Genomic DNA, 55830 nt, shown 5'->3' on the forward strand with positions numbered 1-55830 from the left:
CGGTGAGGAAGCCGCCCCAGGTGCCGAGGGCGCGGCGGGCGAAGCCGTAGCCGCCGCCCGCGGTGGGCAGGATGGCGGAGAGCTCGGCGAGCGAGAAGACCAGGCACGCGTACATCGCGCCCATCAGCAGGGTCGCGATCGCCAGACCGCCGAAGCCGCCCTTGGACAGGCCGATGTTCCAGCCGGAGAAGTCGCCGGAGACGACGTAGGCGACGCCGAGCCCGGTGAGCAGCAGCCAGCCGGCGCTGCCCCGGCGCAGGGTGCGCCGGGCGAGGTAGTCGTCGGTGGTGTTTCCTGTGGTGCCGTTGGTGCCTGAAGTGTCTTCCAGCGTCATGGCAGCGGTCAGCTCCCCGCAAGGTTCCCAATGGATTGGTGCCATACCTTTGCGTCGGGCGAGCGGGCAGCGCAAGCCCCCTGCGTTACTTTCCGGTTACGCGGCCGCCGAGGCCCTCAGGTCAGGAAACCGCGCAGCAGCGCCGCCGTCCCCCCGCAGTGCTCCCGCATCACCTCGCGCGCCGCGTCCGCGTCCCCGTCCAGCACCGCCTCCACCAGCGCCGTGTGCTGGTGCTGCGAGTGCTCCAGGTTGCGCACCAGCAGCGGGATGCAGTCGAGGAGGTCGTTGACGGTCGCCCGGACCGCCGCGTACTGCGCGGTCAGCGTCGGCGAACCCGACAGCTCGGCGAGCGTCAGGTGCAGCAGCGTGTCCTGTCGCCGGTAGTCGCCGAGCGGGGCGTCATGGGTGGCCGCCAGCGCCGCGCGCAGCCGCCCGGCACCCTCCTCGTCCAGCCCGTGGGCCGCGCAGAGTCCGGCCGCGCCCACCTCCAGGACCTCGCGGAAGCGCAGCGTGTCCTCCACGTCCACGGCCGCGATCCGGCGCCGCAGCTCGGCCTCGTCGGCGGTCTGCGGGCGCTGGAGCACGAACGTCCCGCCGTACCGGCCGCGCCGGCTCTCCACCAGCCCCTGCTCCTGGAGCACCTTCAGCACCTCGCGCAGGGTGACCCGGCTGATCCCCATCCGGTCCGCCAGCTCCCGCTCGGCGGGCAGCCGCTCGCCGCCCGGCACCAGGCCGAGCCGGACGATCTGCAGGATCTGCTCCAGCGCCTCCTCGAAGCCGTTGCCCGCGCGCACCGGCCGCAGCACCGGCGTCAACCGGTCAGCCGATTCATTCGTCTGGGTCACCTCGCTGTCCCCCCTTCCCAAGCAATGGTCCTGAGCAATACCTTATGGCTCCCGGCAGGCCCAAGGAGGAGTAATCCCGTGGCAGACCGCAAACCCCCGCTCGCCGTCGACGAGCTCCGCGCGCTCGTCGCGAGCGGCGAGATCGACACCGTCGTCCTGGCCTTCCCCGACATGCAGGGGCGCCTCCAGGGCAAGCGGTTCGCCGCACCGTTCTTCCTCGACGAGGTCCTCGGCCACGGCACCGAGGGCTGCAACTATCTTCTGGCCGTCGACGCCGAGATGAACACCGTCGACGGCTACGAGATGTCCTCCTGGGACCGCGGCTACGGCGACTTCGCCATGCACCCCGACCTCTCCACCCTGCGCCGCGTCCCCTGGAACGAGGGCACCGCGATGGTCATGGCCGACCTCGCCTGGAGCGACCGCACCCCGGTCGTCGCCGCCCCCCGCCAGATCCTGCGCCGCCAGCTCGACCGCCTCGCCGCCCTCGGCCTCACCGCCCAGGTCGGCACCGAGCTCGAGTTCATCGTCTTCAAGGACACCTACGAGCAGGCCTGGGACGCGAACTACCGCGGCCTCACCCCCGTCAACCAGTACAACATCGACTACTCCGTCCTGGGCACCGGACGCGTCGAACCGCTGCTGCGCCGCATCCGCAACGAGATGGCCGGCGCCGGCCTCACCGTCGAGTCCGCCAAGGGCGAGTGCAACCCCGGCCAGCACGAGATCGCCTTCAAGTACGACGAGGCCCTGGTCACCTGCGACCAGCACGCCGTCTACAAGACCGGCGCCAAGGAGATCGCCGCCCAGCAGGGCTGCTCCCTCACCTTCATGGCCAAGTACAACGAGCGTGAGGGCAACTCCTGCCACATCCACCTCTCGCTCCAGAACGCCGACGGCGTCAACGTCATGGCCGGCGACGGCCCCGACGGCATGTCCGACGTCATGCGTCACTTCCTCGCCGGACAGCTCGCCGCCCTCCGGGACTTCTCCCTCCTCTACGCCCCGAACATCAACTCCTACAAGCGCTTCCAGCCCGGCTCCTTCGCCCCCACCGCCGTCGCCTGGGGCTTCGACAACCGCACCTGCTCGCTGCGCGTCGTCGGCCACGGCCGCTCCACCCGCTTCGAGAACCGCCTCCCCGGCGGCGACGTCAACCCCTACCTCGCCGTCGCCGGACTCGTCGCCGCCGGACTCCACGGCGTCGAGCAGGGCCTGGAACTCCCGGACGCCTGTACGGGCAACGCGTACACCGCCGCCTACGAGCACGTCCCCACCACCCTGCGCGAGGCCGCCGAACTGTGGGAGAACAGCGAGATCGCCAAGGCCGCCTTCGGCCCCGAGGTCGTCGCCCACTACCGCAACATGGCCCGCGTCGAACTCGACGCGTACGACGCCGCCATCACCGACTGGGAACTGCGCCGCTCCTTCGAACGCATGTGAGGAAAGACTTGCTCCAGGTACTGAACCCGGCGACCGAGGAGGTCGTCGCCACCGTCCCCGCCGCCACCCCCGCCGACGTGGCCGCCGCCGTCGCCCGCGCCACCGCCGCACAACGCTCCTGGGCCGCCGCCGCACCCGCCGAACGCGCCCGGATCCTGCGCCGCTTCGCCTCCGTCGTCGACGCCCACATCGAGGAACTCGCCCTCCTGGAGGTCACCGAGGCCGGCCACACCCTCGGCAACGCCCGCTGGGAGGCCGGCAACGTCCGCGACCTGCTCGACTACGCGGCCGGGGGAGTGGAGCGCCTCAACGGGCGCCAGATCCCGGTCCCCGGCGGCCTCGACGTCACGATCCTCGAACCCCTCGGGGTCGTCGGCGTCATCGCGCCCTGGAACTTCCCCATGCCGATCGCCGCCTGGGCCACCGCCCCCGCCCTCGCCGCCGGCAACGCCGTGATCCTCAAGCCCGCCGAGACCACCCCGCTCACCGCGCTGCGGCTCGCCGAACTCGCCCTGGAGGCCGGCCTCCCCGAAGGACTCTTCCAGGTCCTCCCCGGCGAAGGCCCGGTCGCGGGGAACGCGCTGGTCGAACACCCCGGCATCGCCAAGATCGTCTTCACCGGCTCCACCCGCGTCGGCAAGTCCATCATGGCGAGCTGCGCCGACCAGGTGAAGCGCCTCACCCTCGAACTCGGCGGCAAGAGCCCCAACATCGTCTTCGCCGACGCGGACCTGGAGGCCGCGGCGGCGGCCACCCCGATGTCCTTCCTCGACAACAGCGGCCAGGACTGCTGCGCCCGCACCCGCATCCTGGTCCAGCGCGAGGTCTGCGACCGCTTCCTGGAGCTCCTCACCCCCGCCATCGAGGAGATCGTCGTCGGCGACCCCCTCGACGAGCGCACCCAGATGGGCCCGCTCATCTCCCGCGCCCAGCTCGACCGGGTCCGCTCGTACGTCACCGCCGCCGAGGCCACGCCCGGCGCCGAGGCCATCCGGGGCAAGGCCCCCGAAGGCCCCGGCTTCTGGTTCCCGCCCACCGTCCTCACCGGCCTGCCCGAGGACGCCCCCTGCGCCGTCGAGGAGGTCTTCGGCCCCGTCGCCGTCGTCCTCCCCTTCACCGACGAAGCCGACGCCATCCGCCTCGCCAACGCCACCGACTACGGCCTGTCCGGCTCCCTCTGGACCCGCGACGTCGGCCGCGCCCTGCGCGCCTCCCGCGCCGTCCGGGCCGGCAACCTCTCCGTCAACTCCCACTCCAGCGTCCGCTACTGGACCCCCTTCGGCGGCTTCCGCCAGTCCGGACTCGGCCGCGAACTGGGACCCGACGCCCTGACCGCCTTCACCGAAACCAAGAACGTCTTCATCAGCACGGAGGGCCCCGCACTGTGAGCACCAACGAGACCATCTGCCGCCGCCTCGTCGGCCGCACCGCCGTCATCACCGGAGCCGGCAGCGGCATCGGCCTCGCCACCGCCCGCCGCCTCGCCTCCGAAGGCGCCAACGTCGTCTGCGGCGACATCGACGAGCGGGCCGGCAAGGCCGCCGCCGACGAGGTCGGCGGCACCTTCGTCAAGGTCGACGTCACCGACCCCGACGAGGTCGAAGCGCTCTTCAAGACCGCCTTCGACACCTACGGCTCCGTCGACATCGCCTTCAACAACGCCGGTATCTCGCCCCCCGACGACGACTCCATCCTGGAGACCGGCCTGGAGGCCTGGAAGCGCGTCCAGGACGTCAACCTCACCTCCGTCTACCTCTGCTGCAAGGCCGCCCTCCCCTACATGCGCCGCCAGGGCAAGGGCTCCATCATCAACACCGCCTCCTTCGTCGCCCTCATGGGCGCCGCCACCAGCCAGATCTCCTACACCGCCTCCAAGGGCGGCGTCCTCGCCATGTCCCGCGAACTCGGCGTCCAGTTCGCCCGCGAGGGCATCCGCGTCAACGCGCTCTGCCCCGGACCCGTCAACACCCCGCTGCTCCAGGAGCTGTTCGCCAAGGACCCCGAGCGCGCCGCCCGCCGCCTCGTGCACATCCCGGTCGGCCGCTTCGCCGAGGCCGACGAGATCGCCGCCGCCGTCGCCTTCCTCGCCAGCGACGACTCCTCCTTCGTCAACGCCACCGACTTCCTCGTCGACGGCGGCATCGCGGGCGCGTACGTGACCCCGCTCTAAGCGTTCACCCGCCATCCATCCCCCCGACAGCCGGGCGTCGCGAGGCGCCCGGCTGTCGTGCGTACACCCAGGAGAGTGTTCATGACCAACAAGCTCCGCACCCCCGCCGTCGCGGCCGCCCTCGCCCTCGCCGCGACCGGCCTGCTGCCCGCCGCCGGTGCCCAGGCCGCGCCCCACGAGCCCCGCGCCCCCCGCGCCTGCGCCGGACTCACCGTCTCCGAAGGCTGGTACGGCGACAACAAGGCGCGCCTCGACGACCTCATCGCCGACCACTGCCGCACCAAGGGCGGCAAGGGCGGCAAGGGCACCAAGCCCGTCGCCGTCTTCGACTGGGACAACACCGTCATCAAGAACGACGTCGGCGACGCCACCTTCTACTGGCTGCTCCGCAACGACCGCGTCCGGCCCCCGCGCCACGGCGACTGGTCCACCACCAGCCGCTACCTCACCCCCGAGGCCGCCGGCGCCCTCGCCGCCGCCTGCCCCGCCGCCGGCCGCACCCTCCCCACCAGCACCGACACCCGCTGCGCCGACGAACTCCTCGCCGTCTACGGCAACGGCACCACCACCGGCGGGAAGAAGGCCTTCGACGGCTACGACCGCCGCCGCATCGAGCCCCAGTACGCCTGGCTCGCCCAGCTCCTGCACGGCTGGACCACCCGCCAGGTGAACACCTTCGCCGCCGCCGCCCGCGCCGAGAACCTCGCCGCCCCCCAGGGCGCCACCCAGCGCGTCGGCAGCTCCCAGGTCACCGGCTGGGTCCGCTACTACGACCAGCAGCGCGACCTCATCCGCGCCCTCAAGGGCGCCGGCTTCGACGTCTGGATCGTCTCCGCCTCGCCCGAACCCGTCGTCGACGTGTGGGCCCAGGGCGTCGGCGTCGCCCCCGACCACGCCGTCGGCATCCGCAACACCACCGAGCACGGCCGCCTCACCAGCCACCTCAAGGGCTGCGGCACCGTCCGCGACGGCGAGGACCGGATGATCACCTACATCGACGGCAAGCGCTGCTGGATCAACCAGGAGATCTTCGGCGTCCGCGGCCCCGCCGCCGAACGCGTCCAGCCCCCCGCCCGCCGCCAGGTCCTCGCCGCCGGCGACTCCGACACCGACATCTCGTTCCTGCGCGACGCCACCGGACTCCGCCTCGTCCTCAACCGCAACAAGAACGAACTCATGTGCCGCGCCTACGACAACGGCGACGGCCGCTGGCTCGTCAACCCCATGTTCATCGAGCCCAAGAAGCGCAAGACCACCGCCTACCCCTGCGCCACCACCGGCTACACCGCCCCCGACGGCACCCCCGCCCCCGTCCGCCGCACCGACGGCAGCGTCATCGCCGACCAGCAGGACAGCGTGTACTGACCCCCGCCGGAGGCTAGAGAAAGGTCCGGCCCTCGCCCCGGTACGTCGGGACGGCGGCCGCGACCCGGTCACCCGCCACCAGGTGCAGGGTGTCGAACCGCTCGCACAGCTCGCCGGCCTTCGCGTGCCGGAACCACACCTTGTCGCCGATCCGCAGATCGTCGGCCGGCGAGCCCAGCAGCGGCGTCTGCACCTCGCCCGCACCCTCCCGCGGGTCGAAGCGCAGCCCCTCCGGCAGATACGGCACCGGCGACCGGTCCGCGCCCGCCACCCCCGACGCCGGGTAACCGCCGCCCAGCACCGTCACCGCGCCCACCCCCGGCCGGCGCACCACCGGCAGCGCGAACAGCGCCGCCGGACGCCCCGAGAACGACGAGTAGTCGTCGAACAGCCGAGGCTGGAACAGCCCCGAACCCGCCGCGACCTCCGTCACCGCGTCCTCGGCCACCGTGTGCTGCACACTGCCCGTGCCGCCGCCGTTCACGAACTCCAGCTCCGGCGCCACCGCCCGCACCGCCCGGACCACCGCCGCCCGCCGCGCCGCCAGCTCCCGGCGCGCCGCCGACTGCATCAGCCGCACCGCCCGCGACCGCAGCGGACGCCCCGCCACCGCGTCCCCGACACCCGCCACATGCCCCTCGTACGCCATCAGCCCCACCAGCCGGAACCCCGGCCGCCGCGCCACCGAACGGGCCAGCTCCGCCAGCTCGGCCGGCTCCCGCAGCGGCGAACGGCGCGCCCCGAACCGGACCCGGCCCCCCAGCAGGTGCAGCGCGGTGTCCAGCTCCAGACAGACCCGCACCTCCTCCGCACCACCCGCCCGCGCCGCGTCGATCAGCTCCAGCTGCGCCACGTCGTCGACCATCACCGTCACCGCCGCCGCCAGCTTCGCGTCACCCGCGAGCTCCGCGAACCCGGCCCGGTCCGCCGACGGATACGCCAGCAGCACGTCCTCGAACCCCGCCCGCGCCAGCCACAACGACTCGCCCAGCGTGAACGCCATGATCCCGGCGAAACCCTCCCGGGCCAGCACCCGCTCCAGCAGCGCCCGGCACCGCACCGACTTGCTCGCCACCCGCACCGGCTTCCCGCCGGCCCGCCGCACCAGATCGTCGGCGTTCGCGTCGAAGGCCTCCAGATCGACGATGGCCAGGGGCGCGTCGAGCGAGGCGGTGGCCCGGTCGTAACGGGCACGGTCAGCCGCACGGGGAGTCATGGCCCGAGCTTGCCAGACCGGTTTCCACGTGGGTAGCCCCTGGGTTCCCGCCCCGGAGGGAACTGCCCGTAGAGTGGCCGCCATCGCTGTGACGGAACGACCAGGGGTACCAGGGGGACGGGGATGAGCACCGAGCCGCAGCGACCCGCGTCCCGCATCACCGACGCCCTCCTGCCCCCCGAGCGCCCCGGCCCCCCGCCGCGGCCGCCCCGCCCCACCCCGCCGGCCCCCACCGCGCCACCGCCCCCGGCCCGGCCGCCCGCGCCCCCGGCCGCCCGCCCCCAGCCGCCCGCGCCGCGGTACCCGGCCGCCCCCGCCCAGCCCCCGCACGCCGCCCCGCCGCCCCCCGGCCCCGTGCGCCCGCTCCCGGCCACCGAGACCACCGCCCGCCTCCGCCCGGTCCCGCCCGCCGGCCCCGCCCCGGCCCGCCCGGCACCCCCCGCCGCCGCCCCGCACCCCTACGGCGGCCCCGACCGCTGGGCCCTGCCCGACGAACTCCCCGCCGAGACACCCGCCGAGACCACCGCCCGGCCGCACCCCGTCCAGGACCGGCACACCGGACGCGTGCTCGCCGCCGCCGGCTGCGCCGTCCTCGGGATCGGCCTCATCGGCGGCGCCCTCGCCGGCGCCGTCCTCGCCGAGAACGGCGCCGGAACCCCCGCCGAACCCCCCGGCTACTCCCGCGCCCAGGCCCTCTGGCACGACGCCCCCGTCGACACCCTCTTCCCGCGCACCCTCAGCGGCGCCACCGCCGGACCCGGCGGCGCCGCCCGCACCTGGACCCGCGTCGTCGTCGCCCCCGACGCGCCCTGCACCGCGGCCACCCTCCCCACCGGGCTGCTCACCGCCCTCAAGGAGCCCGGCTGCGCCCGCGTGCTGCGCGCCACCTACACCGACGCCACCGCCTCGTACGTCACCACCGTCGCCCTGGTCTTCACCCAGGCCGAACCCGACACCATGCGCACCCTCGGCTCCCGCGCCGAGGACGAGCCGCCGCCCGCCCTCGCGGGCCCCGGCACCGTCGCCGCCCGGTTCGGCGCCCCCCAGCGCGGCAGCTGGTGGCGGCACGTCCTGCCCGATCTGCCCGTCGTCGTCACCTCCGTCTCCGGCTTCGCCGACGGCCGCCCCGTCGCCGAGGCCGAACCCGCCACCCGCGCCATGACCGCCAAGCGCACCACCGCCGTCGCCCAGGCCGGCCTCGGCCACGAGGCCAAGGGCGTCGGCGACGGCGTCGAGCGCGCCCTGCGCAAGACCGTCACCGCCACCGCCCCCGGAGCCGACCGGTGAACCGCCGCCCCCGTGCCCTGGCCGCCGCCCTGCTCGCCGCCGCCTTCGCCGTGCTGCCCGCGGCCACCGCCCCCGCGTACGCCGACACCATCCGCGCCCGCCAGTGGGGCCTCGACGCCCTGCACACCTCCCGCGCCTGGCAGACCACCCGGGGCGAGGGCATCACCGTCGCCGTCCTCGACACCGGCGTCGACGCCACCCACCCCGACCTCGAAGGCTCCGTCCTCACCGGCACCGACCTCGTCGGCTTCGGCGCCGGCCGAGGCGACCGCGCCTGGGCCCGCCACGGCACCGCCATGGCCGGCATCATCGCCGGGCACGGCCACGGCGCCGGAGCCCAGGACGGCGTCCTCGGCGTCGCCCCCAAGGTCCGGATCCTGCCCGTACGAGTGATCCTCGAAGGCGCCGACAAGGCCCGCGACAAGGCCCGCAAGACCCGCGGCACCGCGCTCGCCGAGGGCATCCGCTGGGCCGCCGACCACGGTGCCGACGTCATCAACCTCTCCCTCGGCGACGACTCCGAGTCCGCCCACCCCGACGCCGGCGAGGACGCCGCCGTCCAGTACGCCCTCGCCAAGGGCGTCGCCGTCGTCGCCTCGGCGGGCAACGGCGGCGAGAAGGGCGACCACATCTCGTACCCCGCCGCCTACCCCGGCGTCATCGCCGTGACCGCCGTCGACCGCTACGGCACCCACGCCTCCTTCTCCACCAGCCGCTGGTACGCCACCGTCAGCGCCCCCGGCGTCGACATCGTCATCGCCGACCCGGACCGGCGGTACTACGAGGGCTGGGGCACCAGCGCCGCCGCCGCGTTCGTCTCCGGCGCCGTCGCCCTCGTCCGCGCCGCCCACCCCGACCTCACCCCCGCCCAGATCAAGCGGCTCCTCGTCGACACCGCCCGCAACCGCCCCGAGGGCGGACGCAGCGACCAGAAGGGGTACGGAACGGTCGACCCGGCCGCCGCGATCGAGGCCGGGGGCGCGATCAAGGCGGCCGACCCCAAGGCCGCGACCGCCGGATTCGGCGGGCGCCACTTCGGCCCCGGACCCCAGGCGGAGCCCGACGAGGGCCGCCCGCTCGGCCTGCTCGCCCCCATCGCCGGCGGCGTCGGCGTGCTGCTGCTCGCCGCCGCCGGAGCCCTGTGGCGGGGCAGCCGCAGCCGCTGACCCACCGGGCGGTTAGGCTCGTGGGGTGGCGCTCAAGAACATCCCGGACCCCGGTTTCTCCGACGACGACGGCACCGCCGACCCGAGGCTCGACGCGGCGCTGGCCGCCTGGGCCGAGGACCGGACCGCACACGGCCCCGTCCTCACCGCGCTGAAGGACGCCCGGCTGCTCGTCCCCGTGGTCGCTGTCCTCGGCGAGGTCGAGACCGACCCGGAGACCGGGCTCAAGCGGGAGAAGACCAGCGACATGGCCGTCCCCACGCTGACCGCGGGGGACCGGCGGGCGCTGCCCGCCTTCACCTCGATCGCCTCGCTGGCGCTCTGGGACCCGGCCGCCCGCCCCGTCGCCGTCCCCCTCCACCAGGCGCTGGCCGCCCTCGCCCACGAGAAGGCCGACACCCTCGTCCTCGACATGGCGGGCCCGGTGCCCTACCAGGTGACCGGCTCCGCCCTGCTCGCCCTCGCCGAGGGCCGCAGCAGCACGGACCCGCTGGACGACCCGGCCGTCCGGGACGCGGTCCGCGCCGCCGTCGCCGCCGAGCCCGCCGTCCTCCGCGCCCACCTGGGCCCCGGCACCGCCGACGGCACCCTCGCCCTGGTCCTCGCCGGGGACGCGGCCCCCGCCGAGGCCGCCCAGCGCGTCGCCCGGCTGCTGGCCGCCGACGAAACGCTGAGGGCCCGCCTGGTGCGGGGCCTCGACCTGGCACTCCTGCCGGCCTCGGCCACGCCTCCCGGCGAGCCCTTCTACGTAAAAGACTGATCCTCGGCGGCCGCTAGCCGTACACGGGGCCCGTGTACTTCTCGCCCGGGCCCTGGCCCGGCTCGTCCGGCACGAAGGACGCCTCGCGGAAGGCCAGCTGCAGGGACTTCAGGCCGTCCCGCAGCGGGGCCGCGTGGAAGGAGGAGATCTCCGTCACGCCCGCGTCCAGCAGACCGGCGAGGGCGTGGATCAGCTTGCGGGCCTCGTCGAGGTCCTTGTGCTCGTCGCCCTCCTCGGTGAGCCCCAGCTTCACCGCGGCGGCGCTCATCAGGTTGACGGCGACGGTCACGATGACCTCCACCGCGGGGACCTCGGCGATGTCGCGGGTCATGGCTTCGAAGTCGGGGGTCTCGGGAGACTCGGTGTCGGGCGTTTCGCTCATGCCCACACGATAAGCGGACGTACGGTTCGCGCCGACCGGCGGGTCCTGCTAACCTTGTGTAACGACCGGCCGGACACCTATGTGCCCGGCCCACAAGTGGAGGCTCCTTTTCTCCCACCTGACCGTCCTCACGGGCGGCGGGTCACCGGTCAGGTGGCGCCCATCGTTCCGTACGGACGATGGAGGCCACCCGATGTACGCCCCGCGGTAGACCGCGGCGGTGTTCCGGTTTTTCATGGAGCCCCGCCTGTGTCCCGTCCGGGGCTTTTTTCATGTTCCGGCTCGGTTGGTCTCAACAGTTCTACCGTGAACGTGTCCGTCCGCCAGGCGGTCGCGTGGTGCTACCGAGGAGGATCCATCAGCGCCGAGCCCCGCATCAACGAGCGGATTCGCGTTCCCGAGGTGCGTCTTGTCGGCCCCAGTGGCGAGCAGGTCGGCATTGTGCCGCTTGCCAAGGCCCTGGAGCTCGCGCAGGAGTACGACCTCGACCTGGTTGAGGTTGCGGCGAACGCCCGTCCGCCCGTGTGCAAGCTCATGGACTACGGGAAGTTCAAGTACGAGTCGGCCATGAAGGCCCGTGAGGCGCGCAAGAACCAGGCGCACACGGTCATCAAGGAGATGAAGCTCCGGCCGAAGATCGACCCGCACGACTATGACACCAAGAAGGGTCACGTCGTCCGGTTCCTCAAGCAGGGCGACAAGGTCAAGATCACGATCATGTTCCGTGGTCGTGAGCAGTCCCGCCCCGAGCTGGGCTACCGACTGCTGCAGCGCCTTGCCGAGGACGTGCAGGAGCTTGGCTTCATCGAGTCCAACCCGAAGCAGGACGGCCGGAACATGATCATGGTTCTGGGTCCGCACAAGAAGAAGACCGAGGCCATGGCCGAGGCCCGCGAGGCCCAGGCCGCGCGCAAGGCCGAGCGTCAGGGCGTCACCGCCGACGCGGCCGAGGCCGCGCCGGTCGAGACCGAGGCGCCCGTCGCCGAGGCCCCGGCCGAGGAGGCTCCGGTCGACACGTCGGCCGAGAACGCCGAGGCGTGATCCCGCGGGGCTGCCGCTCCGGCAGCCCCAGGGGTTCCGCCCGGAACCACTCAAACGAAGAATTGACGCTCCCGGTTGTCCGGTGCCCGCACCGGGGGAGCGCCACTGACGAGGAGATAACGGCGCTATGCCGAAGAACAAGACGCACTCCGGTGCCAAGAAGCGCTTCAAGGTCACCGGCACCGGCAAGATCCTGCGCGAGCGCGCCGGCAAGCGCCACCTGCTCGAGCACAAGTCGTCCAAGCTGACGCGTCGCCTCACCGGCAACGCCGAGATGGCCCCGGGTGACTCCGCCAAGATCAAGAAGATGCTGGGCATCTGATCTGATCTCCCGCCCTCGGCGACGAGGGCTTCCGGTCGACACCGGGACCCATCCGATTTCCGGGTCGTGTGAGCACCACCGCGACCCCGCTACAAGGAGTTAAGAAGTGGCACGCGTCAAGCGGGCAGTCAACGCCCACAAGAAGCGCCGGGCGATCCTCGAGGCGGCCTCCGGCTACCGCGGTCAGCGTTCGCGCCTGTACCGCAAGGCCAAGGAGCAGGTCACCCACTCGCTGGTCTACAACTACAACGACCGCAAGAAGCGCAAGGGCGACTTCCGTCAGCTGTGGATCCAGCGCATCAACGCCGCTGCCCGCCAGAACGGCATGACGTACAACCGCCTCATCCAGGGTCTGAAGGCCGCCAACATCGAGGTGGACCGCAAGATCCTCGCCGAGCTGGCCGTCAACGACTCCAACGCGTTCGCCGCGCTGGTCGAGGTCGCGCAGAAGGCCCTCCCGGCCGACGTCAACGCCCCGAAGGCCGCCGCCTGATCTTCCGGGCAGCAGCACCTTCCGCCGGACCCGCAGGCCTCGCGCCTGCGGGTCCGGTGCGTTGCCCCCCCGACGCCCCGCCGCCCCCCGCCGAACCCGACGAGTCAGAGAGCCGCAGGCACATGTCCACCCCCGAGCTGATCTCCCCGCGTTCCCCGCGCGTCGTCGCCGCCCGGCGGCTCGCCAAGCGCACCTTCCGGGGCAAGGACCGCCTCTTCATCGCCGAGGGCCCGCAGGCCGTCCGCGAGGCCGTCGAGCACCGCGGCGCCGGCGGACAGCCCACCCTCGTGGAGCTCTTCACCACCGTCGAGGCCGCCGAGCGCCACGCGCCCATCATCGACGCCGCCCGCGCCTCCGGCGCCCGCGTCCACCACGCCTCCGACGCCGTCCTCGCCGAGGTCTCCCAGACCGTCACCCCGCAGGGCCTCGTCGGCGTCTGCCGCTTCCTCGACTCGCCGTTCGAGGACATCCTGGCCGCCCGCCCCAAGCTCGTCGCCGTCCTCGCGCACGTACGCGACCCCGGGAACGCCGGCACCGTGCTGCGCTGCGCCGACGCCGCCGGAGCCGACGCCGTCATCCTCACCGACGCCTCCGTGGACCTCTACAACCCCAAGTCCGTCCGCGCCTCCGTCGGCTCCCTCTTCCACCTGCCCGTCGCGGTCGGCGTCCCCGTCGAGCAGGCCGTCGCCGGCCTCAGGGGCGCCGGGGTGCGCATCCTCGCCGCCGACGGCGCCGGCGAGGACGACCTGGACGCCGAACTCGACGCCGGCACCATGGGCGGCCCCACCGCCTGGGTCTTCGGCAACGAGGCCTGGGGGCTGCCCGAGGAGACCCGGGCGCTCGCCGACGCCGTCGTCCGCGTCCCGATCCACGGCAAGGCCGAGAGCCTCAACCTCGCGACCGCCGCCGCCGTGTGCCTCTACGCCTCCGCGCGCGCCCAACGCCCCCGAACCACCGCCTGAGGACTCCACCGGAGCCGCCGCGCCCAGGGCCTGTCGTCACACTCCCGTCTGCCTCGCGACGAGGCCGCCCTCCGGGCGACGACGGGACTTTGACGACAGGCCCTAGTAGGGTGGCGCACTCGGGGCCCACTGCGTGACACGGAGGGGTGGCATTACGGGGATGACGGTCGGCACGGGCAGTCCCGCACAGACACGGAGCAGCGCACCGGGCGCCTCGCGGACGCCGCCCCCGCCCGACCCCGCCGCGCCCCCGTACGGCGCGGACCCCGCCGCCGGGCTCGGGATCGACCCCGACGACCTGCCCGACGGGCTCGTCGTCGCCGACGGCACCGGCCGGATCGTCTGCTTCAACGCCGCCGCCGCCCGCATCACCGCCGTCCCCCGCGCCGAAGCCCTCGGCCGCCCCCTCGACCAGGCCCTGCCCCTGGAAGACCTCAAGGGACACCGCTGGTGGGCGCTGACCGACCCCTACGGCGGCCTCGCCACCCGCCGAGGCCAGCCCGAGCGGAACCTGCTGCTCCCGGGCGGCCGGGAGGTCCTGGTCTCCGCCCGCTACCTCCGCGACCACCCCACCGGGCCGGTCCGCCGCGTCGTCGTCTCGCTGCGCGGCACCGAGGCCCGGCGGCGCAGCGAACGCAGCCACGCCGAGCTCATCGCGACCGTCGCCCACGAACTGCGCTCGCCGCTCACCTCCGTCAAGGGCTTCACCGCCACCCTCCTCGACAAGTGGGAGCGGTTCACCGACGACCAGAAGCGCCTGATGCTGGAGACCGTCGACGCCGACGCCGGCCGCATCAAGCGGCTCATCGCCGAGCTCCTCGACATCTCCCGGATCGACTCCGGTCGCCTTGAGGTCCGCCGCCAGCCCGTCGACATCGCCGCCGCCGTCGGCCGGCACATCCAGGCCCACACCACCGGCGGCCAGTCCCCGGACCGCTTCTTCGTCCGGATCCGCCCCGACCTCCCCGACCTGTGGGCCGATCCCGACAAGATCGACCAGATCCTCGGCAACCTGCTGGAAAACGCGGTGCGCCACGGCGAGGGAACCGTCACCATCGAGGTGGCACCCACCACGGCCACCGGCGACGGAGAGAAGGGGACGGAGGTCACCGTGAGCGACGAAGGCCCCGGCATCCCCGAGGAGTCCATGGGCCGCGTCTTCACCCGCTTCTGGCGGGGCAGCAAGCGCGGCGGCACCGGACTCGGCCTCTACATCGTCAAGGGCGTCGTCGAGGCCCACGGCGGCACCATCACCGTCGGACGGGGCCCCCGAGGCGGGGCCGAGTTCCGATTTATCCTGCCCGTCGGCACCCCGGCCCACCTCCTCTGAGGTTCGCCCTCCGGTCTCAGCAGACGAGATCGCACGGCGTCAGGAGCCGCCCGGGCCGCCCACGGGCTCATTCGCGTCCCCGCGCCCCGTTAGACTCGTCCTTTGGCACGTTTGCGCCCTTGACGTCGAGCGGGGCCGCCCAGCCAGCCAACGGAAGCACGGGAAGAGATGTCGGCACCCAATAAGTCGTACGACCCGGTCGAGGTCGAGGCCTTGAAACCGGAAGAGATCGAGCGGATGCGCGACGAGGCGCTCGCGGCCTTCGCCGCCGCGGCCGACCTCGACGAGCTCGCCCAGGCGAAGACCGCGCACACCGGCGGCACCTCGCCGCTGGCGCTCGCCAACCGCGAGATCGGCGCCCTGCCCCCGCAGGCCAAGGCCGCCGCCGGCAAGCTCGTGGGCCAGGCCCGCGGCGTCGTCTCCAAGGCCCTGGCCGCCCGCCAGACCGAACTGGAGGCCGAGCGCGACGCCCGCGTCCTCGTCGAGGAGGCCGTCGACGTCACCCTGCCGTACGACCGTGTCCCGGCCGGCGCCCGCCACCCGCTGACCACCCTCATGGAGCGCGTCGCCGACGTCTTCGTGTCGATGGGCTACGAGGTCGCCGAGGGCCCCGAGGTCGAGGCCGAGTGGTTCAACTTCGACGCCCTGAACTTCGTGCCGGACCACCCGGCGCGGCAGATGCAGGACACCTTCTTCGTCCAGGGCCCCGAGGGGACCACCGGCGACGAGTCCGGTGTCGTGCTCCGCACCCACACCTCGCCGGTCCAGGCCCGCACCCTCATCGACCGGGAGCCCCCGGTCTACGTGGTGTGCCCCGGCCGCGTCTACCGCACCGACGAGCTCGACGCCACGCACACCCCGGTCTTCCACCAGATCGAGCTGCTGGCCGTCGACGAGGGCCTCACCATGGCCGACCTCAAGGGCACCCTCGACCACATGGTCCAGGCGCTCTTCGGGGCCGACATGAAGACCCGGCTCCGCCCGAACTTCTTCCCCTTCACCGAGCCGTCCGCCGAGATGGACATGCTCTGCTACGTCTGCCGGGGCGAGTCCGTCGGCAACCCCGACCGCCCCTGCCGCACCTGTGGCAGCGAGGGCTGGATCGAGCTCGGCGGCTGCGGCATGGTCAACCCGAAGGTGCTCGTCGCCTGCGGGGTGGACCCCGAGAAGTACAGCGGATTCGCCTTCGGGTTCGGCATCGAGCGGATGCTGATGTTCCGCCACAACGTCGAAGACATGCGAGACATGGTCGAGGGTGACGTCCGGTTCACCCGGCCGTTCGGGATGGAGATCTGATGCGGGTCCCGCTTTCCTGGCTGCGGGAGTACGTCGACCTGCCGGTCACGGAGACCGGCCGTGACGTGCAGGCCAAGCTCATTTCGGCCGGCCTCGAGGTCGAGACCGTCGAGCGGCTCGGCGCCGGCCTCACCGGCCCCCTGGTCGTCGGCAAGGTCCTCACCATCGAGGAGCTGACCGAGTTCAAGAAGCCGATCCGCTTCTGCACCGTCGACGTCGGTCAGGCCAACGGCACCGGCGAGCCGCAGGAGATCATCTGCGGCGCCCGGAACTTCGCCGAGGGCGACAAGGTCGTCGTGGCGCTGCCCGGCGCCGTGCTGCCCGGCGACTTCCGCATCGCCGAGCGCAAGACGTACGGCCGCGTCTCCCGCGGCATGATCTGCTCGGGCGGCGAGCTCGGCATGGGCGACGACGGCTCGCACGGCATCATCGTGCTGCCGCCGGAGCACGAGGTCGGCCTCGACGCCACGGTCCTCCTGGAGCTCTTCGACGAGGTCCTCGACATCGCCGTCACCCCGGACCGCGGCTACTGCCTCTCGATGCGCGGCGTCGCCCGCGAGCTCGCCATCGCCTACGGCCTGCCGCTGCGCGACCCGGCGCTGCTCGACGTGCCCGCGCCGAACTCGTACGGCTACCCGGTCCAGGTCGCCGACCCGCTCGGCTGCGACCGCTTCACCGCCCGCACCGTCACCGGCCTCGACCCCGAGGCCCGCAGTCCGATCTGGCTCCAGCGCCGCCTCCAGAAGGCCGGCATGCGCCCGATCTCGCTCGCCGTCGACATCACCAACTACGTGATGCTGGAGCTCGGCCAGCCGCTGCACGCCTACGACCGCACCCGCGTCGACGGCCCCCTCGGGGTCCGCCGCGCCGCCGCCGGCGAGAAGATCACCACGCTCGACGGCGCCGCGCGCGTCCTCGACCCCGGTGACCTCGTGATCACCGACAACCGCGGCCCCATCGGCCTCGCCGGTGTCATGGGCGGCGCCGACACCGAGATCGCCGACCCGGTCACCGACCCCGAGACCGGCGCCGTCACCGGCACCACCGAGGTCGTCATCGAGGCCGCGCACTTCGACGCGATCTCGATCGCCCGCACCGCCCGCCGCCACAAGCTGTCCTCCGAGGCGTCCAGGCGCTTCGAGCGCGGCGTCGACCCGCAGGCCGCCGCCGCGGCCGCGCAGCGGACCGTCGACCTGCTCGTGCTGCTCGCGGGCGGCACGGCCGAGGCCGGTGTCACCGAGGTCGTCGCCCCGTCCGCGCCCCGGACCATCAGCATGCCGGCGAACCACCCCGACAAGGTCGCCGGCGTCGCCTACGGCCGCGAGACCGTCGTCCGCCGCCTCCAGGAGATCGGCTGCGACGTCTACGGGCAGGACGAGCTCGTCGTCACCGTCCCGTCCTGGCGCCCCGACCTCAACGTGCCGAACGACCTGGCCGAAGAGGTCATCCGGCTGGAGGGCTACGAGAACCTGCCCTCCACGCTGCCCAAGCCGCCCGCCGGCCGCGGCCTCACCGAGCGCCAGCGCACCCACCGCCGGGTGGGCCGCGCCCTGGCCGGCTCCGGTTACGTCGAGGCGCTGAACTACCCGTTCATCGGCGAGCAGGTCTTCGACCAGCTCGGCCTCGACGCGGACGACGCCCGCCGCCGGGTCGTCACGCTGGTCAACCCGCTCTCCGACGAGGAGCCCGCCCTCCGCACGACGCTGCTGCCGGGCCTGCTCGGCGCGCTGCGCCGCAACGACGGGCGCGGCAGCCACGACCTGGCCCTCTTCGAGACCGGCCTGGTCTTCCGGCCGACCGAGGGCCAGCCGGGCATCGCCGTCCGGCTCGGCGTCGACGGACGCCCCACCGACGAGGAGATCGCCCGCGTCAACGCCGCGCTGCCCGCGCAGCCGCGCCGCGTCGCCGTCGTCCTCGCCGGCGCCCGCGAGCAGGCCGGCTGGTGGGGCAAGGGCCGCCCGTCCGACTGGGCGGACGCGATCCAGGCCGCCCGCACCGTGGCCGCCGAGGCCGGCGTCGGGCTGCTGGTCGACGCCGACCAGCACGCCCCCTGGCACCCGGGCCGCTGCGCCGCCTTCCACGTGCTGATCGACGGCGTGAAGACGCTCGTCGGCCACGGCGGCGAGCTGCACCCGCGCGTCGTCAAGGCGCTGGGCCTGCCGGCCCGCACCTGCGCGATGGAGCTGGACCTCGACCTCCTGGAGCAGGCGAACGAGGGCCCCGTGAAGGCCCCCCGGATCTCCTCCTTCCCGGTCGCGACCCAGGACGTCGCCCTGGTCGTCGACGAGGCCGTCCCCTCGGCCATGGTCGAGTACTACCTGGCCGGCGGCGCGGGTGAACTCCTGGAGTCCATCCGCCTGTTCGACGTCTACACCGGCGACCAGCTCGACGCGGGCAAGAAGTCCCTCGCGTACGCGCTGAAGTTCCGCGCCCCCGACCGCACCCTGACGGTCGAGGAGGCCACGGCCGCCCGCGACGCCGCGGTCGCCCTGGCCGCGGAGCACACCGGAGCGGTACTGCGCGGCGCCTGACACCCGCCCAGCGGTACGGAAGGGGCCCCGCTCCGGGTCGAACGACCCGGAGCGGGGCCCCTTCCCCGTCCTGCCCCTTCCCCGTCCTGCCCCTTCCCCGTCCTGCCCCTTCCCCGTCCTGCCCCTTCCCCGTCCTGCCGTTGGCCCGTTCTGCCGTTGGCCCTTCTTCCCGTTGGCCCTTCTTCCCGTAGGCCCTTCCGGCCGTAGACCCGTCCTCCCGTACTCCCGTACGGCGGTGTTCATCCCTTCGGGTGAGATCTCCGGCGGATGTTCCCGCGTGTCCCCCACCCCCGCGAGAATCGACCCGGTCACAGGGGCGGGCCTGTGTGCCACAGGGTCTTCGGGCGCTGGCGGGCCTCGGGAAGGGCCGTGGATGTTCCGTGACAGGACACTGGCCGCCGAGGGCTCCCCGCTCCGGCGGATGGCACCGCTGGCCGCTCCGGTCGCGTGGGGGATCGTCGCCGTCGCCTGGAAGCTCGGCTGCCCCCTCGCCCGGCACCCCGGCCTGCCGGCCCGGATCACCGTCAGCGCCGTCTTCCTCACCGTCGGCACCGCCCTCGTGCTCGGCGCCCGGCGCGGCCTCAAGCGCGAGCTCGCCCGGGTCCGCGCCGTCGCCGACGCCACCCAGCAGGTCCTGCTCCGCCCGCCGCCCGCCCGCCTCGACGGACTCTCCGTCGCCGCCGGCCAGCTCTCCGCCTCCCGCGGCGCAGTCGTCGGCGGCGACCTCTACGAGGCCACGGCCACCCCCTACGGAGTACGCCTCGTCATCGGCGACGTCCGAGGCCACGGACTCGCCGCGCTCGGCGCCGTCGTCGCCGTCCTCGGCAGCTTCCGCGAAGCCGCCCACGACGAACCCGAACTCGCCGGCGTCCTGCGCCGCCTCGACCGGGCCCTCGACCGCCACCTGTGCGAACGGGCCCGGGACGAACACCCCGCCGCCGAGGAGTTCGTGACCCTGCTGCTCCTGGAGATCCGCGACGACGGCCAGGTGTACGCCCTCGACTGCGGCCACCCCGGCCCGTACCGCCTCGGCCCGCGCGTCGAAGCCGTCCCGGTCGGCGAGCCGCTGCCCCCGCTCGGCGCCTTCCCGCTCCCCGCCGAGCTCGTGCCCCATCGCGCGGCCCGGCTCCGCCCCGGCGACACCCTGGTCCTGCACACCGACGGCGCCGCCGAGGCCCGCGACCACCGGGGCCGCTTCTTCCCCCTGGAAGCCGTCCTCGCCGCGGCGGCCGGCGAGCCGCCCGCGGCCCTCGTCCGCACGGTCCACGCCGCCCTGCTGCGCCACACCGGAGGCCGGCTCACCGACGACGCCGCCCTGCTCGTCGTCCGGGACGACCGGATCCGGGTACCGGCGCAGCCCGCCGAACCCGGGCTGCGCCGCACCCGGCCCGCGCCCTCCCCCCACTAGTGGGGAGGGCCTGGAGGCCGGCGCCGCCCGCGCCGCCGCGGAGTGTCGGGCAGATCAGCGGCGCGGTCGGCGCGATCCGGGCGACCGCACTGTTCGAGGGGGAGCCGGCGGCCCGGGCCTCGCCCTGCGGCGAGGGAGTTCAGTCAAGCGGTCCGGGCGCCGCCGGGGCAGTGCGCACGGGCCGCCGGCACGAGCACTCCGTTCACACCCCGTGCGAAAGCCCCCCCCGATCCACCGGAGCGGTCCCATGCAGTCCCACCCCCCGTCCGATCCCTCGTCCCACTCCCCGTCCCACCCCCCGTCCCCCCTCCAGCCCAACACCCTGCTGGACGCCCTGCTCGACGAAGCGGGCATGTCCCACACGGGGCTCGCGGCCCGGGTCAACCAGGCCGGCCGGGCCCGCGGCCTCGCCCTGCGCTACGAGCACACCGCCGTGGGCCGCTGGCTCAAGGGGCAGCGGCCGCGCGGCCAGGTCCCCGACCTGATCTGCGAGGTGCTCGCCGCCCGGCTGCAACGGGCCGTCACCCTCGACGACATCGGCCTCGGCGTCCCCGGAGCCGGGCTGCCCGCCGCCGGCTGCCCGCTCTCCGGCTTCGTCGAACGGGCCACCGCCCTGTGGCGGTGTGACGAACAGCAGCGCCCGCACGTCCTCGGCGCCCAGGCGGTGACCGGGACCCCCGCCGTCATGCCGGTCTGGGAGTGGGAGAACCCCCCGGAGGACGGCGATGTCTCCCGCGACGGGCGCACCCGGGTCTCCGTCGCCGACGTGCAGCTGCTCGGCGCAGCCCGCACGCACTACGAACAGATGTACCGCAAGGCCGGCGGCATGACGACCCGCTCCCGGATCATCGGCTTCCTCAGCGCCGAGACCGCGCCGCTGCTGCGCGGCGCCTACAGCGACTCCCTCGGCCGGCGGCTGCACCGGGCCATCGGCGGCCTGGTCGCCGTCGCCGGGATCTGCGCCTACGACTCCGACGCCCAGGGCCTCGCCCAGCGCTACTTCCACCAGGCGCTGCGGCTCGCGAAGGCGAGCGGCGACCGGGGCCTCGGCGCCTACGTCGTCGCGCTGCTCGTCAACCAGTCGCTGTTCATGGGGGAGTACCGGCAGGCGGTCGCCTTCGCGGAGGCCGCGCTGCGGTCGGCCGGGCGGCAGATCACGCCCGCGCTGGCCGCCGACCTGACGGCGATGCAGGCCAAGGCCTACGCGCACCTGGGCGACGGCACGGCGGCGCTCGCCTGCATCCGGCGGGCCGAGAGCGAGGCGTCGCGGATCACCCCGGGCGCCGAACCGGCCGAGACCGGCTACGTCCAGCCGGGCCTCGTCAACGTACAGGTCGCCGAGGCCCTCCTCAGTCTGGGTGATCTCAGCGCCGCCCACGAGCACGCGGCGGCGGCCGTCCGGACCCCCGCGCACGACCGGGGGCGGGTGCACCGGCTCGCCATGCTGTGCCAGATCGAACTGCGGCGGGGCGAGACCGAGCGGGCGGCGCGCACGGCGGTGGAGATGACCGAGCGGGCCCGGGGGATGGAGTCGCAGCGGCTGCGGGACCGGCTCCGCGAGGTGCGCGAGCACCTGCTGGCCAGCGGGGGAGGGGATGCCAGGGAGGCGGCCGAGCTGATCGACGGTGCGCTGCGCGTGCCCCTGTGAGCGGGTCCGTGAGCCGTCCCGGAGGCCGCTGAGCTTTGCCTTCGCGGCCGGACCCTGCTGCGATGTTGCCACCAACCCATCCCCGAACGGTCGGAAGGTGGCAGAAACGTGCAGTGGACGAAACTAAGTGAACAGTCCGTCTATGAGAACCGCTGGTTCCGGGTGAACCTCGCCGACGTCGAACTCCCCGACGGCCGCCGCCTCGACCACTACCTCATCCGGCTCCGCCCCGTCGCCGTCGCGACCGCCGTCAACGACGCCGACGAGGTCCTGCTCCTGTGGCGTCACCGCTTCATCACCGACAGCTGGGGCTGGGAGCTCGCCGCCGGCGTCGTCGAGGACGGCGAGGACACCGAGACCGCCGCCGCCCGAGAGATGGAGGAGGAGACCGGCTGGCGCCCCGGCCCCCTGCGCCCACTGCTCACCGTCGAACCGTCCAACGGCCTCACCGACGCCCGCCACCACCTCTACTGGACGGACCGGGCCACCTACACCGGGCCGCCGCAGGACGCCTTCGAGTCCTCACGGGTCGCATGGGTCCCGCTCAAGAGCGTCCCCGACCTCATCGCCCGGGGCGAGGTGCCCGCCGCCAACATGGCCGCCGGGCTGCTCATGCTGCGCCACCTGCGGCTCGGCTGAACCGCGTGCGGGGGAACGCCGGACGGCCCGTACCTGTGCGGTGTACGGGCCGTCCGGGGGCGCGCCGGGCGCGCGGGGGTCAGGAGTACGGGTAGAAGCCCGAGCCCGTCTTGCGGCCCAGCCGGCCCGCGTCCACCATCCGCTGGAGCAGCGGCGGCGCCGCGTACAGCGGCTCCTTGTACTCGTCGTACATCGAGTCCGCGATCGACGCGATCGTGTCCAGACCGATCAGATCCGAAAGCTTCAGCGGGCCCATCGGGTGGGCGCAGCCGAACTCCATGCCGTTGTCGATGTCCTCACGGCTCGCGATGCCCGACTCGAACATCCGGATCGCCGACAGCAGGTACGGCACCAGCAGCGCGTTCACGACGAAGCCCGAACGGTCCTGCGCACGGATCGCGTGCTTGCCCAGGGCCTTCTCCGCGAAGAGCTGCGCCCGGCCGATCGTGCCCTCGGAGGTGGTGAGGGCGGGGATCAGCTCGACCAGCTTCTGCACCGGAGCCGGGTTGAAGAAGTGGATGCCGATGACCTGGTCCGGGCGCGAGGTCGCCACGGCCAGCTTCACCAGCGGGATGGACGAGGTGTTCGAGGCCAGGATGGCGTCCGGCCGGGTCACCACCTGGTCGAGCACCTTGAAGATCTCGGTCTTGACCTGCTCGTTCTCCACGACCGCCTCGATCACGAGGTCACGGTCGGCGAACTCGCCCAGGTCCGTGGTGAAGCTGAGCCGGGCCAGCGTGGCGTCGCGCTCCTCCTCGCTGATCTTGCCGCGCTCGGCGGCCTTGGACAGCGAGTTGTAGAGCCGGGTGCGGCCGATCTCCAGCGCCTCGCCGGTGGTCTCGGCGACCTTCACCTCGAGACCGCTGCGGGCACACACCTCCGCGATGCCCGCGCCCATCTGGCCGCAGCCCACCACTCCGACGCGCTCAATGTCGGCCATGGAGTCCGTCACCTCGTGCCTTTCGCTCTTTCCTGGCGGCGGGCCCCGTGTGATTCCGGTGCGACCGCCTCGACTCCACGACGTTACTCCGGGCGGGGCGGATGATCGATCGTTCTCCGGAGGGCATCCTCTTCCTGAAGCTGTGACGTATCCGATAGCGAGGGGCGACAAATGCCGCTGATCGGCAGAAGAGGGTTCGTGGCGGGGCTGGCCGGACTGGCCGGACTCGGCGAGGCGGGCGGCAGCGCCCGGGCCGCCACGGCGGGCGGGCGCGGCGCGGAACGGCCCGGCGGGCGCACCCCCGGCGCCTTACGGGGCATGTGGATCGCGACGATCTTCAACCGCGACTTCCCGTCCCGCACCGGGCTCACCGCCGCCCAGCAGCACGCCGAGCTGACGGCCCTGCTCGACCTGGCCGTACGGCGCCGGATGACCGCCGTCATGCTCCAGGTCCGCCCCTCCGCGGAGACCCTGTGGCCCTCCCCGTACGAGCCGTGGGCCCGCTGCCTCACCGGCGTCCAGGGCGGCGACCCCGGCTGGGACCCGCTCGGCACCGCCGTCGAGGAGGCGCACGCCCGCGGCCTGGAACTGCACGCCTGGTGCAACCCGTACCGCGTCTCCACCCAGCCCGACCTCGGCAAACTGGCCCCGAACCACCCGGCCCGGCTCCACCCCGAGTGGGTCGTCACCTACAACGGCGCGCTCTGTTACGACCCCGGCCTGCCCGAGGTCCGCCGCCACGTCCAGGACGCCATGCTCGACGCCGTGCGCCGCTACGACATCGACGCGCTCCACTGGGACGACTACTTCTACCCGTACCCCGTGGCCGGTCAGGCCTTCGGCGACGACGCCTCCTACCGGATGTACGGGGGCGGCTTCGGCGACCGGGCCGCCTGGCGGCGGAACAACGTCGACCTGCTCGTCTCCGAGACCTCCGCCCGGATCAAGCGGCTCAAACCGCACGTCGCCTTCGGCATCAGCCCCTTCGGCGTCTGGCGCAACGCCTCCGCCGACCCCCTCGGCTCCGACACCCGGGCCGGCGCCAGCTACGACGACCAGCACGCCGACACCCGCAAGTGGGTCAAGGAACGCTGGCTCGACTACGTGGTCCCCCAGCTCTACTGGAACATCGGCTTCGCCGCCGCCGACTACGCCAAGCTCGTCCCCTGGTGGGAGGCCGTGGTCCGGGACACCGGCGTACGCCTCTTCATCGGCGAGGCCCTCTACAAGGTCGGCGACCCCGCCCAGCCCGCCGCCTGGCAGGACCCGCAGGAGCTCGCCCGGCACGCGCGGCTCGCCCGGGAGCACCCCGGCGTCGGCGGGCACGTCTACTTCGCGGCGCGCGAGGCCGCCAAGGACCCCCTCGGGGCCCTCACCGCCGTGCTCGCCGACGACCCGCCCCGGCGCGCCGGGGGCGGGACGTGACGCGGGGGACGTGACCCGGCGGGGCCCTCAGCCGGTCCCCGCCTCCGGGTGACGGACGACGGTGTCGGGCCCCGGCGATATCAGGGACTCGTGACCGTCGTCCTCGTACGTGACGCGGTAGGGGGGAGTGCCGTTCTCCCCCAGCACCTGGTCGACCCGGGCCGTACGGTCGTGCTGACCTACGGTCCGGCCGTGCACCAGCAGTCTGTCGCCCACGCTCGCACGCATCGGGGTGACCTCCTCGCGGCCGGGCCGCTCCCGCGCGGCCTCCGGGCGGAGGCCGCTGACGTCCGGGAGCCTCTGGCTGCCATTGTCGCCCCGGTCGCCCCCCGCCGTCAGCTCCTCGCCCGCTGCGTCACCGCGATGCACACCAGCACCCCCGCCGCCGCGGCCGGCGCCGCCGGGGACAGCTGCTCGCCCAGCACCGTCACCGACCAGAACAGCGTCAGCAGCGGCTGCGCGAGCTGGAGCTGGCTCGCCTTCGGGATGCCGATCTCGGCCATGCCCCGGTACCAGACGTACAGGCCGAAGAACGTCGATCCCGCCGCCACCCAGACCAGGCCCGCCACCCCGTGCGCGGTCAGCCGCACCGGCTCGTGCGCCAGCGCCACCGCCGAGCCCACCGCCGTCAGCGGCAGGCACAGCACCAGCGCCCAGCCGATCACCTGCCAGCCCGGCATCAGCGCCGCCAGCCGACCCCCCTCCGTGTACCCGGCGGCACACACCAGCAGCGCCCCGAACAGATACAGATCGCCCCGTGACAGCGCGCCGCCGCTCTGCTGGAGCGTGAACGCCAGCACCACCACCGCCCCGGCGACCGCCGCCAGCCAGAACGTACGGGACGGGCGCCGGCCGGTCCGCACCGCCGCCAGGGCCGCCGTGGTGAGCGGCAGCAGCCCCACCACCACCGCGGCGTGCGAGGTCGTCGAGGTCCGCAGCGCCAGCGTCGTCAGCAGCGGGAAACCGATCACCACGCCGCCCGCCACCACCGCGAGCCCGGCCCAGTGCCGCCGCTCGGGCGGCGCGACCCGGCCCGCCAGCAGGAAGGCGCCCGCGATCAGCGCGGCCAGCACCGAGCGGACCGCCACCAGTGACCAGGGGCCGAAGCTCTCCAGGCCCCAGACCGTCGACGGGAAGGTCAGCGAGAAGGCGACCACCCCCAGGGCCGCCATGAGCGTCCCTCGGCGGGGGGTCCGCGCGGTCCGGGTGACCGCTATCGTCGTCGGCAGGGTAGCGCTATTCTGTGCTCTCATGAACGAGAGTAGCAGTGTCGGCGAACTGGCGAAATCCCTGCGCGAAGGGCTCAACCGCTACTCCGTAGGGGAGAAGCTGCCGTCCAGTCGGGCCCTGGTCGAGCGCTACCGCGTCTCGCCCGTCACCGTCACCCGCGCCCTCGCCCAGCTCGCCGCCGAAGGCCTCGTGGTCACCCGCCCCGGCGCCGGCGCCTACCGCGCCGCACCCCGCGCCACCCCCGCCGTCGGCGACACCTCCTGGCAGCAGCTCGCCCTCAGCGCCGACACCGCCACCGAACTCGTCCCCCGCGCCGTCGACGCCTCCGGCGTCCTCGTCACCCTCTCCGCGCCCCAGCCCGGCGTCATCGAGTTCAACGGCGGCTACCTCCACCCGTCCCTCCAGCCCGAACGCGGCCTCGCCGGCGCCCTCGCCCGCGCCGGCCGCCGCCCCGGCGCCTGGGGCCGGCCCCCCACCGACGGCCTCCCCGAACTCCGCGAATGGTTCGCCCGCGCCATCGGCGGCGGCGTCACCGCCGCCGAAGTCCTCATCACCGCCGGCGGCCAGCCCGCCCTCACCACCGCCCTGCGCGCCCTCGCCCCGCCCGGCACCCCCGTCCTCGTCGAATCGCCCACCTACCCCGGCATGCTCGCCGTCGCCCGCGCCGCCGGACTGCGCCCCGTCCCCGTCCCCACCGACGCCGACGGCGTCCGCCCCGACCTCCTCGAAGCCGCCTTCCGCGCCACCGGCGCCCGCGTCCTCGTCTGCCAGCCGCTCTTCCAGAACCCCACCGGCGCCGCCCTCGGCGCCGAACGCCGCACCGCCGTCGTCCGGATCGCCCGCGCCGCCGGCGCCTTCGTCGTCGAGGACGACTTCGCCCGCCGGCTCGTCCACGAGGACGCCGGACCGCTCCCCGCCACCCTCGCCGCCGACGACCCCGACGGCGTCGTCGTCCACGTCTGCTCCCTCACCAAGCCCACCTCCCCGAGCCTCCGCGTCGGCGCCCTCGCCGCCCGAGGCCCCGTCCTCGAACGGCTCCGCGCCATCCAGGTCGTCGACAGCTTCTTCGTCGCCCGGCCGCTCCAGGAGACCGCCCTCGAACTCGTCGGCTCACCCGCCTGGAGCCGCCACCTCCGCTCCACCGCCGCCGAACTCCGGCTCCGCCGCGACACCATGACCGGCGCCGTCACCCGGCACCTGCCCGAACTCGCCCTGCCCCACATCCCCTCGGGCGGCTACCACCTCTGGCTCCGTCTCCCCGACACCCTCCCCGAAGCCGCCCTCGTCCCCACCGCCCTGCGCTGCGGCGTCGCCGTCGCCCCCGGACGTCCCTACTTCTGCGCCGAGCCGCCCGCCGGCCACATCCGGCTGAGTTTCGCGGGTGTCGCGGGGCCCACGGAGATCGTCGAGGGCGTGCGGCGGCTGCGGACCGCCCTCGACGCGCTCCTCGGCTGAGCGACCCGGGCTCCGCCCCCTCGGTTCTCGCCCCCGGCAAATTCGCCTGACAACCCGCGACCGGGCTGCCAGCCTTCGCCCATGAGCGACACCACCACCGCGGACGGCTCCGTCATGCACGGGGCGTACGAGATCTCAGCCGACCCCGCCCGGATCGACGCCGCCCGCGTCCACCACTGGCTCTCCACCGACGCGTACTGGGCCCTCGGCCGACCTCGGGAGAAGCAGGACCGGGCCATCGCCGGCAGCCTCAACTACGGCGCCTACCACCAGGAGACGGGCGAGATGGGCGCCTACGCCCGCGTCGTCACCGACTACGCCACCTTCGCCTGGCTCTGCGACGTCTACGTCGACCCCGCCGCCCGCGGCACCGGGCTCGGCACCGCGCTCGTCACCGCCGTCCGCGACGACCTGGAACAGTACGGACTCCGCCGGATCATGCTCGCCACCGCCGACGCCCACGGCGTCTACGAGAAGGTCGGTTTCACGCCATTGCGGAATCCGGACAAGTGGATGGCACTCGGACAGCAGTGAACGCGCCCCCCTTCCCGACTCCTCGATGAACCCTTGACCTGCGAGGCCCCCGGCCTCACGATCGCCGCCATGGGTCTTCGGGTCACGCTCGTCGCGGCGGCACGCAGCTCCTCCCTGCTCGCCGAACGCTTCGACGACGACCGGCCGCTCGACGAGGCCGGCTGGTACGAGGTGCAGCTCGCCGCGCCCCGGCTGATTCCGCTCGGCGCGGCCGAGCTGCGCTACTGCTCCCCGACGCCCCGCAGCCGCGCCACCGGCACGGCCCTCGGCTACGCCCCGCTGGTCCAGCCCGCGCTGCGCGACTGCGACATGGGGCGCTGGCGGGGGCTCACGCTGGCCGAGGTCGCCGCGCTCGAACCGGGGGCCGTCGACGCGTGGCTGCGCGATCCTCGGTCGGCGCCGCACGGGGGAGAAACGCTTCTCTCCTTCATCACGCGGGTCGGCGGGTGGCTCGACACCCGGCCCGCCGATGGCGGGGCCATCGTCGCCGTCGCCGAGCCCGCGGTCGTGCGGGCCGCCCTCGTCTACGCGCTGAAGGCGCCGCCCGGCACGTACTGGAACGTCGACGTCCGGCCGCTGTCCACCGTCACGCTGACCGGGCGGGCCGGGCTGTGGCATCTACGGTTGGCCGCCGCTGTCGGGTGACGGACGCGGGGGGTGGGGAGCGGGTCTCCTCACCCCCGGCTCCCGCCGTCGTCCGTCGGCCGCGTCCGTCCGACCGGCTAGCCTGGGTGCACGATGAACCGTCTGATCACGTCCTGGGGAGACTTCCCCCTCACCCGCTTCCCCTCGGACCCGCGCGACCCCCTGCGCGCCTGGGACGCCGCCGACGAATACCTGCTCGCCCACCTCGCGGAGAGCGGCACCGACCTGTCCGGCACCGTCGCCGTCGTCGGCGACCGCTGGGGCGCCCTCGTCACCGCGCTCGCCGCCGAGGCCGGTGACCTCGTCCAGATCTCCGACTCGTACCTCGGCCGCCGCGCCACCGGTGCCAACCTGGAACGCGCGGGCGTCACCCCCGGCACGGTCCGGCTGCTCACCACCCAGGACCCGCCGCCCGAGCGGATCGACGTGCTGCTCGTCCGCGTCCCCAAGAGCCTCGCGCTCCTGGAGGACCAGCTCCACCGGCTCGCCCCCGCCCTCCACGACGGCACCGTCGTCGTCGGCACGGGGATGGTGAAGGAGATCCACACCTCGACCCTGACGCTCTTCGAGCGGATCCTGGGGCCGACCCGGACCTCCCTCGCCGTGAAGAAGGCCCGGCTCATCCACACCGTCCCCGGGGGAGGGGAAGGCGGATCCGGGAACCCCTGGCCGTACCGGTACGAGCTCCCCGCCGACGCCCCCGCAGGGCTCGCCGGACTCGGTGTCGTCAACCACGCAGGCGTCTTCTGCGCCGACCGCCTCGACATCGGCACCCGCTTCCTGCTGGAGCACCTGCCGCGCGGCCTCGGCGACGCCCGGGTGGTGGACCTCGGCTGCGGGAACGGTGTCGTCGGCCTCGCCGTCGCGCTCGCCGAGCCCGAGGCCGAGCTGCTCTTCACCGACGAGTCGTACCAGGCCGTCGCCTCGGCCGAGGAGAACTTCCGCGCGTACGCCGGACCCGCCCGCACGGCGGAGTTCGCCGTTGGCGACGGGCTGGCGGACGCCGAGCCCGGCTCCGTGGACCTGGTGCTCAACAACCCGCCGTTCCACAGCCACCAGGCCACCACGGACCGCACCGCCCGCCGTATGTTCGCCGAGGCCCGCCGGGCCCTGCGGCCCGGCGGGGAGCTGTGGGTGGTCGGCAACCGGCACCTCGGCTACCACGTCACCCTGCGCCGCATCTTCGGCAACAGCGAACTCGTCGCCGGAAACCCGAAGTTCGTGGTGCTCCGGGCCGTCAAGCGCTGATCACGCCAGGGCCACCAGGTCCCGGTACTCCTCGTGCCACAGGTCCTCGTGCGCGTCCGGCAGCAGCAGCACCCGCTCCGGGCGCAGCGCGTCGATCGCGCCCACGTCGTGCGTGACCATCACGATCGCGCCCGGGTACGTGCCGACGGCGGCCAGCACCTCGTCCCGGGAGGCCGGGTCGAGGTTGTTGGTCGGCTCGTCGAGCAGCAGGACGTTCGCGCCCGAGTGGACCAGCCCGGCCAGGGCGAGCCGGGTCTTCTCGCCGCCCGACAGGACCCGGGCGGGCTTGTCGGCGTCGTCGCCCCGGAACAGGAACGCCCCCAGCACCCGCCGCACCTCGCCGTCCGTGAGGTGCGGGGCCGCCGCCGCCAGGTTCTCGCGCACGGTGCGGGCCGGGTCGAGCGTCTCGTGCTCCTGCGCGAAGTAGCCGAGCCGCAGCCCGTGCCCGTGCACCACCCGCCCCGAGTCCGGCGCCTCCGCGCCCGAGAGCAGGCGCAGCAGCGTCGTCTTCCCGGCTCCGTTGAGGCCGAGCACGACCAGCCGCGAGCCCCGGTCCACCGCGAGGTCCACCCCGTCGAGGACCGGGCGCCCGCCCCCGTACCCCTTGGTCAGCGACACCGCTCCCAGGGGCGTCCGGCCGCAGGGCGCGGGCTCGGGCAGCCGGATCCGGGCGACCTGCTCGGCGCGGCGCACCTCCTCCAGGCCGTCCAGCATCCGGTCGGCGCGGCGCGCCATGCTGCGGGCGGTGACGGCGGTCGCCGAGCGGGCCTTCATCCGGTCGGCCTGGGCGTGCAGGGCGGCCGCCTTCCGCTCGGCGTTGGCGCGCTCGCGGGTCCGCCGCCGCTCGTCGGCGTCCCGCTGGGCGAGGTAGCCCGCCCAGCCGGTGTTGTGGACGTCGACCGTCATCCGCCGCGGGTCCAGGTGGAAGACCCGGTTGACGGTGGCGGCGATCAGGTCGAGGTCGTGACTGATGAGGACCAGCCCGCCCTGGTGGGCGGCGAGGAATCCGCGCAGCCAGCCGACCGAGTCGGCGTCGAGGTGGTTGGTCGGCTCGTCGAGCAGCAGGGTGCCCTCGCGGCCGTGCCCGGCGAAGAGGATGCGGGCGAGCTCGACGCGGCGCTTCTGTCCGCCGGACAGCGTGCCGACGGCCCGGCCCATCAGCTCGGCGGGCAGCCCGACACCGGCGGCGACCCGGGCGGCCTCGGCCTCCGCCGCGTAGCCGCCGCAGGTCTCGAAGGCGGCCTCGGCCCGCGCGTACGCGTCCATCGCCCGCTCGTCGGCCCGCTCGCCGAGCCGATCGGCGGCGGCCCGCAGCCGGCGGACGGCCTCGTCCATGCCGCGCGCGGACAGGATCCGGTCGGTGACGGAGACGGCGGGGTCGGCCGCGCGCGAGTCCTGCGCCAGATAGCCGAGGGCCCCGGTCCGCAGCACGCTGCCGGCGGCGGGGGCGCGCAGCCCGGCGAGAGTGTCGAGGAGGGTGGTCTTCCCGGCCCCGTTGCGGCCGACCAGGCCGATCCGGTCGCCGGGCGCGATGTGGAAGGAGAGGTCGGACAGGAGGAGACGGGCGCCGACGCGCACGTCGGCACCACGAAGGGTGATCATGAGGAAACGCTCCGAACAAGCTGAAGGACACACGGGTGGCGTGGAAGCGGTCCTTGAGCTAAGAGATTCGGGGCGTAGACATGAACCCGAGGTTACGGGAGACACCTCGACCGCCGCACCCGGATTTACCGGCCCGGGTCAGCCGGCCGACGGCGGGAGCACCCGGCCCCGAACCCCGGACCCCGAACCCCGAACCCCGCCCCACCCCCCATGGGATGCTGAGGAACATGAACCTGGAGGACCTAGCCCGCCTGCGCCGCGCCAAGGACGCCATGGACCGGGACTACGCGGAGCCGCTGGACGTCCCGGCGCTCGCGAGGGTCGCGCTGATGTCCGCCGGGCACTTCTCGCGCAGTTTCCGGGCCGCGTACGGGGAGACCCCGTACAACTACCTCATGACCCGCCGCGTCGAGCGGGCGAAGGCGCTGCTGCGCCGGGGGGACCTGAGCGTGACGGAGGTCTGCTTCGCGGTGGGCTGTACGTCGCTGGGCTCGTTCAGCTCGCGTTTCACGGAGCTGGTGGGGGAGACCCCGAGCGCCTACCGGGCGCGGAGCCACGAGGCGGGCGCCCCGATCCCGGCGTGCGTGGCGAAGGTGGTGACCCGCCCGCTGAAGAACCGGCGGCCGGCCGGGGAGACGGTCAGGATCGGAGAAGCGGAATCCTCGGGGCCCTCGTAGGTTCGGAGGCATGAACAGCATCAGCCTCTCCCAGTGCTTCATCGCCGTCGACGACCACGACAAGGCGCTCGTCTTCTACCGTGACGTGCTCGGTCTGGAGGTCCGCGACGACGTCGGTTTCGAGGGGATGCGGTGGGTGACCGTCGGTTCCCCGGACCAGCCGGACGTGGAGATCGTCCTGGAGCCGCCGCTCGCCGACCCGAACGCCCCGGAGGCCGACCGCAGGGTCATGTCCGAGCTGCTCGCGAAGGGGATGCTGCGGGGCGTGATCTTCTCGACGGACGACGTGGACGCGACGTTCGAGCGGATCCGCGAGGCCGGCGGCGAAGTCCTCCAGGAGCCGGTCGATCAGCCGTACGGTGTACGGGACTGCGCCTTCCGCGACCCGGCCGGCAACATGCTCCGCTTCACCCAGCCGCGTCGGCGATAGCGCGCGTCCGCCCGTCCGCCAGTCCGCCAGAGTTCCGAGGAGAGACGAGACGATGAGCAAGGCCAGCGTGCCGCACGCCGCCGACAGCCACGAGGTGATCCGCGTGCTGGGCGCGCGCGAGAACAACCTCAAGGACGTCAGCATCGAGATCCCGAAGCGCCGCCTCACCGTGTTCACCGGGGTGTCCGGTTCGGGGAAGAGCTCGCTGGTGTTCGACACGATCGCGGCGGAGTCGCAGCGGCTGATCAACGAGACGTACAGCGCGTTCGTGCAGGGTTTCATGCCGACGCTGGCGCGGCCCGAGGTGGACGTGCTGGACGGGCTGACGACGGCGATCACGGTGGACCAGCAGCGGATGGGCGCGGATCCGCGCTCGACGGTGGGTACGGCGACGGACGCGAACGCGATGCTGCGGATCCTGTTCAGCCGGCTCGGCGAGCCGCACATCGGCCCGCCCGGCGCGTACGCGTTCAACGTGCCGTCGGTGCGGGCGAGCGGTGCGATCACGGTGGAGCGCGGCGACAAGAAGACGGTGAAGGCGACGTTCAATCGCACCGGCGGGATGTGCCCGCGCTGTGAGGGGCGGGGCAGCGTCACGGATCTGGATCCGGCGCAGCTGTACGACGCGACGAAGTCGCTGGACGAGGGCGCGCTGACGATCCCGGGGTTCAAGCCGGGCGGCTGGAACTACCGCCTGTACAGCGAGTCGGGGCTGTTTCCGGCGGACAAGCCGATCGGCCGGTTCACGAAGAAGGAGCTGCGGGACTTCCTGCACCACGAGCCGGTCCGGATGAAGATCGCCGGGATCAACATGACGTACGAGGGTCTGGTCCCGCGGATCCAGAAGTCGATGCTGTCGAAGGACCGGGAGGGGATGCAGCCGCACATCCGGGAGTTCGTGGACCGGGCGGTGACGTTCACGGCGTGCCCGGAGTGCGAGGGGACGCGGCTGAGCGCGGAGGCGCGCTCGTCGAAGATCCGGCGGGTGAGCATCGCGGACGCCTGCGCGATGCAGATCAGCGATCTGGCGCAGTGGGTGCGGGGCATCGAGGAGCCGTCGGTGGCTCCGCTGCTGGCGGCGCTGCGGCAGACGCTGGACTCGTTCGTGGAGATCGGGCTGGGCTATCTGGCGCTGGACCGTCCGGCGGGCACGCTGTCGGGCGGCGAGGCGCAGCGGGTGAAGATGATCCGGCACCTGGGGTCGTCGCTGACGGACGTGACGTACGTCTTCGACGAGCCGACGACGGGGCTGCACCCGCATGACATCCAGCGGATGAACGATCTTCTGCTGCGGCTGCGGGACAAGGGCAACACGGTGCTGGTGGTCGAGCACAAGCCCGAGGTGGTGGAGATCGCGGACCATGTCGTGGACCTGGGTCCGGGCGCGGGCACGGCGGGCGGCCAGGTCTGTTTCGAGGGGTCGGTCGAGGGGCTGCGGAAGAGCGGCACGGTGACCGGCCGCCACCTGGGGGACCGGGCGGGGCTGAAGGACGCGGTGCGGGAGCCGGCGGGCGCGCTGCGGATCCGGGGCGCGCGGACGCACAACCTGAAGGGCGTGGACGTGGACGTCCCGCTCGGGGTGCTGGCGGTGGTGACGGGGGTCGCGGGTTCGGGGAAGAGCTCGCTGGTGCACGGTTCGATCCCGGCGTCGGAGGGCGTGGTGTCGGTGGACCAGGCGCCGATCCGGGGTTCGCGGCGGTCGAATCCGGCGACGTACACGGGGCTGCTGGAGCCGATCCGCAAGGCTTTCGCGAAGGTCAACGGCGTGAAGCCGGCGTTGTTCAGCGCCAATTCGGAGGGTGCGTGTCCGACGTGCAACGGCGCCGGGGTCATCTACACCGATCTGGGGATGATGGCGGGCGTGGCGACGACGTGCGAGGACTGCGAGGGGAAGCGGTTCGACGCCTCGGTGCTGGAGTACCGGCTCGGCGGCAAGGACATCAGCGAGGTCCTCGCGATGCCGGTGAGCGAGGCAGAGCGTTTCTTCGGGGAGGGCGAGGCGCGGACCCCGGCGGCGCACCGGATCCTGGAGCGCCTCGCGGACGTGGGTCTGGGCTATCTCACGCTGGGCCAGCCGCTGACGACGCTGTCGGGCGGTGAGCGGCAGCGGCTGAAGCTGGCGACGCACATGGCGGAGAAGGGCGGGGTGTACGTGCTGGACGAGCCGACGGCCGGTCTGCATCTGGCGGATGTGGAGCAGCTCCTCGGTCTGCTGGACCGGCTGGTGGACTCGGGCAAGTCGGTGATCGTGGTGGAGCACCACCAGGCGGTGATGGCGCACGCGGACTGGATCATCGATCTGGGTCCGGGGGCGGGTCACGACGGCGGTTCGGTGGTGTTCGAGGGCACGCCGGCGGAGCTGGTGGCGGCGCGTTCGACGCTGACGGGCGAGCATCTGGCGGCGTACGTGGGGGCCTGACCCCCCGCGCGGAGCGCGAGACGGCCGGCCCCGGGGAGTCCCGGGGCCGGCCGTCCGCGTCGGGCCGTCCGCGTCGGGCCGTCCGCGTCGGGCCGTCCGCGTCGGGCCGTCCGCGCGCGGGCCCGTCGGGCGTGGGCGGGAACCGCACAAGAGGTCTAGGCCAATACGCCACCGGCGGTACATTGCATAAAACTGCGACTCTGCGTATAGTCATGCCATCCATGAGGAGGGTTTCGATGACGGTACGAGCAGCGGTCGCCGGTGCGAGCGGATACGCGGGCGGGGAACTCCTGCGCCTCCTCCTCGCCCACCCCGAGGTCGAGATCGGGGCCCTCACCGGCCACTCCAACGCGGGCCAGCGCCTCGGCGGCCTCCAGCCGCACCTGCTGCCGCTCGCCGACCGGGTGCTCGCCGAGACGACCCCCGAAGTCCTCGCCGGCCACGACGTCGTCTTCCTCGCCCTGCCGCACGGACAGTCCGCCGCCGTCGCCGAACAGCTCGGACCGGACACCCTCGTCGTCGACATGGGCGCCGACTTCCGGCTCAAGGACCCGGCCGACTGGGAGGCCTTCTACGGCTCCCCGCACGCCGGGACCTGGCCCTACGGCCTCCCCGAACTGCCGGGTGCCCGCGCCGCGCTGGAGGGGTCCAAGCGCATCGCGGTGCCCGGTTGCTACCCCACCGCCGTCTCGCTCGCGCTCTTCCCCGCGTACGCGAACGGGCTCGCCGAGCCCGAGGCCGTCATCGTCGCCGCCTCCGGCACCTCCGGCGCCGGCAAGGCCGCCAAGCCGCACCTCCTCGGCTCCGAGGTCATGGGCAACATGACCCCGTACGGCGTCGGCGGCGGCCACCGGCACACCCCCGAGATGATCCAGAACCTCAGTGCGCCGGCCGGCGAGCGGGTCACCGTCTCCTTCACCCCCACCCTCGCTCCGATGCCCCGAGGCATCCTCGCCACCTGCTCCGCCGCCGCCCGGCCCGGCGTCACCGCCGAGACCCTGCGCGCCGCGTACGAGAAGGCCTTCGCCGACGAGCCGTTCGTCCACCTCCTCCCCGAGGGACAGTGGCCGGCCACCGCGTCCGTCTACGGTTCGAACGCCGTTCAGATCCAGGTCGCCCACGACCCGGCCGCACACCGGATCATCGTCGTCAGCGCCATCGACAACCTCACCAAGGGCACCGCGGGCGGCGCGGTGCAGAGCATGAACATCGCCCTCGGCTTCCCCGAGGAGACCGGACTTTCCACGATTGGAGTCGCTCCGTGAGCGTCACCGCAGCGCAGGGATTCACGGCCGCGGGCATCGCGGCCGGGATCAAGCAGAACGGCAAGCCGGACCTGGCCCTCGTGGTCAACACCGGGCCGCGCCGCGCCGCCGCGGGAGTCTTCACCTCCAACCGCGTCAAGGCCGCCCCCGTCCTGTGGTCCCAGCAGGTCCTCGCCGACGGCGAACTGACCGCCGTCGTCCTCAACTCCGGCGGCGCCAACGCCTGCACCGGCCCCCAGGGCTTCCAGGACACCCACGCCACCGCCGAGAAGGCCGCCGAGGTCCTCGGCATCGGCGCCGGCGAGGTCGCCGTCGCCTCCACCGGCCTCATCGGCGTCCCGCTCCCGATGGACAAGCTGCTCCCCGGCGTCGAGAAGGCCGCCGCCGAGCTCTCCGGCCACGGCGGCGAGAAGGCCGCCCTCGCCATCAAGACCACCGACACCGTCCACAAGACCGCCGTCGCCGCCCGCGACGGCTGGACCGTCGGCGGCATGGCCAAGGGCGCCGGAATGCTCGCCCCCGGCCTCGCCACCATGCTCGTCGTCCTCACCACCGACGCCGACGTCGACGCCCCCGGCCTGGACGCGGCCCTGCGCCGCGCCACCCGGCTCACCTTCGACCGGGTCGACTCCGACGGCTGCATGTCCACCAACGACACCGTCCTCCTGCTCGCCTCCGGCGCCGCCGGGACCACCCCCGCCGAGGACGAGTTCGCCGCCGCCGTCCAGGAGGTCTGCGAGGACCTCGCCCGCCAGTTGATCGGCGACGCCGAGGGCGCCAGCAAGGACATCCGCATCGAGGTCGTCAACGCGGCCAGCGAGGACGACGCCGTCGAGGTCGGCCGCTCCATCGCCCGCAACAACCTCCTCAAGTGCGCCATCCACGGCGAGGACCCCAACTGGGGCCGGGTGCTCTCCGCCATCGGCACCACCTCCGCCGCCTTCGAGCCCGACGAGCTCAACGTCGCCATCAACGGCGTCTGGGTGTGCCGCAAGGGCTCCGTGGGCGAGGACCGCGCCCTCGTCGACATGCGCTTCCGCGAGGTCGTCATCACCGCCGACCTCGCCGCCGGGTCCGCGTCCGCCGTCATCTGGGCCAACGACCTCACCGCCGACTACGTCCACGAGAACAGCGCGTACTCCTCATGAGCGACGACTCCCAGAACACCGCGCGCAAGCACACCGCGCTGCCCAAGGCGCAGATCCTCATCGAGGCGCTGCCCTGGCTCACCCGCCACCACGGCAAGACCGTCGTCATCAAGTTCGGCGGCAACGCCATGATCGACGACGAGCTCAAGGCCGCCTTCGCCCAGGACGTCGTCTTCCTGCGCCACGCCGGCCTCAAGCCGGTCGTCGTGCACGGCGGCGGCCCCCAGATCAGCGCCGCCCTCGACCGGCACGGGATCGTCAGCGAGTTCAAGGCGGGCCTGCGCGTCACCACCGAGGACGCCATGGACGTCGTACGGATGGTGCTCGCCGGCCAGGTCCAGCGCGAACTGGTCAACCTCCTCAACCAGCACGGCCCGCTCGCCGTCGGCCTCACCGGCGAGGACGCCCGCACCCTCACCGCCGTCAAGCACCTGCCCACCGTCGACGGCGAACGCGTCGACATCGGCCGGGTCGGCGAGATCACCGCCATCGACACCGGTGCCATCCAGGCCCTCCTGGACGACGGCCGCATCCCGGTCGTCTCCTCCATCGCCCGCTCCCAGGACGACGACCATGTCTACAACGTCAATGCTGATACGGCGGCTGCGGCACTCGCTGCGGCGCTGGGCGCCGAAACGCTGATGGTCCTGACCGACGTCGAGGGCCTCTACGAGGACTGGCCGCACAGCGACGAGGTCATCAGCCGGCTCACCGCGAGCCAGCTGGAGAAGCTGCTGCCCGAGCTCTCCAGCGGGATGGTCCCCAAGATGGAGGGCTGTCTGCACGCCGTACGCAACGGGGTCACCACGGCCCGCGTGATCGACGGCCGGGTCCAGCACTCGATCCTGCTGGAGATCTTCACGGACGAGGGCATCGGCACCATGGTCGTGCCCGACGACACCACGGGGGAGACGTCATGACGCAGCAGACCAACGCCGCACTCACCGAACGCTGGCAGCAGGCGCTGATGGACAACTACGGCACGCCCCGGCTGCCGCTCGTCCGGGGCGAGGGCGCCCGCGTCTGGGACGCCGACGGCACCGAGTACCTCGACTTCGTCGGCGGCATCGCCGTCAACGCCCTCGGCCACGCCCACCCCGCCGTCGTCGAGGCCGTGACCCGGCAGATCTCCTCCCTCGGCCACGTCTCCAACCTCTTCGTCGCCGAACCCCCGGTCGCCCTCGCCGAGCGGCTGCTCCAGCTCTTCGGCCGCCCCGGCAAGGTCTTCTTCTGCAACTCCGGCGCCGAGGCCAACGAAGGCGCCTTCAAGCTGGGCCGGCTCACCGGCCGCCCCCACATGGTCGCCACCTCCGGCGGCTTCCACGGGCGCACCATGGGCTCCCTCGCCCTCACCGGCCAGCCCGGCAAGCAGACCCCGTTCCTGCCGCTGCCCGGTGACGTCACCCACGTGCCGTACGGGGACGCCGAGGCGCTGCGCGCCGCCGTCACCGAGGACACGGCCTTCGTCATCATCGAGCCGATCCAGGGCGAGAACGGCGTCGTCGTCCCGCCCGCCGGCTATCTGCGGGCGGCCCGCGAGATCACCCGCGCCACCGGCACCCTCCTCGTCCTCGACGAGGTGCAGACCGGCATCGGGCGGACCGGCCCGTGGTTCGAGCACCTGGCCCACGAGGGAGTCGACCCCGACATCGTCACCCTGGCCAAGGGCCTCGGCGGCGGCCTCCCGATCGGCGCGACCGTCGCCTTCGGGCCCGCGGCGGAGCTTTTCACACCCGGCCACCACGGCACCACCTTCGGCGGGAACCCGGTCGCCTGCGCCGCCGGACTCGCCGTGATCGACACCCTCGCGGCGGACGGCGCGCTCGACCAGGTCAAGCGGCTCGGCGAGAAGCTGAGGGACGGAATCGAGTCCCTGGGCCACCCCCTGGTCTCTCATGTCCGCGGTGCGGGCCTCCTGCTGGGTATCGTGCTCACCGAGCCCGTCGCGCCGCAGGTGCAGCAGGCGGCTCAGGACGCCGGCCTCCTGGTGAACGCGCCCGCCCCCGATGTCGTACGGATCATGCCGCCGCTGGTGATCGGCGACGCCGAGGCGGACGCGTTCCTCAGGGCCCTGCCAGCTGTCCTGGGCGTGGTGGTGGACGGAGCAGGACGAACCGGAGAATGAGACGACGATGACCGACGCGCAGGAGAACACGGCCTGGGGTGCCGCCCAGGCGGACCCTGGGGGAGGGCCGTCCGTTCCGCAGACCCGCACCGCACGCCACCGCAGGATCGTCGACATCCTCAACCGGCAGCCGGTGCGCTCGCAGAGCCAGCTCGCCAAGCTGCTCGCGGACGACGGGCTGAGCGTCACCCAGGCGACGCTCTCCCGCGACCTCGACGAGCTCGGCGCGGTGAAGATCCGCAACACGGGCGGCGAGCTGATCTACGCGGTGCCCAGCGAGGGCGGCTTCCGCACCCCGCAGGCCCCGCTCGGCGAGTCCGCCAAGGAGGAGCGGATGCGGCGCCTCTCCGGGGAGCTGCTGATCTCCGCGGAGGCCTCGGCCAACCTGGTGGTGCTGCGCACCCCGCCGGGCGCCGCCCAGTTCCTCGCGTCGGCCATCGACCAGGCCGAGCTCCACGCGATCCTCGGCACGATCGCGGGCGACGACACCCTGCTGCTCATCTCCCGCGACCCGGCCGGCGGCCAGGCCCTCGCCGACCACCTGCTGCGCCTGGCGCAGAAGGACCGCTGAGCCGTCTCAGTACGCCGTGATCGCCGTCGGCCCGCCGCGCGTGCCGACGGCGATGTGCGGGCGGCGGGCCGGGTCGGCCCAGGCGAGCACCCGGCGCATCGCCCCGGCGGGCACCGAGACGCAGCCGGCCGTCGCGCCGCGCCCGTTGACGTGCAGGAAGATCCCGGCGCCCCGGCCGCGGACCGGCCGGTCGTAGTTGAAGCCGATGACCAGGGCGTGCGCGTACTGCGCCCGGTAGTCCACGAGGTGCTCGGCCTCCCCGGCCCGGCAGTCCCGGGGCAGCCCCTCCACCCAGCGGTTGTACGCGCGCGAGGCGTTGTCCTGGCACCACCACGAGCGGTCGGTGACCCGGACGTAGCGGTACGCGGTCCCGGCCGGCGCCCGCTCGGTGCCGAAGGCGTAGGGCAGCCGGTACAGCCCGGTGGGCGTGGTGTTCGTGCCCTGCCGCCGCGCCGCCCCCTCGGCGAGCCCGTTCGCGCCGAACCGGGCGGGCGCCGTCCCCGCCTTCACCCACCGCCCGCCGCGCCGGTCCCACCAGGTCAGGGTTCCGGTGGTGGCGTCGAGGCCCCGGGCCTCGGCGGTGATCAGCTGGCTGCCGCCCCCGGTGTCCGCCATCCGCTCGGGCAGGGCGGGCGGCGGTGCCGGGGGCGCGAGCGGTCCGGCGAGGACGGCGCCGAGGACGAGGAGGATACGCATGGCGCGACGCTAGGCGCCGGGCCCGCGCCCCGCCACGCTACGGAGCCGACCGGGGGAGCGGCGGCAGCGGGAGCGGCAGCGCGGGCAGCCCGTCGAGGCTGGTGGCGATGTGCTCCTTGCCCTCGCAGTACGCGTTGAACTCGGCGTCCGTCTTGCGGTTGAAGTACTCGGCGTGCAGCCCCCGGTCCTCCTGGTACGCCATCAGCGGGACGGCGAAGCCGCAGGCGTCGCTGACCCGGCGGGCGTGCACGACGACGATGGCCCGCGCGCTGCCCTGCCCCTCGACCGCCTCGGCGGGGAACCGCGCGAACAGCTCGCCCCAGCGCGGGTCGTCGCGGAGCACGACCTCGCCGGCGCCGTGCACCCGCACCACGGTCGGCGGCCCGGAGAAGGCCGTCCACATGAGCGTGATCCGCCCGTTGCCGGGCTCCCGCAGGTGCGCCACCACCTCGGCGCTGCTGCCGCCGAAGTCGACGTAGGCGAGGGTCAGTTCGTCGAGGACGACGAGGGTGCCCCGGCGCCCCTTGGGCGAGAGATTGACGTGACCGTCGCCGGAGAGGGGCGCGGTCGCCACGAAGAAGACGGGCTGGTTCTCGATGAAGGTCCGGAGCCGTCCGTCGATGCGTTCGTATGTTTTCCCCATGGGGCCATTCTCCGCCGGGGGCGGCCCGCCGTGTCGGCCCGTCTCAGCAGGGAGCCGTCCGCCACGCCGCGTGCGCCGCGCACGGGCCGCCGGGGGAGGGGTCCCCGGCGCGTGCCGCCCGGTTCCGCCGCGTCCGCTCGGCCCGCCAGGCGCCGATCCGTTCCGCGTTCGCCTCGGCGAGGGCGCTGATCCCGGCCGCGTGCGGGCCCTGGCGGGCATCGCGGTCCCACACCACCCGCGGCGCCTGCGCGCGGGCGGCCGCGCGCACCTCCCGCTGCGGGTCGTCCAGCAGGCGCAGCGCGTTGAGCAGCCCAGTAGGGGGCGGTGTCCCAGTCCGCGACCTCGCGGCTGTCGAACCAGTGGGCGCCGAGCCGGAACCTCGACGCGTTCCGCCATCCGTCGACGCGGGGCCGGGTGCCGCCGTGGACGTCGGAGTCGAGTGCCACCCAGTCCGCCGCCCGGCCGGCGCCCACCGCCGAGGCCGTGCCCTTGCCGAGCAGCAGGCGTTCTCCCGGGCGAAGGTGTCGAGTGGAGCACAGGAGTGGTGCTCGGTGTGTCATGCGGCGGACTGTATCCGGGTGCGTACGAGGGTGAGCGGGGATTCTTCCCGGTGGACCATCAGCCGATTGACGAAACATGCGGAGTTCTGCATACTCATGCAAGAGGTCGGTCATCAAGGCGAGGAGCAACCAGAAGTGAGCAGCAACAGCGGTGACGTCCGGCTCTGGGGCGGCCGGTTCGCCGACGGTCCCGCCGAGGCCCTGGCGAAGCTGTCCGCGTCGGTCCACTTCGACTGGCGCCTCGCCCCCTACGACATCGCCGGCTCCCGCGCCCACGCCCGCGTCCTGCACAAGGCCGGGCTGCTGACCGAGGACGAGCTCGGCCGGATGCTCGACGGGCTCGACCGGCTCGAAGCCGACGTCGCCGACGGCTCCTTCGTCGGTACCGTCGCCGACGAGGACGTGCACACCGCCCTGGAGCGTGGCCTGCTGGAGCGCCTCGGCGCCGAGCTCGGCGGCAAGCTGCGCGCCGGCCGGTCCCGGAACGACCAGGTCGCCACCCTCTTCCGGATGTACCTGCGGGACCACGCCCGGATCATCGGCGGCCTCGTCGCCGAGCTCCAGGACGCCCTGGTGGGCCTCGCCGAGGCGCACCCCGACGTCGCCATGCCGGGCCGCACGCACCTCCAGCACGCCCAGCCGGTGCTCTTCGCCCACCACGTCCTCGCCCACGTCCAGTCCCTCTCCCGGGACGCCGAGCGGCTGCGCCAGTGGGACACCCGGACCGCCGTCTCCCCGTACGGCTCCGGCGCCCTGGCCGGCTCCTCGCTCGGGCTCGACCCGCAGGCGGTCGCCAGGGACCTCGGCTTCGAGCGGGGCTCGGTCGGCAACTCCATCGACGGCACGGCCTCGCGGGACTTCGTCGCGGAGTTCGCCTTCATCACGGCGATGATCGGGGTGAACCTCTCCCGCGTCGCGGAGGAGATCATCATCTGGAACACGAAGGAGTTCTCCTTCGTGACCCTGCACGACGCCTTCTCCACCGGCTCGTCGATCATGCCGCAGAAGAAGAACCCCGACATCGCCGAGCTCGCCCGGGGCAAGTCCGGCCGGCTCATCGGCAACCTGACCGGCCTCCTCGCCACCCTCAAGGCCCTCCCGCTCGCCTACAACCGCGACCTTCAGGAGGACAAGGAGCCGGTCTTCGACTCCTGCGACCAGCTGGAGGTCCTGCTGCCCGCCTTCACCGGCATGATGGCGACCCTCACGGTCAACCGGGAGCGCATGGAGGAGCTCGCCCCGGCCGGCTTCTCCCTCGCCACCGACATCGCCGAGTGGCTGGTCAAGCAGGGCGTCCCGTTCCGGGTGGCGCACGAGGTGGCCGGCGAGTGCGTGAAGGCCGCCGAGGCGGAGGGCAAGGAGCTGGACGGGCTGACCGACGAGCAGTTCGCCAAGATCTCCGAGCACCTCACCCCCGAGGTCCGCACGGTCCTCAACGTCCCCGGCGCCCTCGCCTCCCGCGACGGCCGGGGCGGCACGGCCCCCTCGGCGGTCGCCGCCCAGCTCGTCGAGGTCAAGGCCGACCTGGTCATCCAGCACGCCTGGGCCGACGCCAAGAAGTAGCCCGCAGGGCCCACGGCCCCCGGCCTCCGGCTCCGGCTCCCCACCCCGGCCTCAGGCCCCCCGGCCCACCCGGCCCCCGACCTCCGCGCCCCGTCCCCGCCGCCCGCGCCGTCGTCCTCCGCACCCCGGAGGGCGGCGGCGCGGGCGTTTCGGTGGTGATTCCTCGTGTTCCGTGAGTCTCCCAGCTCCCGAGTGAGACATTGATGTCTCACTCGGTGTATTGTCGTCTCATGTCAGTCGACCGCACCGAGGTGCTCCGCTGCGCCGCGGCCCTGCTCTCCCGCAAACCGACCGCCACCATGGACGAGGTCGCTCGCGGCGCCGGGATCGGCCGCGCCACCCTGCACCGGCACTTCGCCGGGCGGGACGCGCTCGTCCGCGCGCTGGAGCAGCTCTGCATCGAGGAGACCGAGGCCGCCCTCGACGGCGCCCGGCTCGACGAGGGCCCGGCCGACGAGGCCGTACGCCGCCTGATCGGCGCCTCCGAGTCCGTCGCCCCGCTGCTCGCCTTCCTCTACACGGAACACCAGCTCTTCGAGGGCGAGCAGCAGAACGAGGGCTGGACCCGCCTCGACGAACGGCTCGTCACCGTCTTCCGGCGCGGCCAGGAAGAGGGCGCCTTCCGGATCGACCTGACCCCCGCCTGGCTCTGCGAGGCCTTCTACGGGCTCATCGGCTCGGGTGCCTGGGCCGTCGCCGACGGGCGGGTCGCCGCCAAGGACTTCCAGTACATGATCGCCGAGCTGCTGCTCGGCGGAGCACGCAGGAGCGTGGAGAAGTGATCACCGACACCGTCAAGCCCGAGAGCCATATCGAGGGCGTCCGCCGCCCCGGCCGGTGGCTCGCCCTCGCCGTCCTCGTGCTGGCCGTCCTGCTGGTGGCCGTCGACGCCACGGTGCTGGGCCTGGCGACGCCGTTCCTCTCCGAGGACCTGAAGCCCTCCGGCACCCAGCTGCTGTGGATCGGCGACGTCTACTCCTTCGTCATCGCCGGTCTGCTGGTCTCCATGGGCAGCCTCGGCGACCGCATCGGCCGCAAGAAGCTGCTGCTCGTCGGCGCCGTCGCGTTCGGCGCCGTCTCGGTCCTGAACGCGTACGCGACCAGCCCCGAGATGATGATCCTGGCCCGCGCCCTGCTCGGTGTCGCCGGTGCGACCCTGATGCCGTCCACGCTGGCCCTGATCCGCAACCTCTTCCACGACCCGCGCGAGCGCAGCCTCGCCATCGGCATCTGGGGCGCCATGGCCTCCGCCGGTGCCGCCGTCGGCCCGGTCGTCGGCGGATTCCTGCTGGAGCACTTCTGGTGGGGCTCGGTCTTCCTCATCAACCTGCCCGTCATGGCCGTCCTGGTCGTCGTCGGCGCCAAGCTGATCCCCGAGTCGAAGAACCCGAACCCGGGCCCCTGGGACCTGCCCAGCGTCGGCCTCTCCCTCATCGGCATGATCGGCGTCGTCTACGCCGTCAAGGAGCTCGCGGCCAACGGCGTCGCCCTCGACGTGACCCTCGCCGCCCTCGTCGGCGTCGGCGCCCTGAGCTGGTTCGTCCGCCGTCAGCTCACCCTGCCGGCCCCGCTCCTGGACATGCGCCTGTTCCGCAACCGGGGTTTCTCCGGCGCCGTCCTCGCCGACCTGCTGACCATCCTCGGCCTCTCCGGCCTGGTGTTCTTCCTGTCCCAGTACTTCCAGCTGGTCCAGGGCCGCCAGCCGCTGGAGGCCGGCCTCGCCGAACTGCCCGCCGCCGTCGGCGCGGTGACCGCGGGTCTGCTCGCCGGCCGGGCCGCCCGCCGGTACTCCGTACGGGCCGTGGTCACCGGCGGTCTGGCCGCGATCGGCCTCGCCCTCGCGGCGCTGACCGCGATCGGCCAGACCACCGGCTACCCGCTGCTCGGCGCCAGCCTGCTGGTCGTCGGCCTCGGCGCGGGCCTCGCGTTCACCGTCACCGCCGACGTGATCCTGTCCACGGTCCCCAAGGACCAGGCCGGTTCCGCGTCCGCCGTCTCCGAGACGGCGTACGAGCTCGGCGCGGCGCTCGGCATCGCGGTCCTCGGCTCGATCGTGACCGGCGTCTACCGGGGCTTCACCGCCCCGGCCGGCATCCCCTCGCAGACGGCCGCCGCCGCCCACGACTCGCTGGGCGGCGCCGTCGAGGCCGCCAAGGCCCTCGACCCGGCCCAGGCCGCCCCGCTGGTCTCGGCGGCCCAGGAGGCCTTCGTCGACGGCCTGCGGATCGCGGCCGGCGTCGGCGCGGCGGTCCTCCTCGCGACCGCGGTCGCGGCCTGGTTCCTGCTGCGGGGCCAGAAGCTGGAGGACGGCGTCGAGCACTGAGGCGCCGGCCCCGCCGAAGACCGGGCCCCGACCGGGGCCCGGTGACGCCGAAGGGCGCCCCCGTCACCGGGGGCGCCCTTCGGCGCGTACGCGGGCGGCCGACGAGGCCGCGTCCGCGCACCGCCGCTACGCGGCCTTGGCCTTCGTGGCGTACATGTCGACGTACTCCTGGCCGGAGAGCCGCATGACCTCCGCCATCACCGAGTCCGTCACCGCCCGCAGCACGTACCGGTCGCGGTCCATCCCGTCGTAGCGGGAGAACTCCATCGGCTCGCCGAAGCGGACCGTCACCCGGCCCGGCCGGGGGAAGCCCGCGCCGCCCGGCTGCAGCTTGTCCGTGCCGATCATCGCGAACGGCACCACCGGGGCGCCCGTCATCAGGGTCAGCCGCGCGATGCCCGTACGGCCCCGGTACAGGCGTCCGTCGGGGGAGCGGGTGCCCTCCGGATAGATGGAGAAGATCTTGCCCTCCTCCAGCACCCGACGGCCCGTCATCAGGGCCGCCACACCGCCGCGTCCGCCGTCGCGGTCCACCGGGATCATGCCGACGCTGGTGAAGAACCAGGCCATCAGCCTGCCCTTCACGCCCTTGCCCGTCACGTACTCGTCCTTGCCGATGAAGAAGACCTGGCGGTCCAGGCAGATCGGCATGATCATCGAGTCGATGAAGGTCAGGTGGTTGCCCGCGAGGATGACCGGACCCGTCCCCGGGATGTTCTCGGCGCCCTCCACGCGGGGGCGGAACATGAGGCGCAGGGCCGGCGTGAGAGCCGCCTTCATGAGCGCGAGACGGGACAACGCTTCCTCCGGTGTCGGGGCGGTTCTGGCGAGTGCGGCCCACAGGGGCGGCACGTGCAGGTGTGGACGATACTCGCGAGTCACCCCCTGTCGCACATCGGGTTCACGGAGTGGATACGCGGTGTTGACGTGTGTTTCCGCCATGTTCCGCCGAGGTCTGCCGCCCGTAGGGCGGCACTGCCTAGCGTCGGGACAGCGCTTGGCAGGTGCGGGACATCACATCGAAGGAGTGGACATGACACAGGGTGAGAGCAGGACCCCGGCGCGCCGCGCCGTCCTCGGCGCGGCCGGCGCCGCGGTCCTGGGCGGCTCGGCCGTCCTCGGCGCCGGCACCGCGCAGGCGGTCCGGTCGGCCGTCGCGCCGGACGCCGGCGCGGCCGACGCCGCCGGTGCCCTCGGCGCGGACCGGGGCAGGGGGCACGGGGGCGGCTACCGCTCGCTGCCCTTCCCCACCGTCATCGGCCACCGGGGCGCCAGCGGCTACCGCCCCGAGCACACCCTCGGCTCCTACCAGCTCGCCCTCGACCTCGGCGCCCACGTCATCGAACAGGACCTCGTCCCCACCAAGGACGGGCACCTGGTCTGCCGCCACGAGAACGACATCACCGGCACCACCGACGTCGCCGACCACCCCGAGTTCGCCTCGCGCAGGACCACCAAGAGCGTCGACGGCACCTCGATCACCGGCTGGTTCACCGAGGACTTCACGCTCGCCGAGCTCAAGACCCTGCGGGCCAAGGAGCGGATTCCGGCCACCCGGCAGAAGAACACCCTCTACGACGGGCGCTGGGACGTGCCCACGTTCGAGGAGGTCCTCCAGTGGGCCGAGCGGGAGGGCCGCCGCCGGGGCCGCGAGGTCTGGCTGCACGTCGAGACCAAGCACCCCACCTACTTCCGCGCGCTCGGCCTCGGCCTGGAGGAGCGCCTGGCCCGGCTGCTGCGCCGCCACGGCCGCCACCGCGCGAACTCGCCCGTCTTCCTCCAGTCCTTCGAGCCCGGCAGCATCCAGCGGCTCGCCCGGCTCGTGGACAGCCCGAGGGTGGTCCTGCTCTCCGCGGCGAACACCCGCCCCTGGGACTTCGTCGTCTCCGGCGACCCGCGCACCGTCGCCGACCTGGTCAGGCCCGAGGGCCTGCGCTGGATCGCCTCGTACGCGCAGGGCATCGGCCCGACGATCGACCTGATCCTGCCCCGCGACGCGAGCGGCCGCCTCGGCGCCGAGACCACCCTGGTCCGCGACGCCCACGCGCGGGGCCTGGTCCTCCACCCGTACACCCAGCGCAACGAGAACGCCTTCCTGCCGGCCGAGTACCGGCGCGGCACCGACCCGAACGCGTACGGGGACGCCTTCGGCGCGCTGAAGCGGTACTTCGCGACCGGGATCGACGGCCTGTTCTCCGACAACGCCGACACCGCCCTGCTGGCGGCCGAGGAGGTCACGGCCCGCCGCTGACGCGGGGCGCGGCGGGCGCCCCGTACCCCCGACCGGGTGGATTCCGCCGTCCGCCGGAACCGGGCCCGCCGGGAGCCGCATCGTGGCGGGCATGACCTCTCCCGAAGTCCTGCTCGCCACCCTCGGCCCCCTGCTCGCCGCCGAGTCCCGCGCCGAGGCCCCGGCCGCCGGGGTCGAGCCGGGGGACCTCGAACAGGCCGTCTGGGTCCGCCTCCTGGAACGCCTCCGGGACGACGGCGCCCCCGACCGCCCGGCGGACTGGCTGCGCCGGGCGGTCCGCGCCGAGGCCCGCCGGGCCCGCCGCTCCTCCGCCCGGGAGCAGCGCTACGGCCCCGGGGCCGAGCCGGGAACGCCGGACTCGCCCGAGGGCTCGGTGCTGGTCGCCGAACGCCGCCGGGGCATCCGCAACGCCGTCAGCCGTACCCCGGGCCCCTGCCCCCGGGTGCTCGCCGCGATGCTCGACCCCGCGGACCCCACCTACCGTGAGATCGCAGGAACGTTGGGTATCTCACAGGGGAGTCTGGGCCCGACACGTTCCCGTTGCCTGGGATGCCTGCGCAGAATGCTGGCTGCGGAGGTTCCCCTGCCCGGCGTACGGGGAAGGGTGCCGTAGACCGACGGCGGACCAGGTGAGCGGGAGGGCCCACGAATGGGCATGAGCGTGACCATCTCAGCGGCAGACGCGCAGGACGCGGAGCACATCCTCAAGCTGCAGTACCTCTGCTATCAGCGCGAGGCCGAGATCTACCAGGACTGGTCGATCGAGCCGCTGACCCAGTCGCTCGACGCCCTGCGGGCCGAACTCGGCGAGGGCAAGGCCTTCGTGGCCCGCCTCGGCGACGAGATCGTCGCCTCCGTGCGCGGCCGGCTCGACGAGGACGGCACCGTGCGCATCGCCAAGCTCATCGTGCACCCCCGCCTCCAGCGGCACGGCCTGGGCGGGCGGCTGCTGGACGCGATCGAGGGGCACTACGCCGAGGAGCCGGCGCCCGCCGCCAAGCGCTTCCAGCTCTTCACCGGCCACCGCAGCGAGGGCAACCTGCGCCTGTACCGCAGCAAGGGGTACGCCCAGGTCGGCACCCGCGAGGTCGGCCCGAGCCTCACCCTCGTCACGCTGGAGAAGGCGGCCTAGCCGCCGCGCCGTCCGGGGCCCGGGGGCCGGTCAGCCGGCCGCTCGGGACCGCCGCAGCCACCAGATGCCGGTCAGCGGCAGCAGCACCGGGATGAAGATGTAGCCGTAGCCGTAGTCCGACCAGACCGTCGCGTCGGGGAAGGCCGAGGGCTCGACCAGCGTCCAGGTGCCCACGGTCAGCACGCCCGCCAGCTCGGCGGCGCAGCACACCAGCGCCGCCCTGCGGGCCGTCTCCCCGCCCCGTACCAGGGTGTACGTGATGAAGGCGTAGACGACGGCGGCGACCGCCGACAGCGAGTACGCCAGCGGGGCCCGGTCGAACTCGGTGGCGATCTGGTAGACCGAGCGCGAGACCGCGCCCACCGACATCACGCCGTACAGCCAGACGAGCAGCATCCCGGGGCCCTTGACCAGCCGGCGGGTGCCCTCCTCGCGGGTCTCGGTCGCGGTCATGGTCAGCCCACCGTCCAGATGTCGTAGAGACGCACTTCCAGCACGGCGAGGACGACCGCTCCGGCCGCCACCGTCGCCGAGCCCCACTTGCTCCGCTCGGTCAGCGACATCAGGCCCGCCGCGGGCACCGCGCACAGCGCGCCCAGCAGATAGGCGATGAAGATCGTCGTGCCCTCCTCGGCCTTCTCGCCGCGGGCCAGCTGCACGATCCCGACGATCAGCTGCACCAGGGCGAGCACGGTCACCACGGCCATGCCGATGAAGTGCCAGTCCTTGGTGGGCTGGTTCCGGGTGAAGGCGAAGCCGCACCAGGCGGCGAGCGCGAGCGCGGCCACCGAGACCACGACCGTGAGGGCGTCAAGCATGGGCCCGAGGGTATTACGGGCCGAATGGCCCGATGCGCGCGCCCCCCGCCGCCGTAGGGTCGGTCCGTATGAAGACGCACGCCGAAGCCCTCCTGTTCGACAACGACGGAACCCTCGTCTCCTCCCTGGACTCCGTGGCCCGCTGCTGGCACCGGTGGGCGGGGGAGCAGGGGCTGACCGCCGAGGACTTCGCGCGGGTCGAGCTGCACGGCCGCCCCGCCGCGGAGATCGTCGCCGACCTGCTGCCCGCCGAACGGGTCGCCGAGGCCCTCGCCCGCATCGAGGACCTGGAGGTCGAGGACGTCGCCCACGGCGTCGAGGTGCTCCCCGGCACGAAGGAGCTGCTCGCCGCCCTGCCCGAGGGGCGCTGGGCCGTCGTCACCTCCGCGACCCGGCGGCTCGGCGAGGCGCGGCTGCGCGCCGCGGGGATCGAGGCGCCGCTGCTGATCGCCGCCGACGACATCACCCGGGGCAAGCCCGATCCGGAGCCGTTCCTGCTCGCAGCCGCGAAGCTGGGCGTCGACCCGTCCCGCTGCGTGGTCTTCGAGGACGCCCCCGCCGGACTGGCCGCCGGCCGCGCCGCGGGGATGCGGACCGTGGCCTTGGCCACAACGCACGAGCGCGCCGAGCTCGACGCGGACGCCGTGGTGACCGATCTGTCCGAGGTATCCGCGCAGGCCATCGAGGGCGGAGTGGAGATCACCGCGGGCCGCTGAGCCGGCCGTACCGTCCGGATACCGTCTCAGGGCTGTCCGCTATACGGACAGCTCCGTTTCGTTCGCACGTTTGCATGGTTTACTTGCAGACATGACCACGACGAGCAGCCGCACCCTTGCGACCGAGGCGGACACGACGCCCGGTGCTCGTTGTATGTGTCGAATGTGCGCCCTCTGAGGGCCCCCGACCGAGACTCGCGCCCCGAAGCGAGCCCCGACGGCCAGCCGTTCCGCCACGCCTCCCGGCGCCGGACCGTGCCGCCCCGCGCACCCGCCGCCCCGGCCACCGGCCGCGACGACGACCGCCTGCGCCTGACTGTCCGAACGACGTATGCCCCGTGCACGGCGGACCCCGCGCCGCGCACTCGACAGTGACGGAAACCCTGTGATCACCACTTCGGGCCTGACCAAGGTCTACGAGTCGAGAGGCCGCCAGGTCACCGCCCTGGACGGCGTCGACCTGCACGTCCGCGAGGGCGAGGTCTTCGGCGTGATCGGCCAGAGCGGCGCCGGCAAGTCCTCCCTCATCCGCTGCGTCAACCTGCTGGAGCGCCCCACCTCCGGCACCGTGACCGTCGACGGCGTCGACCTCACCGCCCTCGCCGGCCGGAGCCGCCGCGCCGGCAAGGACCTGCGCCGCGCCCGCAGCAGCATCGGCATGGTCTTCCAGCACTTCAACCTGCTGTCCTCGCGCACCGTCAAGGACAACATCGAGCTCCCGCTGGAGATCCTCGGCGTCTCCGGCGCCGAACGCTCCCGCCGCGCCCTCGAACTCCTCGACCTGGTCGGCCTCGCCGACAAGGCCAAGTCCTACCCCGGCCAGCTCTCCGGCGGTCAGAAGCAGCGCGTCGGCATCGCCCGCGCCCTCGCCGGCGAACCCAAGGTCCTCCTCTCCGACGAGGCCACCAGCGCCCTCGACCCGGAGACCACCCGCTCCATCCTCCAGCTCCTGCGCGACCTCAACCGGCAGCTCGGCCTCACCGTCCTGCTCATCACGCACGAGATGGACGTCGTGAAGACCATCTGCGACTCCGCCGCCCTGATGCAGCGGGGCCGCGTCGTCGAGTCCGGCACCGTCGGCGAACTGCTCGCCACCCCCGGCTCCCAGCTCGCCGCCGAACTCTTCCCGGTCAGCGGCACCGCCAGCGCCCCCGACCGCACGGTCGTGGACGTCACCTTCCACGGCGAGACCGCCACCCAGCCGGTCATCTCGCAGCTCTCCCGCACGTACAACATCGACATCTCGATCCTCGGCGCCGCGATGGACACCGTCGGCGGCCGGCAGATCGGCCGGATGCGGATCGAACTGCCCGGACGCTACGAGGACAACGTCGTCCCGATCGGCTTCCTGCGCGAACAGGGCCTCCAGGTCGAACCCGTCGGCCACGCCCCCGCGCAGACGCCCGCACTGGTGAAGGAAGGTGCCAAGTGACCTGGTCCGAGATGCAGCCGCTGCTCCAGCAGGGCACCATCGACACCCTCTACATGGTCCTGTGGGCCACCGTCGTCACCATCGTCGGCGGCCTCCCCCTCGGCATCCTCCTCGTCCTCACCGACAAGGGCGGACTGCTCCAGAACCGGCCCGTGAACAAGGTCGTCGGCGCGATCGTGAACGTGGGCCGCTCGCTGCCCTTCATCATCCTGCTGATCGCCCTCATCCCCTTCACCACCTTCGTCGTCGGCACCTTCATCGGCCCCACCGCGATGATCGTGCCGCTCGCCATCGGCGCCATCCCCTTCTTCGCCCGGCTCGTCGAGACCTCCATCCGCGAGGTCGACCACGGACTCGTCGAAGCCGTCCAGGCCATGGGCGGCGGCATCCCCACCATCGTCCGCAAGGTCCTGCTCCCGCAGGCCCTGCCCTCCCTGGTCTCCGGCGTCACCACCACCGTGATCGTGCTCATCGGCTACTCCGCGATGGCCGGCGCGGTCGGCGGCGAAGGACTCGGCTCCAAGGCCGTGACCTACGGATACCAGCGCTTCGACACCACCTTCATGCTCGTCACCGTCGTCGTCCTGGTCGCCATCGTCACCGTCGTCCAGCTCATCGGAGACGGCGCCGTCCGCCTCCTCGCCCGCCGGGGCCGCACCGCGTAACCCGCCGGGCCCACCGACTTCGTCACCCGAAGAAAAAGCCAGGACTCGTTGTCCAGGCGTCCACCGCTCCACCGGAAAGAGGCACTCTTCGTGCGCACCAACATCAAGCTCACCGCGGGCATCGCCGCCACCGCCGCCCTCGCCCTGGGCCTCACCGCCTGCGGCACCTCCTCCGACCCGTCCACCGCCAAGGACGCCGCCGGAGCCGCGGACAAGCCCCTCGTCGTCGCCGCGTCCCCGACGCCGCACGCCGACATCCTCAACTTCGTCAAGGACAAGCTCGCCGCCAAGGAGGGCCTGAAGCTGGAGGCGAAGGAGTTCACGGACTACGTCCTGCCGAACACCGCCACCGAGTCCGGCCAGGTCGACGCCAACTTCTTCCAGCACAAGCCGTACCTCGACGACTTCAACAAGAAGAACAACACCCACATCGTCCCGGTGGTCAACGTCCACCTGGAGCCGCTGGGCCTCTACTCCAAGAACGTCAAGTCCCTCAAGGACATCAAGGCCGGCCAGACCATCGCCGTCCCCAACGACACCACCAACGAGGGCCGCGCCCTCCACCTGCTCGCCGACAACGGGCTCATCACCCTCAAGCCGGGCATCGGCACCGACGCCAAGCTCTCCGACATCACCGACAAGAAGGGCCTGGAGTTCAAGGAGCTGGAGGCCGCCACCGTGCCCCGCGCCCTGAACGACGTCGACGCCGCCGTCGTCAACGGCAACTACGCCATCGAGGCCAAGCTGGAGCCCGCCAAGGACTCCCTCGCCCTGGAGAAGGCCGACGGCAACCCGTACGCCAACTTCCTCGCCGTCAAGGAGGGCAACGAGAAGGACGCCCGCGTGCAGAAGCTCGTCAAGCTCCTCAACTCGCCCGAGGTGAAGAAGTACATCGAGGACACCTACAAGGGCTCGGTCATCCCGGCCTTCGGCGCCCCCGCCAAGTAGCCCCCGAGCACCACCCCGTCCAGAAGGCCCCCGCGCCCCAACCGGCGCGCGGGGCCTTCGGCCTCACCCGCGTATGCGCACCGCCCGCCCCATGCGCCATGCTGTGCGTTCACGGTCATTCACGTATGGAGCTGCGCATGACTACCTTCCCGTCCATCTCCATCAGCACGGACCGGTTGGTGCTGCGCGCGCTCGAAGTCGAGGACGCCCCCGCCCTCGCCGACATGATGAACGACGAACTCGTCGGCGCCTGGACCGCGGTGCCCCAGCCCTACACCGAGGCCGCGGCCCTCGCCTGGATCACCGAGCACGCGCCCGCCGAACGCGCCTCGGGCCGCGGCATCGACCTCGCCGTCACCGAATTCCTCACCCAGCGCCTCGTCGGCGTCATCCAGCTGACCAAGACCGACTGGCGCGTCCGCAGCAGCGAGATCTCCTACATCGTCGCCCCCTGGGCCCGTGGTGAGGGCTACGCCTCCGAAGCCGCCCTCGCCACCGCCCAGTGGCTCTTCGGCGACCAGAAGTTCGAACGCCTCGAACTGCGCACCGCCGCCGACAACACCGCCTCCCAGCAGGTCGCCCAGAAGATCGGCTGCATCAGCGAGGGCGTCCTGCGCAACGCCTGCATAGCGCGCACCCGCACCGAAGACGGCACCTGGACCGACCTGCGCACCGACTTCATCGTCTGGGGCCTCCTCCCCGAAGACCTCGACGGCGTCGCCGACCAGCTCGCCGACGCGGGCTACTCCGCCTACGCCGACTGGAGCTGACCGCGCGGGTACGCTGATCGCCCCCCGACCCGCACACCCAGGGAGACACAGACAGATGGCCGACCGGGTCACGGTGATCGGCTGGGACGGCTCGCCCCTCACCGAGGCGGCCCGGTCCGCCCTCGCCGCCGCCACCCTCGTGGCCGGCGCCGCGCACCACCTCGCCCTCGGCGAGGTGCCGCCCCGGGCCGAACGCGTCCGCCTCGGCAGCATCGACCTCGCTGCCCGCCGGATCGCCGGCCACCGGGGCACCGCCGTCGTCCTCGCCGACGGAGACCCCGGCTTCTTCGGCGTCGTCCGCACCCTGCGCGCCCCCGAACACGGCCTCGAAGTCGAGGTCGTCCCCGCCGTCTCCGCCGTCGCCGCCGCCTTCGCCCGCGCCGGTATGCCCTGGGACGACGCCCGGATCGTCGTCGCCCACCAGCGCACCCTGCGCCGCGCCGTCAACGTCTGCCGCGCCCACCCCAAGGTCGCCGTCCTCACCTCGCCCGGCGCCGGACCCGCCGAACTCGCCCTCCTCCTCGACGGCGTCCACCGCACCTTCGTCATCTGCGAGGAGCTCGGCACCGCCCGGGAGCAGGTCAGCGTCCTCACCTCCGACAAGGCCGCCGACCACGTCTGGCGCGACCCGAACGTCGTCATCGTCATCGGCGGCACCCCCGCCCCCGGCCGCGCCGGCGGCTGGCTCATGGGCGACGACACCCCCGCCGTACGCGGCTGGGGACTGCCCGGCGAGGAGACCGGCGGCCGCGCCGGACAGGACCCGTCCCTGCGCGCCGCGCAACTCGCCCGGCTCGGCCCCCGCACCGGCGACCTCGTCTGGGACATCGGCTGCGCCGACGGCGCCTTCGCCGTCGAGGCCGCCCGCTTCGGAGCCGCCGTCATCGCCGTCGACGCCGACCCGGGGGCCTGCGCCCGCACCGAGGCCGCCGCGCGCCGCGCGGGCGTCCTGCTCCAGACC

General features: G+C 73.3%; 55 protein-coding genes (2 of these 55 running past the window's edge). 42 read left to right on the forward strand and 13 right to left on the reverse strand.

The genetic code is table 11. From position 1 onward, the window contains the following. Both eat and ACZ6J5_RS23655 read right to left on the reverse strand, forming a co-directional pair. On the reverse strand, nt 1–334 hold the beginning of the coding sequence (gene eat / locus ACZ6J5_RS23650) for an ethanolamine permease (RefSeq protein ID WP_469394569.1). Its footprint begins 1118 nt before the window's first position; 334 of the gene's 1452 nt are visible here — the first part of the coding sequence; the start codon lies at nt 332–334; its stop codon lies off the left edge, out of view. A 116-nt stretch (nt 335–450) separates the two neighbouring features. Beyond that, complete coding sequence (locus ACZ6J5_RS23655; protein WP_469394571.1) at nt 451–1179, reverse strand: FadR/GntR family transcriptional regulator; 729 nt, start codon at nt 1177–1179, stop codon at nt 451–453. 78 nt (nt 1180–1257) lie between these two features. On the opposite strand from ACZ6J5_RS23655, the gene ACZ6J5_RS23660 reads away from it, so the two are divergent. The 4 genes from ACZ6J5_RS23660 to ACZ6J5_RS23675 all read left to right on the forward strand — a co-directional run bounded on the left by ACZ6J5_RS23660 (nt 1258) and on the right by ACZ6J5_RS23675 (nt 6157). Further along, a complete protein-coding gene (locus ACZ6J5_RS23660; RefSeq protein ID WP_469394573.1) occupies nt 1258–2622 on the forward strand; it encodes a glutamine synthetase family protein in 1365 nt (454 codons plus the stop codon). Nucleotides 2623–2630: 8 nt separating this feature from the next. After that, nucleotides 2631–4010: an aldehyde dehydrogenase family protein gene (locus ACZ6J5_RS23665; protein WP_469394575.1), complete on the forward strand. Its 1380-nt coding sequence runs from the start codon at nt 2631–2633 to the stop codon at nt 4008–4010. Beyond that, nucleotides 4007–4792 carry a 3-oxoacyl-ACP reductase gene (locus ACZ6J5_RS23670; RefSeq protein WP_469394577.1) on the forward strand — a complete coding sequence of 262 codons (786 nt, stop codon included), beginning with the start codon at nt 4007–4009 and terminating at the stop codon, nt 4790–4792. The genes ACZ6J5_RS23665 and ACZ6J5_RS23670 overlap by 4 nt, the downstream gene beginning before the upstream one ends. A gap of 81 nt (nt 4793–4873) precedes the next feature. After that, on the forward strand, nt 4874–6157 hold the full coding sequence (locus ACZ6J5_RS23675) for an HAD family hydrolase (RefSeq protein ID WP_469394579.1): 1284 nt from the start codon (nt 4874–4876) through the stop codon (nt 6155–6157). Nucleotides 6158–6170: 13 nt separating this feature from the next. Here the strand turns inward: ACZ6J5_RS23675 and ACZ6J5_RS23680 are convergent, their stop codons facing one another. Further along, nucleotides 6171–7373 carry an amino acid deaminase/aldolase gene (locus ACZ6J5_RS23680; protein ID WP_469394581.1) on the reverse strand — a complete coding sequence of 401 codons (1203 nt, stop codon included), beginning with the start codon at nt 7371–7373 and terminating at the stop codon, nt 6171–6173. A gap of 123 nt (nt 7374–7496) precedes the next feature. Here ACZ6J5_RS23680 and ACZ6J5_RS23685 point away from each other — a divergent pair, with 123 nt between their 5' ends. Genes ACZ6J5_RS23685 through ACZ6J5_RS23695 form a run of 3 tightly spaced genes read left to right on the forward strand, consistent with a single transcriptional unit; the run spans nt 7497 to nt 10586 of the window. Continuing rightward, on the forward strand, nt 7497–8660 hold the full coding sequence (locus tag ACZ6J5_RS23685) for a hypothetical protein (protein ID WP_469394583.1): 1164 nt from the start codon (nt 7497–7499) through the stop codon (nt 8658–8660). Next, on the forward strand, nt 8657–9826 hold the full coding sequence (gene mycP / locus ACZ6J5_RS23690; RefSeq protein ID WP_469394584.1) for a type VII secretion-associated serine protease mycosin: 1170 nt from the start codon (nt 8657–8659) through the stop codon (nt 9824–9826). The genes ACZ6J5_RS23685 and mycP overlap by 4 nt, the downstream gene beginning before the upstream one ends. 25 nt (nt 9827–9851) lie before the next feature. Next, nucleotides 9852–10586 carry an SseB family protein gene (locus ACZ6J5_RS23695; protein WP_469394586.1) on the forward strand — a complete coding sequence of 245 codons (735 nt, stop codon included), beginning with the start codon at nt 9852–9854 and terminating at the stop codon, nt 10584–10586. Nucleotides 10587–10599: 13 nt separating this feature from the next. On the opposite strand, the gene ACZ6J5_RS23700 is transcribed toward ACZ6J5_RS23695, so the two are convergent. After that, nucleotides 10600–10968: a DUF1844 domain-containing protein gene (locus tag ACZ6J5_RS23700; protein ID WP_123955278.1), complete on the reverse strand. Its 369-nt coding sequence runs from the start codon at nt 10966–10968 to the stop codon at nt 10600–10602. Nucleotides 10969–11280: 312 nt separating this feature from the next. Between ACZ6J5_RS23700 and infC the strand changes: the two genes are divergently transcribed. From infC to ACZ6J5_RS23750, 10 genes are all read left to right on the forward strand, one after another. Further along, on the forward strand, nt 11281–12009 hold the full coding sequence (infC, locus tag ACZ6J5_RS23705; protein ID WP_469394754.1) for a translation initiation factor IF-3: 729 nt from the start codon (nt 11281–11283) through the stop codon (nt 12007–12009). 127 nt (nt 12010–12136) lie between these two features. Next, a complete protein-coding gene (gene rpmI / locus ACZ6J5_RS23710) occupies nt 12137–12331 on the forward strand; it encodes a 50S ribosomal protein L35 (protein ID WP_469394588.1) in 195 nt (64 codons plus the stop codon). Between the two features lie 106 nt (nt 12332–12437). Next, entirely contained in the window at nt 12438–12824 is a 387-nt protein-coding gene (rplT, locus tag ACZ6J5_RS23715) for a 50S ribosomal protein L20 (protein WP_043227974.1), read from the forward strand. A 122-nt stretch (nt 12825–12946) separates the two neighbouring features. Beyond that, nucleotides 12947–13786 carry a TrmH family RNA methyltransferase gene (locus ACZ6J5_RS23720; protein WP_469394590.1) on the forward strand — a complete coding sequence of 280 codons (840 nt, stop codon included), beginning with the start codon at nt 12947–12949 and terminating at the stop codon, nt 13784–13786. A 160-nt stretch (nt 13787–13946) separates the two neighbouring features. Next, on the forward strand, nt 13947–15116 hold the full coding sequence (locus ACZ6J5_RS23725; protein WP_469394592.1) for a sensor histidine kinase: 1170 nt from the start codon (nt 13947–13949) through the stop codon (nt 15114–15116). A gap of 168 nt (nt 15117–15284) precedes the next feature. Beyond that, complete coding sequence (gene pheS / locus ACZ6J5_RS23730; protein WP_469394594.1) at nt 15285–16412, forward strand: phenylalanine--tRNA ligase subunit alpha; 1128 nt, start codon at nt 15285–15287, stop codon at nt 16410–16412. Further along, a complete protein-coding gene (gene pheT, locus ACZ6J5_RS23735; RefSeq protein ID WP_469394596.1) occupies nt 16412–18943 on the forward strand; it encodes a phenylalanine--tRNA ligase subunit beta in 2532 nt (843 codons plus the stop codon). The genes pheS and pheT overlap by 1 nt, the downstream gene beginning before the upstream one ends. 373 nt (nt 18944–19316) lie before the next feature. Next, nucleotides 19317–20351 (forward strand): PP2C family protein-serine/threonine phosphatase, encoded by a 1035-nt coding sequence (locus ACZ6J5_RS23740; protein WP_469394598.1) that lies wholly within the window; start codon nt 19317–19319, stop codon nt 20349–20351. A 247-nt stretch (nt 20352–20598) separates the two neighbouring features. Then, a complete protein-coding gene (locus tag ACZ6J5_RS23745; protein WP_469394600.1) occupies nt 20599–21999 on the forward strand; it encodes a transcriptional regulator in 1401 nt (466 codons plus the stop codon). Between the two features lie 108 nt (nt 22000–22107). Further along, nucleotides 22108–22638 carry an NUDIX hydrolase gene (locus ACZ6J5_RS23750; RefSeq protein WP_469394602.1) on the forward strand — a complete coding sequence of 177 codons (531 nt, stop codon included), beginning with the start codon at nt 22108–22110 and terminating at the stop codon, nt 22636–22638. A 79-nt stretch (nt 22639–22717) separates the two neighbouring features. On the opposite strand, the gene ACZ6J5_RS23755 is transcribed toward ACZ6J5_RS23750, so the two are convergent. Beyond that, the gene (locus tag ACZ6J5_RS23755; protein WP_469394604.1) at nt 22718–23578 is read right to left on the reverse strand and encodes a 3-hydroxybutyryl-CoA dehydrogenase; all 861 of its coding nucleotides are present in this window, start codon (nt 23576–23578) and stop codon (nt 22718–22720) included. Between the two features lie 171 nt (nt 23579–23749). On the opposite strand from ACZ6J5_RS23755, the gene ACZ6J5_RS23760 reads away from it, so the two are divergent. Next, the gene (locus ACZ6J5_RS23760; protein ID WP_469394606.1) at nt 23750–25003 is read left to right on the forward strand and encodes a glycoside hydrolase family 10-like protein; all 1254 of its coding nucleotides are present in this window, start codon (nt 23750–23752) and stop codon (nt 25001–25003) included. A 27-nt stretch (nt 25004–25030) separates the two neighbouring features. On the opposite strand, the gene ACZ6J5_RS23765 is transcribed toward ACZ6J5_RS23760, so the two are convergent. After that, on the reverse strand, nt 25031–25231 hold the full coding sequence (locus ACZ6J5_RS23765) for a DUF1918 domain-containing protein (RefSeq protein ID WP_469394608.1): 201 nt from the start codon (nt 25229–25231) through the stop codon (nt 25031–25033). Nucleotides 25232–25338: 107 nt separating this feature from the next. Further along, the gene (locus ACZ6J5_RS23770; protein WP_469394610.1) at nt 25339–26256 is read right to left on the reverse strand and encodes a DMT family transporter; all 918 of its coding nucleotides are present in this window, start codon (nt 26254–26256) and stop codon (nt 25339–25341) included. Here ACZ6J5_RS23770 and ACZ6J5_RS23775 point away from each other — a divergent pair. The 4 genes from ACZ6J5_RS23775 to ACZ6J5_RS23790 all read left to right on the forward strand — a co-directional run bounded on the left by ACZ6J5_RS23775 (nt 26255) and on the right by ACZ6J5_RS23790 (nt 30115). Beyond that, nucleotides 26255–27688, forward strand: a complete 1434-nt coding sequence (locus ACZ6J5_RS23775) for an aminotransferase-like domain-containing protein (protein ID WP_469394612.1) — start codon at nt 26255–26257, stop codon at nt 27686–27688. The genes ACZ6J5_RS23770 and ACZ6J5_RS23775 overlap by 2 nt on opposite strands. 81 nt (nt 27689–27769) lie before the next feature. Then, nucleotides 27770–28222, forward strand: coding sequence for a GNAT family N-acetyltransferase (locus ACZ6J5_RS23780; protein ID WP_469394614.1), 453 nt, complete (start codon nt 27770–27772; stop codon nt 28220–28222). A gap of 69 nt (nt 28223–28291) precedes the next feature. Continuing rightward, nucleotides 28292–28867, forward strand: a complete 576-nt coding sequence (locus ACZ6J5_RS23785) for a histidine phosphatase family protein (protein ID WP_469394615.1) — start codon at nt 28292–28294, stop codon at nt 28865–28867. A gap of 93 nt (nt 28868–28960) precedes the next feature. After that, nucleotides 28961–30115, forward strand: a complete 1155-nt coding sequence (locus ACZ6J5_RS23790; protein WP_469394617.1) for a methyltransferase — start codon at nt 28961–28963, stop codon at nt 30113–30115. On the opposite strand, the gene ACZ6J5_RS23795 is transcribed toward ACZ6J5_RS23790, so the two are convergent. Next, a complete protein-coding gene (locus ACZ6J5_RS23795) occupies nt 30116–31717 on the reverse strand; it encodes an ABC-F family ATP-binding cassette domain-containing protein (protein ID WP_469394619.1) in 1602 nt (533 codons plus the stop codon). A gap of 227 nt (nt 31718–31944) precedes the next feature. On the opposite strand from ACZ6J5_RS23795, the gene ACZ6J5_RS23800 reads away from it, so the two are divergent. From ACZ6J5_RS23800 to ACZ6J5_RS23835, 8 genes are all read left to right on the forward strand, one after another. Next, nucleotides 31945–32394 carry a helix-turn-helix transcriptional regulator gene (locus tag ACZ6J5_RS23800; protein ID WP_469394621.1) on the forward strand — a complete coding sequence of 150 codons (450 nt, stop codon included), beginning with the start codon at nt 31945–31947 and terminating at the stop codon, nt 32392–32394. A gap of 10 nt (nt 32395–32404) precedes the next feature. Then, nucleotides 32405–32824: a VOC family protein gene (locus tag ACZ6J5_RS23805; protein WP_469394622.1), complete on the forward strand. Its 420-nt coding sequence runs from the start codon at nt 32405–32407 to the stop codon at nt 32822–32824. A gap of 52 nt (nt 32825–32876) precedes the next feature. Then, nucleotides 32877–35243: an ATP-binding cassette domain-containing protein gene (locus tag ACZ6J5_RS23810; protein ID WP_469394625.1), complete on the forward strand. Its 2367-nt coding sequence runs from the start codon at nt 32877–32879 to the stop codon at nt 35241–35243. A gap of 236 nt (nt 35244–35479) precedes the next feature. After that, the gene (argC, locus tag ACZ6J5_RS23815) at nt 35480–36508 is read left to right on the forward strand and encodes an N-acetyl-gamma-glutamyl-phosphate reductase (protein WP_469394627.1); all 1029 of its coding nucleotides are present in this window, start codon (nt 35480–35482) and stop codon (nt 36506–36508) included. Beyond that, the gene (argJ, locus tag ACZ6J5_RS23820; RefSeq protein ID WP_469394629.1) at nt 36505–37656 is read left to right on the forward strand and encodes a bifunctional glutamate N-acetyltransferase/amino-acid acetyltransferase ArgJ; all 1152 of its coding nucleotides are present in this window, start codon (nt 36505–36507) and stop codon (nt 37654–37656) included. Before argC ends, argJ begins: the two co-directional genes overlap by 4 nt. Next, nucleotides 37653–38576 carry an acetylglutamate kinase gene (argB, locus tag ACZ6J5_RS23825; protein WP_469394631.1) on the forward strand — a complete coding sequence of 308 codons (924 nt, stop codon included), beginning with the start codon at nt 37653–37655 and terminating at the stop codon, nt 38574–38576. Before argJ ends, argB begins: the two co-directional genes overlap by 4 nt. Further along, nucleotides 38573–39781, forward strand: coding sequence for an acetylornithine transaminase (locus ACZ6J5_RS23830; protein WP_469394633.1), 1209 nt, complete (start codon nt 38573–38575; stop codon nt 39779–39781). Before argB ends, ACZ6J5_RS23830 begins: the two co-directional genes overlap by 4 nt. A 7-nt stretch (nt 39782–39788) precedes the next feature. Beyond that, the gene (locus ACZ6J5_RS23835; protein WP_469394635.1) at nt 39789–40352 is read left to right on the forward strand and encodes an arginine repressor; all 564 of its coding nucleotides are present in this window, start codon (nt 39789–39791) and stop codon (nt 40350–40352) included. A gap of 6 nt (nt 40353–40358) precedes the next feature. Here ACZ6J5_RS23835 and ACZ6J5_RS23840 read toward each other — a convergent pair whose 3' ends face one another. Beyond that, nucleotides 40359–41048 (reverse strand): L,D-transpeptidase family protein, encoded by a 690-nt coding sequence (locus ACZ6J5_RS23840; RefSeq protein WP_469394636.1) that lies wholly within the window; start codon nt 41046–41048, stop codon nt 40359–40361. A 37-nt stretch (nt 41049–41085) separates the two neighbouring features. Next, a complete protein-coding gene (locus ACZ6J5_RS23845; protein ID WP_469394638.1) occupies nt 41086–41691 on the reverse strand; it encodes a pyridoxamine 5'-phosphate oxidase family protein in 606 nt (201 codons plus the stop codon). 695 nt (nt 41692–42386) lie between these two features. Between ACZ6J5_RS23845 and argH the strand changes: the two genes are divergently transcribed. The 3 genes from argH (at nt 42387) to ACZ6J5_RS23860 (ending at nt 46137) form a co-directional block, all read left to right on the forward strand. Then, a complete protein-coding gene (argH, locus tag ACZ6J5_RS23850) occupies nt 42387–43814 on the forward strand; it encodes an argininosuccinate lyase (protein WP_469394640.1) in 1428 nt (475 codons plus the stop codon). A 230-nt stretch (nt 43815–44044) separates the two neighbouring features. Beyond that, on the forward strand, nt 44045–44596 hold the full coding sequence (locus ACZ6J5_RS23855) for a TetR/AcrR family transcriptional regulator (RefSeq protein ID WP_469394642.1): 552 nt from the start codon (nt 44045–44047) through the stop codon (nt 44594–44596). Continuing rightward, nucleotides 44596–46137, forward strand: coding sequence for an MFS transporter (locus tag ACZ6J5_RS23860; RefSeq protein ID WP_469394756.1), 1542 nt, complete (start codon nt 44596–44598; stop codon nt 46135–46137). The genes ACZ6J5_RS23855 and ACZ6J5_RS23860 overlap by 1 nt, the downstream gene beginning before the upstream one ends. Nucleotides 46138–46263: 126 nt before the next feature. Here the strand turns inward: ACZ6J5_RS23860 and ACZ6J5_RS23865 are convergent, their stop codons facing one another. Continuing rightward, complete coding sequence (locus tag ACZ6J5_RS23865) at nt 46264–46935, reverse strand: lysophospholipid acyltransferase family protein (RefSeq protein ID WP_469394644.1); 672 nt, start codon at nt 46933–46935, stop codon at nt 46264–46266. 235 nt (nt 46936–47170) lie between these two features. On the opposite strand from ACZ6J5_RS23865, the gene ACZ6J5_RS23870 reads away from it, so the two are divergent. The 3 genes from ACZ6J5_RS23870 (at nt 47171) to ACZ6J5_RS23880 (ending at nt 49520) form a co-directional block, all read left to right on the forward strand. Beyond that, entirely contained in the window at nt 47171–48388 is a 1218-nt protein-coding gene (locus tag ACZ6J5_RS23870; RefSeq protein WP_469394646.1) for a glycerophosphodiester phosphodiesterase, read from the forward strand. A gap of 91 nt (nt 48389–48479) precedes the next feature. Beyond that, on the forward strand, nt 48480–49001 hold the full coding sequence (locus ACZ6J5_RS23875; RefSeq protein WP_469394648.1) for a sigma-70 RNA polymerase sigma factor region 4 domain-containing protein: 522 nt from the start codon (nt 48480–48482) through the stop codon (nt 48999–49001). A 36-nt stretch (nt 49002–49037) separates the two neighbouring features. After that, nucleotides 49038–49520 (forward strand): GNAT family N-acetyltransferase, encoded by a 483-nt coding sequence (locus ACZ6J5_RS23880; protein WP_469394650.1) that lies wholly within the window; start codon nt 49038–49040, stop codon nt 49518–49520. A 30-nt stretch (nt 49521–49550) separates the two neighbouring features. On the opposite strand, the gene ACZ6J5_RS23885 is transcribed toward ACZ6J5_RS23880, so the two are convergent. Next, complete coding sequence (locus tag ACZ6J5_RS23885) at nt 49551–49973, reverse strand: hypothetical protein (protein WP_469394651.1); 423 nt, start codon at nt 49971–49973, stop codon at nt 49551–49553. A gap of 2 nt (nt 49974–49975) precedes the next feature. Continuing rightward, complete coding sequence (locus tag ACZ6J5_RS23890; protein ID WP_469394653.1) at nt 49976–50338, reverse strand: hypothetical protein; 363 nt, start codon at nt 50336–50338, stop codon at nt 49976–49978. Between the two features lie 68 nt (nt 50339–50406). On the opposite strand from ACZ6J5_RS23890, the gene ACZ6J5_RS23895 reads away from it, so the two are divergent. From ACZ6J5_RS23895 to cbiE, 6 genes are all read left to right on the forward strand, one after another. Next, nucleotides 50407–51054, forward strand: a complete 648-nt coding sequence (locus ACZ6J5_RS23895; RefSeq protein ID WP_469394655.1) for an HAD-IA family hydrolase — start codon at nt 50407–50409, stop codon at nt 51052–51054. 385 nt (nt 51055–51439) lie between these two features. After that, nucleotides 51440–52486 (forward strand): methionine ABC transporter ATP-binding protein, encoded by a 1047-nt coding sequence (locus ACZ6J5_RS23900; RefSeq protein WP_469394657.1) that lies wholly within the window; start codon nt 51440–51442, stop codon nt 52484–52486. Further along, nucleotides 52483–53151, forward strand: coding sequence for a methionine ABC transporter permease (locus ACZ6J5_RS23905; protein WP_469394658.1), 669 nt, complete (start codon nt 52483–52485; stop codon nt 53149–53151). The genes ACZ6J5_RS23900 and ACZ6J5_RS23905 overlap by 4 nt, the downstream gene beginning before the upstream one ends. 90 nt (nt 53152–53241) lie before the next feature. Next, nucleotides 53242–54099 carry a MetQ/NlpA family ABC transporter substrate-binding protein gene (locus ACZ6J5_RS23910; protein WP_469394661.1) on the forward strand — a complete coding sequence of 286 codons (858 nt, stop codon included), beginning with the start codon at nt 53242–53244 and terminating at the stop codon, nt 54097–54099. A gap of 125 nt (nt 54100–54224) precedes the next feature. Next, nucleotides 54225–54869, forward strand: coding sequence for a GNAT family N-acetyltransferase (locus ACZ6J5_RS23915; RefSeq protein WP_469394663.1), 645 nt, complete (start codon nt 54225–54227; stop codon nt 54867–54869). A gap of 55 nt (nt 54870–54924) precedes the next feature. Beyond that, a protein-coding gene (gene cbiE / locus ACZ6J5_RS23920; RefSeq protein ID WP_469394665.1) for a precorrin-6y C5,15-methyltransferase (decarboxylating) subunit CbiE crosses the window boundary here: on the forward strand, nt 54925–55830 show its 5' portion. The gene runs 297 nt beyond the window's last position; 906 of the gene's 1203 nt are visible here — the first part of the coding sequence; its start codon is at nt 54925–54927; its stop codon lies beyond the right edge, outside the window.

This window comes from Streptomyces sp. NPDC042100 (assembly GCF_055582325.1).

Excerpts from the sequence above, each read along its gene's own strand:
- ACZ6J5_RS23675 (WP_469394579.1), top strand. The coding sequence starts at position 4,874 with ATGACCAACAAGCTCCGCACCCCCGCCGTCGCGGCCGCCCTCGCCCTC.
- ACZ6J5_RS23680 (WP_469394581.1), bottom strand. The coding sequence starts at position 7,373 with ATGACTCCCCGTGCGGCTGACCGTGCCCGTTACGACCGGGCCACCGCC.
- ACZ6J5_RS23685 (WP_469394583.1), top strand. The coding sequence starts at position 7,497 with ATGAGCACCGAGCCGCAGCGACCCGCGTCCCGCATCACCGACGCCCTC.
- ACZ6J5_RS23700 (WP_123955278.1), bottom strand. The coding sequence starts at position 10,968 with ATGAGCGAAACGCCCGACACCGAGTCTCCCGAGACCCCCGACTTCGAA.
- rpmI (WP_469394588.1), top strand. The coding sequence starts at position 12,137 with ATGCCGAAGAACAAGACGCACTCCGGTGCCAAGAAGCGCTTCAAGGTC.
- ACZ6J5_RS23720 (WP_469394590.1), top strand. The coding sequence starts at position 12,947 with ATGTCCACCCCCGAGCTGATCTCCCCGCGTTCCCCGCGCGTCGTCGCC.
- ACZ6J5_RS23725 (WP_469394592.1), top strand. The coding sequence starts at position 13,947 with ATGACGGTCGGCACGGGCAGTCCCGCACAGACACGGAGCAGCGCACCG.
- pheS (WP_469394594.1), top strand. The coding sequence starts at position 15,285 with ATGTCGGCACCCAATAAGTCGTACGACCCGGTCGAGGTCGAGGCCTTG.
- pheT (WP_469394596.1), top strand. The coding sequence starts at position 16,412 with ATGCGGGTCCCGCTTTCCTGGCTGCGGGAGTACGTCGACCTGCCGGTC.
- ACZ6J5_RS23740 (WP_469394598.1), top strand. The coding sequence starts at position 19,317 with ATGTTCCGTGACAGGACACTGGCCGCCGAGGGCTCCCCGCTCCGGCGG.
- ACZ6J5_RS23745 (WP_469394600.1), top strand. The coding sequence starts at position 20,599 with ATGCAGTCCCACCCCCCGTCCGATCCCTCGTCCCACTCCCCGTCCCAC.
- ACZ6J5_RS23755 (WP_469394604.1), bottom strand. The coding sequence starts at position 23,578 with ATGGCCGACATTGAGCGCGTCGGAGTGGTGGGCTGCGGCCAGATGGGC.
- ACZ6J5_RS23760 (WP_469394606.1), top strand. The coding sequence starts at position 23,750 with ATGCCGCTGATCGGCAGAAGAGGGTTCGTGGCGGGGCTGGCCGGACTG.
- ACZ6J5_RS23765 (WP_469394608.1), bottom strand. The coding sequence starts at position 25,231 with ATGCGTGCGAGCGTGGGCGACAGACTGCTGGTGCACGGCCGGACCGTA.
- ACZ6J5_RS23775 (WP_469394612.1), top strand. The coding sequence starts at position 26,255 with ATGAACGAGAGTAGCAGTGTCGGCGAACTGGCGAAATCCCTGCGCGAA.
- ACZ6J5_RS23770 (WP_469394610.1), bottom strand. The coding sequence starts at position 26,256 with ATGAGAGCACAGAATAGCGCTACCCTGCCGACGACGATAGCGGTCACC.
- ACZ6J5_RS23780 (WP_469394614.1), top strand. The coding sequence starts at position 27,770 with ATGAGCGACACCACCACCGCGGACGGCTCCGTCATGCACGGGGCGTAC.
- ACZ6J5_RS23785 (WP_469394615.1), top strand. The coding sequence starts at position 28,292 with ATGGGTCTTCGGGTCACGCTCGTCGCGGCGGCACGCAGCTCCTCCCTG.
- ACZ6J5_RS23790 (WP_469394617.1), top strand. The coding sequence starts at position 28,961 with ATGAACCGTCTGATCACGTCCTGGGGAGACTTCCCCCTCACCCGCTTC.
- ACZ6J5_RS23795 (WP_469394619.1), bottom strand. The coding sequence starts at position 31,717 with ATGATCACCCTTCGTGGTGCCGACGTGCGCGTCGGCGCCCGTCTCCTC.
- ACZ6J5_RS23800 (WP_469394621.1), top strand. The coding sequence starts at position 31,945 with ATGAACCTGGAGGACCTAGCCCGCCTGCGCCGCGCCAAGGACGCCATG.
- ACZ6J5_RS23805 (WP_469394622.1), top strand. The coding sequence starts at position 32,405 with ATGAACAGCATCAGCCTCTCCCAGTGCTTCATCGCCGTCGACGACCAC.
- ACZ6J5_RS23810 (WP_469394625.1), top strand. The coding sequence starts at position 32,877 with ATGAGCAAGGCCAGCGTGCCGCACGCCGCCGACAGCCACGAGGTGATC.
- argC (WP_469394627.1), top strand. The coding sequence starts at position 35,480 with ATGACGGTACGAGCAGCGGTCGCCGGTGCGAGCGGATACGCGGGCGGG.
- argB (WP_469394631.1), top strand. The coding sequence starts at position 37,653 with ATGAGCGACGACTCCCAGAACACCGCGCGCAAGCACACCGCGCTGCCC.
- ACZ6J5_RS23830 (WP_469394633.1), top strand. The coding sequence starts at position 38,573 with ATGACGCAGCAGACCAACGCCGCACTCACCGAACGCTGGCAGCAGGCG.
- ACZ6J5_RS23835 (WP_469394635.1), top strand. The coding sequence starts at position 39,789 with ATGACCGACGCGCAGGAGAACACGGCCTGGGGTGCCGCCCAGGCGGAC.
- ACZ6J5_RS23840 (WP_469394636.1), bottom strand. The coding sequence starts at position 41,048 with ATGCGTATCCTCCTCGTCCTCGGCGCCGTCCTCGCCGGACCGCTCGCG.
- ACZ6J5_RS23845 (WP_469394638.1), bottom strand. The coding sequence starts at position 41,691 with ATGGGGAAAACATACGAACGCATCGACGGACGGCTCCGGACCTTCATC.
- ACZ6J5_RS23855 (WP_469394642.1), top strand. The coding sequence starts at position 44,045 with ATGTCAGTCGACCGCACCGAGGTGCTCCGCTGCGCCGCGGCCCTGCTC.
- ACZ6J5_RS23870 (WP_469394646.1), top strand. The coding sequence starts at position 47,171 with ATGACACAGGGTGAGAGCAGGACCCCGGCGCGCCGCGCCGTCCTCGGC.
- ACZ6J5_RS23875 (WP_469394648.1), top strand. The coding sequence starts at position 48,480 with ATGACCTCTCCCGAAGTCCTGCTCGCCACCCTCGGCCCCCTGCTCGCC.
- ACZ6J5_RS23880 (WP_469394650.1), top strand. The coding sequence starts at position 49,038 with ATGGGCATGAGCGTGACCATCTCAGCGGCAGACGCGCAGGACGCGGAG.
- ACZ6J5_RS23885 (WP_469394651.1), bottom strand. The coding sequence starts at position 49,973 with ATGACCGCGACCGAGACCCGCGAGGAGGGCACCCGCCGGCTGGTCAAG.
- ACZ6J5_RS23890 (WP_469394653.1), bottom strand. The coding sequence starts at position 50,338 with ATGCTTGACGCCCTCACGGTCGTGGTCTCGGTGGCCGCGCTCGCGCTC.
- ACZ6J5_RS23895 (WP_469394655.1), top strand. The coding sequence starts at position 50,407 with ATGAAGACGCACGCCGAAGCCCTCCTGTTCGACAACGACGGAACCCTC.
- ACZ6J5_RS23915 (WP_469394663.1), top strand. The coding sequence starts at position 54,225 with ATGGAGCTGCGCATGACTACCTTCCCGTCCATCTCCATCAGCACGGAC.